General features: G+C 47.9%; 41 protein-coding genes, 1 tRNA gene and 4 pseudogenes. 32 read left to right on the forward strand and 14 right to left on the reverse strand.

What is annotated here, in order from left to right; genetic code table 11:
• Positions 1-284: 284 nt before the first annotated feature.
• From DW830_RS09275 to DW830_RS09305, 6 genes and pseudogenes are all read right to left on the reverse strand, one after another.
• Positions 285-845 carry an NADH peroxidase gene (locus tag DW830_RS09275; RefSeq protein WP_117661767.1) on the reverse strand — a complete coding sequence of 187 codons (561 nt, stop codon included), beginning with the start codon at positions 843-845 and terminating at the stop codon, positions 285-287.
• A gap of 83 nt (positions 846-928) precedes the next feature.
• The gene (locus tag DW830_RS09280) at positions 929-1,363 is read right to left on the reverse strand and encodes a Fur family transcriptional regulator (protein ID WP_119249679.1); all 435 of its coding nucleotides are present in this window, start codon (positions 1,361-1,363) and stop codon (positions 929-931) included.
• A 181-nt stretch (positions 1,364-1,544) separates the two neighbouring features.
• On the reverse strand, positions 1,545-5,450 hold the full coding sequence (locus DW830_RS09285) for a TIM-barrel domain-containing protein (protein WP_119249680.1): 3,906 nt from the start codon (positions 5,448-5,450) through the stop codon (positions 1,545-1,547).
• 316 nt (positions 5,451-5,766) lie between these two features.
• Positions 5,767-6,848, reverse strand: a pseudogene (locus DW830_RS09295) (phosphotransferase enzyme family protein).
• A gap of 309 nt (positions 6,849-7,157) precedes the next feature.
• Positions 7,158-7,757, reverse strand: coding sequence for a LolA-like putative outer membrane lipoprotein chaperone (locus DW830_RS09300; RefSeq protein WP_119249682.1), 600 nt, complete (start codon positions 7,755-7,757; stop codon positions 7,158-7,160).
• Positions 7,758-7,952: 195 nt separating this feature from the next.
• On the reverse strand, positions 7,953-10,583 hold the full coding sequence (locus DW830_RS09305; protein ID WP_119249683.1) for an FtsK/SpoIIIE family DNA translocase: 2,631 nt from the start codon (positions 10,581-10,583) through the stop codon (positions 7,953-7,955).
• A 114-nt stretch (positions 10,584-10,697) separates the two neighbouring features.
• Here DW830_RS09305 and DW830_RS09310 point away from each other — a divergent pair, with 114 nt between their 5' ends.
• The 11 genes from DW830_RS09310 to DW830_RS09360 all read left to right on the forward strand — a co-directional run bounded on the left by DW830_RS09310 (position 10,698) and on the right by DW830_RS09360 (position 25,441).
• On the forward strand, positions 10,698-11,309 hold the full coding sequence (locus tag DW830_RS09310; protein WP_119249684.1) for a 3'-5' exonuclease: 612 nt from the start codon (positions 10,698-10,700) through the stop codon (positions 11,307-11,309).
• A gap of 66 nt (positions 11,310-11,375) precedes the next feature.
• A complete protein-coding gene (locus DW830_RS09315) occupies positions 11,376-12,557 on the forward strand; it encodes a class I SAM-dependent rRNA methyltransferase (protein WP_117661762.1) in 1,182 nt (393 codons plus the stop codon).
• A 73-nt stretch (positions 12,558-12,630) separates the two neighbouring features.
• The gene (locus DW830_RS09320) at positions 12,631-13,548 is read left to right on the forward strand and encodes an ABC transporter substrate-binding protein (protein ID WP_119249685.1); all 918 of its coding nucleotides are present in this window, start codon (positions 12,631-12,633) and stop codon (positions 13,546-13,548) included.
• Between the two features lie 12 nt (positions 13,549-13,560).
• Positions 13,561-16,209 (forward strand): tetratricopeptide repeat protein, encoded by a 2,649-nt coding sequence (locus tag DW830_RS09325; RefSeq protein WP_119249686.1) that lies wholly within the window; start codon positions 13,561-13,563, stop codon positions 16,207-16,209.
• On the forward strand, positions 16,190-17,716 hold the full coding sequence (dnaB, locus tag DW830_RS09330) for a replicative DNA helicase (RefSeq protein ID WP_119249687.1): 1,527 nt from the start codon (positions 16,190-16,192) through the stop codon (positions 17,714-17,716). The genes DW830_RS09325 and dnaB overlap by 20 nt, the downstream gene beginning before the upstream one ends.
• Before the next feature lie 467 nt (positions 17,717-18,183).
• Positions 18,184-19,686 (forward strand): 2-isopropylmalate synthase, encoded by a 1,503-nt coding sequence (locus DW830_RS09335; protein WP_118312695.1) that lies wholly within the window; start codon positions 18,184-18,186, stop codon positions 19,684-19,686.
• Positions 19,687-19,722: 36 nt separating this feature from the next.
• A complete protein-coding gene (gene leuC / locus DW830_RS09340) occupies positions 19,723-21,117 on the forward strand; it encodes a 3-isopropylmalate dehydratase large subunit (RefSeq protein ID WP_119249688.1) in 1,395 nt (464 codons plus the stop codon).
• A 33-nt stretch (positions 21,118-21,150) separates the two neighbouring features.
• Complete coding sequence (leuD, locus tag DW830_RS09345; RefSeq protein WP_119249689.1) at positions 21,151-21,741, forward strand: 3-isopropylmalate dehydratase small subunit; 591 nt, start codon at positions 21,151-21,153, stop codon at positions 21,739-21,741.
• 10 nt (positions 21,742-21,751) lie between these two features.
• The gene (locus DW830_RS09350; RefSeq protein WP_119249690.1) at positions 21,752-23,350 is read left to right on the forward strand and encodes an alpha-isopropylmalate synthase regulatory domain-containing protein; all 1,599 of its coding nucleotides are present in this window, start codon (positions 21,752-21,754) and stop codon (positions 23,348-23,350) included.
• Between the two features lie 30 nt (positions 23,351-23,380).
• Entirely contained in the window at positions 23,381-24,442 is a 1,062-nt protein-coding gene (gene leuB, locus DW830_RS09355) for a 3-isopropylmalate dehydrogenase (RefSeq protein ID WP_089542501.1), read from the forward strand.
• Positions 24,443-24,769: 327 nt separating this feature from the next.
• Entirely contained in the window at positions 24,770-25,441 is a 672-nt protein-coding gene (locus tag DW830_RS09360) for a hypothetical protein (protein WP_199656098.1), read from the forward strand.
• On the opposite strand, the gene DW830_RS09365 is transcribed toward DW830_RS09360, so the two are convergent.
• The 5 genes from DW830_RS09365 to DW830_RS09390 form a co-directional block, all read right to left on the reverse strand.
• On the reverse strand, positions 25,414-26,706 hold the full coding sequence (locus DW830_RS09365) for a DegT/DnrJ/EryC1/StrS family aminotransferase (protein WP_119249692.1): 1,293 nt from the start codon (positions 26,704-26,706) through the stop codon (positions 25,414-25,416). The genes DW830_RS09360 and DW830_RS09365 overlap by 28 nt on opposite strands.
• Positions 26,707-26,718: 12 nt before the next feature.
• The gene (locus tag DW830_RS09370; protein ID WP_119249693.1) at positions 26,719-27,075 is read right to left on the reverse strand and encodes a WxcM-like domain-containing protein; all 357 of its coding nucleotides are present in this window, start codon (positions 27,073-27,075) and stop codon (positions 26,719-26,721) included.
• 429 nt (positions 27,076-27,504) lie between these two features.
• Positions 27,505-27,575: transfer RNA gene (locus DW830_RS09375), tRNA-Cys, on the reverse strand.
• Between the two features lie 349 nt (positions 27,576-27,924).
• Positions 27,925-28,146, reverse strand: coding sequence for a hypothetical protein (locus tag DW830_RS09385; protein WP_119249695.1), 222 nt, complete (start codon positions 28,144-28,146; stop codon positions 27,925-27,927).
• Between the two features lie 32 nt (positions 28,147-28,178).
• Positions 28,179-28,982, reverse strand: coding sequence for a hypothetical protein (locus DW830_RS09390; RefSeq protein ID WP_119249696.1), 804 nt, complete (start codon positions 28,980-28,982; stop codon positions 28,179-28,181).
• A gap of 159 nt (positions 28,983-29,141) precedes the next feature.
• Here DW830_RS09390 and DW830_RS09395 point away from each other — a divergent pair, with 159 nt between their 5' ends.
• The 8 genes and pseudogenes from DW830_RS09395 (at position 29,142) to DW830_RS09430 (ending at position 38,284) form a co-directional block, all read left to right on the forward strand.
• Positions 29,142-30,416: a replication-associated recombination protein A gene (locus DW830_RS09395; RefSeq protein WP_119249697.1), complete on the forward strand. Its 1,275-nt coding sequence runs from the start codon at positions 29,142-29,144 to the stop codon at positions 30,414-30,416.
• Between the two features lie 24 nt (positions 30,417-30,440).
• A complete protein-coding gene (locus DW830_RS09400; protein WP_118312473.1) occupies positions 30,441-31,091 on the forward strand; it encodes a trimeric intracellular cation channel family protein in 651 nt (216 codons plus the stop codon).
• A gap of 41 nt (positions 31,092-31,132) precedes the next feature.
• On the forward strand, positions 31,133-32,644 hold the full coding sequence (locus DW830_RS09405; protein WP_119249698.1) for a glycoside hydrolase family 10 protein: 1,512 nt from the start codon (positions 31,133-31,135) through the stop codon (positions 32,642-32,644).
• Between the two features lie 277 nt (positions 32,645-32,921).
• Positions 32,922-34,565 carry a Gfo/Idh/MocA family protein gene (locus DW830_RS09410; protein WP_119249699.1) on the forward strand — a complete coding sequence of 548 codons (1,644 nt, stop codon included), beginning with the start codon at positions 32,922-32,924 and terminating at the stop codon, positions 34,563-34,565.
• 185 nt (positions 34,566-34,750) lie between these two features.
• Positions 34,751-35,650: a M48 family metallopeptidase gene (locus tag DW830_RS09415; protein WP_119249700.1), complete on the forward strand. Its 900-nt coding sequence runs from the start codon at positions 34,751-34,753 to the stop codon at positions 35,648-35,650.
• A 32-nt stretch (positions 35,651-35,682) separates the two neighbouring features.
• A complete protein-coding gene (locus tag DW830_RS09420) occupies positions 35,683-36,135 on the forward strand; it encodes an NfeD family protein (RefSeq protein ID WP_119249701.1) in 453 nt (150 codons plus the stop codon).
• A 57-nt stretch (positions 36,136-36,192) separates the two neighbouring features.
• Positions 36,193-37,145, forward strand: a pseudogene (locus DW830_RS09425) (SPFH domain-containing protein).
• A gap of 26 nt (positions 37,146-37,171) precedes the next feature.
• Positions 37,172-38,284: a UDP-N-acetyl glucosamine 2-epimerase gene (locus tag DW830_RS09430; RefSeq protein WP_119249702.1), complete on the forward strand. Its 1,113-nt coding sequence runs from the start codon at positions 37,172-37,174 to the stop codon at positions 38,282-38,284.
• Between the two features lie 69 nt (positions 38,285-38,353).
• Here the strand turns inward: DW830_RS09430 and DW830_RS09435 are convergent, their stop codons facing one another.
• On the reverse strand, positions 38,354-39,217 hold the full coding sequence (locus tag DW830_RS09435; RefSeq protein ID WP_233544465.1) for a hypothetical protein: 864 nt from the start codon (positions 39,215-39,217) through the stop codon (positions 38,354-38,356).
• A gap of 191 nt (positions 39,218-39,408) precedes the next feature.
• Here DW830_RS09435 and DW830_RS09440 point away from each other — a divergent pair, with 191 nt between their 5' ends.
• The 4 genes from DW830_RS09440 (at position 39,409) to DW830_RS09455 (ending at position 43,773) form a co-directional block, all read left to right on the forward strand.
• Positions 39,409-40,176: a peptidylprolyl isomerase gene (locus DW830_RS09440; RefSeq protein WP_233544466.1), complete on the forward strand. Its 768-nt coding sequence runs from the start codon at positions 39,409-39,411 to the stop codon at positions 40,174-40,176.
• 55 nt (positions 40,177-40,231) lie between these two features.
• Positions 40,232-41,440 (forward strand): L-serine ammonia-lyase, encoded by a 1,209-nt coding sequence (locus tag DW830_RS09445; protein ID WP_119249703.1) that lies wholly within the window; start codon positions 40,232-40,234, stop codon positions 41,438-41,440.
• Positions 41,441-41,579: 139 nt separating this feature from the next.
• A complete protein-coding gene (locus DW830_RS09450) occupies positions 41,580-43,028 on the forward strand; it encodes an ABC transporter substrate-binding protein/permease (protein ID WP_233544467.1) in 1,449 nt (482 codons plus the stop codon).
• 4 nt (positions 43,029-43,032) lie between these two features.
• On the forward strand, positions 43,033-43,773 hold the full coding sequence (locus DW830_RS09455) for an amino acid ABC transporter ATP-binding protein (RefSeq protein ID WP_119249705.1): 741 nt from the start codon (positions 43,033-43,035) through the stop codon (positions 43,771-43,773).
• Positions 43,774-43,954: 181 nt separating this feature from the next.
• On the opposite strand, the pseudogene DW830_RS09460 reads toward DW830_RS09455, so the two are convergent.
• Positions 43,955-45,642, reverse strand: a pseudogene (locus tag DW830_RS09460) (SulP family inorganic anion transporter).
• A gap of 134 nt (positions 45,643-45,776) precedes the next feature.
• Entirely contained in the window at positions 45,777-46,319 is a 543-nt protein-coding gene (locus tag DW830_RS09465) for a hypothetical protein (RefSeq protein ID WP_089542521.1), read from the reverse strand.
• A gap of 646 nt (positions 46,320-46,965) precedes the next feature.
• Between DW830_RS09465 and DW830_RS09470 the strand changes: the two genes are divergently transcribed.
• The 9 genes and pseudogenes from DW830_RS09470 to DW830_RS09515 all read left to right on the forward strand — a co-directional run bounded on the left by DW830_RS09470 (position 46,966) and on the right by DW830_RS09515 (position 55,014).
• The gene (locus DW830_RS09470; RefSeq protein ID WP_119249706.1) at positions 46,966-48,963 is read left to right on the forward strand and encodes a hypothetical protein; all 1,998 of its coding nucleotides are present in this window, start codon (positions 46,966-46,968) and stop codon (positions 48,961-48,963) included.
• Between the two features lie 116 nt (positions 48,964-49,079).
• Positions 49,080-50,994: pseudogene (locus DW830_RS09475) on the forward strand (polysaccharide biosynthesis protein).
• Between the two features lie 117 nt (positions 50,995-51,111).
• Entirely contained in the window at positions 51,112-51,585 is a 474-nt protein-coding gene (locus tag DW830_RS09480) for a Panacea domain-containing protein (protein WP_119249707.1), read from the forward strand.
• Positions 51,582-52,418, forward strand: a complete 837-nt coding sequence (locus DW830_RS09485) for a hypothetical protein (protein WP_118312483.1) — start codon at positions 51,582-51,584, stop codon at positions 52,416-52,418. Before DW830_RS09480 ends, DW830_RS09485 begins: the two co-directional genes overlap by 4 nt.
• Before the next feature lie 390 nt (positions 52,419-52,808).
• Complete coding sequence (locus DW830_RS09490; protein WP_119249708.1) at positions 52,809-53,402, forward strand: Panacea domain-containing protein; 594 nt, start codon at positions 52,809-52,811, stop codon at positions 53,400-53,402.
• Positions 53,393-53,863 (forward strand): hypothetical protein, encoded by a 471-nt coding sequence (locus DW830_RS09495; RefSeq protein ID WP_119249709.1) that lies wholly within the window; start codon positions 53,393-53,395, stop codon positions 53,861-53,863. Before DW830_RS09490 ends, DW830_RS09495 begins: the two co-directional genes overlap by 10 nt.
• 153 nt (positions 53,864-54,016) lie before the next feature.
• Positions 54,017-54,256, forward strand: coding sequence for a hypothetical protein (locus DW830_RS09500; RefSeq protein ID WP_119249710.1), 240 nt, complete (start codon positions 54,017-54,019; stop codon positions 54,254-54,256).
• A gap of 288 nt (positions 54,257-54,544) precedes the next feature.
• Positions 54,545-54,697 carry an ABC transporter ATP-binding protein gene (locus tag DW830_RS09510; protein WP_089542799.1) on the forward strand — a complete coding sequence of 51 codons (153 nt, stop codon included), beginning with the start codon at positions 54,545-54,547 and terminating at the stop codon, positions 54,695-54,697.
• Between the two features lie 2 nt (positions 54,698-54,699).
• The gene (locus tag DW830_RS09515) at positions 54,700-55,014 is read left to right on the forward strand and encodes a hypothetical protein (protein ID WP_119249711.1); all 315 of its coding nucleotides are present in this window, start codon (positions 54,700-54,702) and stop codon (positions 55,012-55,014) included.
• Positions 55,015-55,239: the final 225 nt, after the last annotated feature.

A 55,239-nucleotide genomic window follows, 5' to 3' on the forward strand; every position in this document is an offset into this window, starting at 1 on the left:
ATATAAATATCTACTTACAATTTATAACCATAGAAAGGGTAAAATATCTACTTACAATTTATAACCATAGAAAGGGTAACTATCGCGAAAAAAACTGAATACTGAATACTGAACACCCTTTTAGGTTCCTCGCACCCTGGGTATCATGGCAGCATCAGGAAAAAGATAGTACTAGTACGCGTACATAGTACAATTTCTCCAGAAAACGAAGGAACCCGATTCTGAATCTCTATGATTCGGAACCGGGCTCCAGGACTTAGTATCGAAAAAAACTAAAAATAGTCTTACTTGAAGTATCTCTTGTAAAGACCTGCGAAACCTGCACAGTGGCGAGCCTCGTCCTTAGCCATCTCATGAACAGTATCGTGGATAGCATCAGAACCCTGCTCCTTGGCAAGCTTGGCAATGCGGAACTTGTCCTCGCAAGCACCCTTCTCTGCTGCGATGCGAGCCTCGAGATTGCTCTTGGTATCACCCAAAACCTCACCCAGCAACTCTGCAAAGCGAGATGCATGGTCAGCCTCCTCGAACGCATAGCGCTTGTAAGCCTCTGCAATCTCTGGATAACCCTCGCGGTCTGCCTGGCGAGCCATTGCAAGATACATACCTACCTCGCCACACTCACCTGCAAAGTGATCCTTCAAACCCTTGATGACCTCCTCATTGACGCTATCCTTATATGCCTGACCGAGAACGTGTACAGTAGCGAATGTCAAATCATCATCCACTGTATCTTCCATCTCCTTGAACTTGCTGGCTGGAGCCTTGCAAATAGGGCACTTCTCTGGTGCCTCTGTACCCTCGTAGATGTAACCACAAACGGTGCAAATAAATTTCTTCTTCATAATGTTAATGTTTTAAAATGTCCTTGTATTGTATTATCTTATTACTATTAATTCTCTTGTCTGACGAATCCTTCGGCTTCCCGTTAATTCGTCTTCTTCTCCATCTTCTTGGCGCAAGCTGAACAGATGCCCTTGTAGTAGAGCTGTTCCTCCTGCACGATGTTTCCATCTATCACCTTGGTCTCTGTTACCCTTGGTGCTTGCTCATCGAAGAGGTCGATGATCTTGCCGCAGTTCTTGCAGTAGAAGTGAACGTGTGGCTCGATGTTGCCATCATAGCAAACGCGATGTTCGTCGATAGTGATCATCTGGGCTGCATTTACCTCACTCAGCATGCGGAGCGTGTTATACACTGTGGTACGGCTTAGGGTCGGTACCTTGTCCTCCAAAGCTTTGTAAACATCTTCGATGTTCGGGTGGGTAGGGTGCTTGATCAGGTAGTCCAGGATTGCCAGTCTCTGTACTGATGGTCTGATGCCTTTCTCTACCAATCTGTTGTAAGCTTCTGTTTTTTTCATATTCCTATCTCTTGATTGATTTTTACGTTTGCAAAGGTAATGAATTTATTTCTATCTACCAAATAATTCTGTAAAATATCCAAAATAATAGGGATTATTTTTAGATAATTTACAGAATTAAATGTTTATTCACTAAAATCGACTCTTTTCCCAGTCTTTGCGCCCAGGATTTCATCTACGACTATTTTCCGGTCTTTACGCCCAGGAATTTATCTACCATCATCAGCTGTTTGAGCTGGAAGGCTGGCTTGCATGCCTTCTTTGCCTTGAGCTTGATGGTGAAGAGATCGCGGGTGCCCTCTACGGCTGGCTGCTCACCGATGTTGACGAAGGTAGGGTAGAGCACCTTGCTGCCATCTGAGTGCAGACGGTCCTTGGTGAGGTTCTCCATCTTGCCCATATCCTTCACATCCACTCCGATGAACTCGTATTCGGTGGCGCTGTATGGCAGGGCAAAGCTCAGGGCATTGAGCGATACGAGACCCTTGCCCTTTACGGTGAGGGTGATGGTTTCGCCTGCCTTGTACACCTTCTTGTCAGCTGCGAGACTGATGCTGCCCTCTACGGCCGGCACCTTCTTGCTGCTTACTCCGCTCTTGAGCTGGGTAGCCACCACGGAGATATCGTAGGCGTCGATGAGACCGTTGCCGTTGATATCGCCCTTGCTTACGTAGCCCTCGAAGTCCTTGTCGCCCCTGCGCAATCCGCAGTAGTTGAGGTAAGAGGTGAAGTCGTTTTCGTCGATGCGTCCGTCGTGGTTGATGTCGCCCGCCTTCTCCATCTTGCTGCCCGGAACCTTGAATACGTACATCTCGGCACCCGAACCCATTCCGCCTCGGGCTTCCTCTACGGTCATCCTGATGTACTGAGCCTCTGGGTTGCCCTGGAACAGGTATTCCTTCACGGCATTCTCGTTCTTCCAGTCGAAGCTTCCGGTCTCGGTCCAGTTGATGCCGTCGTTGCTGATGGCGAACTTACCCTTCTGGATCTGTCCGTTGGTCTCGCGTTCAGAAGCCGGGAGATAGTGAATCTTCTCGAGCTTGGCGATGCCGTTGAGGTTGAGGGTTACATCGAATGGCAGCACACCTTCCTTCTTGTAGTAGTCGGTATGCCAGAAGTTCTTCTCGTTGAAGTCGAACATCTTCGAAACCTCCAGACCTTCCCAGTCCTTCGTAGAGTTGGTGGCTGTGATGTTGCGGATGGCTTCATCGAGAGGGTCCTTGATGGTATGCGCCTGAACGGTGGTCCATTCAGAAACGCCGTCCTTGTTTACGGCTCTCACCTGCACCTCGTAATCGTTTTCCGGCTTCAGGTTCTCGATGGTGAACTCGTTGCTGCGGATGGTGGAATGAATCACGCCATCCACCTTTACCTCATAGTAGTCGGCGTTGGCCTGCTTGTTCCAGGTTGCCACCAGCTCGAATGCCTTGTTAGGGCTCTGGCTGTCCTTCATCGTTACCTGAGGAGCTGCGAGGGCACCGCTGGCGTGGAGCAGCACATCGGCATCATCCATCTGATAGCCGTCCATGCGAAGCTCTACGTCGTTGGCAGTGATGTCGGTCTTCGCCAGTCGCACATAAACCATCGGATTCTTGCGGATATCCATCTTCTCGAAGTCGCTGCCCGGTGTGGCGAAGCGGTTGAGCTGAGGAGCCTCGTCGAAGAACCATGCATTTCCGGTTTTGCGGAGTTCATCGAGCGAATTCACCTGGGTCAGCTTCACGCTCTTTCCGCCAATCTTCGCCGCTAGCTTCTTAGGCATCTGGCTCAGATTGATGCGCAGCTCGGTAGCCTGGTTCTTCTCCTGCCCCTGGAAGTGGCCCGTGGTCTTGTAGATATGTACGTTGAGACGGTCCTTCTGCAGGGAAGAGGTGATGCGGGTGGTGGCGTGTTCACCCAGGCGGTAAAGCTCGGTCTTGCCGTCATCATCATAGAGGGCGTAATGGGTTTCGCCGTATGGATAGAGTTCGAAGATGCGCTGGGTGTTGTCTATCTGCGATACGTTGTTGTTAGGATTTACCATCGGGATGATGGCGCCTCGCTTCACGAAGACAGGCAGTTTCCAGTAGGGAGCCTCAAACTCGTTGATGATTCTTCCACCTTTATATATATGTCCGCTGAAGTAATCCACCCATTCGCCCTGAGGCAGGTAGATGCCGTTGCGGATGTCGTTGCCCTCCTTATCCATCTTGGTTTCCTTGTAGATAGGAGCCACGAGGAAGGATGGACCGCACATAAACTGATACTGCGTTGCCTTGCCCAGGGTATAAGGGTTGGCATCGTCGAGGAACATCGCTCTTACCAGCGGCTTGCCGGTTACAGCCTCGTGGGCAGCTGTGTAGATGTATGGCATCAGCTCTGACTTGAGCTTCAGATACCAGCGGTTGACGGAAGTTACCGGTTCGCCCAGGATATGAGGATACTTGGCATTGCTGCCCCAGCCATCCATGTTCAGACCCATCGCGGTGAAGGCCTTCCATTCGAATTCTCGCATGTTGACGATCGGATTCTTTCCGCCGAAGATACCATCGTTGTCAGATGTGATGTTGGAGATACCCGAAAGTCCGGCACCGATGAAGGTAGGGATGTGGAAGCGGATGTACTCCCAGTCGCCACCGGTCTGGTCGCCCGACCAGACGGATGCATATCGCTGTGTACCAGCCCATCCATCGAGCGAGATGATGAACGGACGGGCGTTCTCGCCATAGTAAGGCATGATCTGAGCCGCGTCAGCCACACCGTTCAATCCGAAGGAATAGCCGTCGCCTACCCAGGCCACATCGGTCTTGAGCACTCTTACGCCAGCGGTTCCCACCTCCTTCACGATGTCGCGCTGCAGGAGCGCCTCGATGCTGTCTTTCGGATGCAGGTCTGACTGGGTCCAGAGTCCGATTTCCACACCGTGCTTGCGGGCGTAATCACCGAATTCCTTCAGGTTCTGGATGTTGCCGTCCAGGGTACTCTCCTGACCGTATCCGGCTCCGTATCCATCGTTTGGCAGGAACCATCCCAGCGGCATGTCGTGCTTCACATATCGGTCGATTGCCGCACGTGCTGAGAACTGGTAGTTGTTCTTCTCGCCATTCAGTGATTCCTTGATTCCGGTCTTGTCGCTGGCACTCTCCTTATACGTCTTTCCATCCTCGAACACCATGGTTCGGCCCTTGTTGTCTGATTCCTTCCAGTAGTCGCGGTTGTAGGCATTGAGATGGCCTTCGTAGAAGCCGAACTTAGGGAGGAGTACAGGGTTGCCGGTGAGCTGGTAATAGCCATCGAGCAGATCGGTAGGCTTCTTGCCCACCATGAAGAAAACGTCTAAGTTTCTGGATTCGTGAGAGAGTTCTACCTTTCCGTTTTGGGTAGAACCGAAGTCGTAGAGACCTGGCTTGAAGGTGTACCACATGAAGCCGTAGCCAGCGGTTGACCAATAGAATGGGGCAGGGGAAGCCACTCCGCCATCTACCCAGTTGTTGGTGTTGACGATTTCGATTTTCTCACCCTTGTGAGAGAATCTTCCGTTCTGTACGCCGCCACCGAAGAAATACTCATCCGGCTGTTCGCGCAGGCTGAGGGTTACCTTTTCGGGGGTAAACTGTGCCGGAGCGCTCTGCTCTGCCACGGTCTTTCCGTCTTCAAGGTTGATGATCTTGAAGAGCTGGGTAGCCTTGTCGAAGATGACCTGTGCCTTGGTGGTAGAAAGGATGATGGAGTTGTCGTTCTCCTCCACCTTCACCTGCTTATGGTTCAGGGCTGTGCGTGGATTATCCACCAGGATGCTCGCCTCAGGCTTTGCCTCGGGCGCTCTCATCACGCCATCGTTGTGATCTTCGAAGATCCGGAAAACACTTTCGCCATAGAAATCTACGGCGACACGTTGCTGGTTGGCGAAGACAATCTCCACCAGCGTAGGATTGATTCTGAGAATCTGGACATCTCCCGCCTTCACGGTCTGGGCTGCCTTCTGGGCATCGGGAGCGGAAGGAAGCAGGGGAGATGATGCTGTGTTGGTTGTGTTGGCAACCATAGGCAAGGTTACCGCCATTGCCATCAGGTTGCCAACAGATAATTTCTTATAAATATTACTCATTTTATTTATAGATTATTTTGAGAGTTTTTCGATAGTTACCGCCACACGCCCTGAAAGGGCAGAAGCTCCTAGCCCAGGGCATCGCCCTGGGTAATGATGATGCAAGTCTGCCGCCCTGTAAGGGCAAAAGCCTTCAAATACCAGGCAATATACAAAGCTTTTGCCCTTACAGGGCGCCTTGCTGATTGCTTGTATACCCAGGGCGATGCCCTGGGCTAGGAGCTTCTGCCCTTTCAGGGCGTCCTTGAACCACATTCGCTAGTTCTTCAGGGCGTGTGGAGCATACTTGCGAAACTTGAATCTCTAATTTCTATTCTTACAGTTTTTCGATGAACGCCTTCATCTCTGCCTCGTGTTCCTTCGCCTTCAGGAAGAGATGCCACTGGTTCTGGCTCTTACGAGGTTGTGCTCAGGATACTTGCACTTCCAGTAGTGGTCGCCGTTGAGGTAATCCCAGAGGAAGCGTACTGCCTGCATGTATGGGAAGAGCTCGGCTGCATGAGGAAGCAGGGAAATCTCCAATGGAGAAAGGAAGGCTGATGCAGACTCCACATAGCCGCGGGTGAACGATTCGAAGATGTCCATGCGGAAATCTATCTTCTCGAACTCAGGAGAATCCTCGGCGATGGTATTCGCTGCCGTGCGGAGGAAATCGCCGTAATCGCTCACGAAGAGTGATGGCATCACGGTATCGAGGTCGATGACGCACAATACGCGACCCTCTTCATCAAACATCATGTTGTTGACCTTGGTATCGCAGTGGCAGACATGCTTCTGCAGCTTGCCCTCGCGGAAGAGGCGCTGGCAGAGACACATCTCATCCATATAACTCTCGATTTCTGCGATGAAATCCTTTACGCCTTCTGCGCGTCCGGCACGGTCTTCCTTCACTGCCTGACGGAGCTGGTCACGGCGCAGTTCCATATTGTGGAAATCAGGGATGGTTTCGCCGAGGCGGTCGGTGATGTCGGTGAGCTGAGCCTCGAACTCTCCGAAGGTCTTTCCTGCGTAATAAGAACTTTCTGGGTTTACTGCCTCCTGGGTGATGGCACGAGGAATGAAGACGGAAATGCGCCAGTACTGCTGGTCTTCGTCTTTTACATAGGTCTTGCCGTTGCTCGCCTTGACGAAGGTGAGTACCTTGCGGTCGATGTCGTCAGCGCCCTGTTTTTCGAGCTGCTGGCGGATGTGTGTAGTTACTTCCTCGATGTTGTGCTGCAAGAGATCTACATCGGTGAAGATAGAGTCGTTGATGCGCTGGAGAACATAGTCTGGTGCATCATCTTCTACTGTTGTCACCTTGTAGGTGTCATTGATGAGTCCATTACCGAGAGGCTTTACCTCATTTACAGTTCCGGTGATATCGAACTGTGAGATGATAGGTTTGAGATCTTTCATTTTAGTTTGGTTTTAAATATATTTTTAAAGCTTTTGCCCTTACAGGGCGTAGTTTCTTATTGGATTTTTAACCCAGGGTGATACCCTGGGCTAGGAGCTTCTGCCCTTTCAGGGCGTATTGCTTGCAACATTCTCCCAGTGCTAGGAGTTTTCCCTTTTCAGGGCGTATTGCTTGCAACATTCTCCTTATGCTGGGAGCTTGTTAGTTGGCTCCTCACGCCCTGAAAGGGCAGAAGCTCCTAGCCCAGGGCAACGCCCTGGGTTGTTTGGATGCAAGCCTTTCGCCCTGTAAGGGCAAAAGCTTTGACATTATCTCAGGTCGATGACTTCTGCTCCTGGGAATTCCTTGCTGTTGAAGACGAAGGAATTGTTGGAAATACCCTTTGCCTTGAAACCGGAGATGTCGATGGTACTCCAGGTAGAACCCTGGCGCATCTTTACCTGCGATGGCACGTGGGTGTTCTTGTTGATGGTGATATACATCTCTGCCACGGTACGCTTCTGGTTGTTGGCAACGAGATGCACCTGATAGTTGCCGCCCACAGTCTTGAGGCTGCTCTTATATCCTGTCTTGTAGATGTGGATGAAGGTATAAGGATTCATCGACATCTGCTTGGCCTGGGTAGGGTTGCTCACGTTCACTTCGTTGGTCTTCTTCATATAGGTCCACTGAGTCTTGCCGTTATACCATACGATGGCTTCCGGTGTGCGCGCATTAAACTTGTTACCCTTGATGGTGATGGTACCGCTTGCCGAGCCGTACTTAGGGCTAGACAGTTTGAAGTTGGCGGTAGCGCCCTTCTTGTTGCCGATGACGGCAGCGGTCTTGTCGAGCACCTGCTGGGCGGTCTGCGCCATAGTGCCCAGGCTCATCATCGCTGCGAAAGCGATAGCTAAAATCTTTTTCATATCCTTACTGTTTATTGTATTATAACTAAACCTAAAAGCTTTTGCCCTTTCAGGGCGTATTGGTTCTTCGCTCATTAACCCAGGGTGTTGCCCTGGGCTAGGAGCTTTTGCCCTTTCAGGGCGTTTGGAGCGAATGTTGTCTTTTGCCCTTTATCTTTCCCTTCGGCCGGTGACGACCGTTGGTTCTGGGCTCTCTTATGAATTTCTCAATTGCATCAGCAATGTATTGAGCTGGTTCTCATCCTGCAGGAGTACCTCTCTTGGCTTACTGCCCTGAGCGGCTCCTACGATGCCTGCTGCCTCAAGCTGATCCATCAGTCTGCCGGCACGGTTGTAGCCGATGCTGAAACGGCGCTGAATCATACTGGTGCTGCCCTGCTGCGAGAGAACGATGGCATGGGCTGCCTCCTCGAAATATGGATCCAGGTTGCGGGTATCTACACTGCCGTTGCCTCCTACGCCGCCATCTTCGCTGGCTGGTTCAGGGAGTTCCATCGGTTCGATAGGACCAGGCTGATTGCAGATGTATTCGTTGATGCGCTCAATCTCTGGTGTATCTACGAAGGCGCACTGTACACGCACCGGTTCGTTGCCGTTGAGATAGAGCATATCACCACGACCGATGAGCTGGTTGGCTCCCGTTCTGTCGAGGATGGTCTTGGAGTCGATGGCTGAAGTTACCTTGAAGGCGATGCGGCCCGGGAAGTTCGCCTTGATGTTACCGGTGATGATGCTGGTGGTAGGACGCTGGGTAGCGATAATCATGTGGATGCCCACGGCACGTGCCAGCTGGGCGATGCGGGCGATAGGAAGCTCTACCTCCTTGCCGGCTGTCATGATCAAATCTCCAAACTCATCGATAATCACTACGATGTATGGCATAAATTCGTGACCATCAGTCAGTTTCAGTCTGTGGTTCACGTATTTCTGATTATACTCCTTGATGTTTCTGGCTCCCGCCTTCTTCAGCAGGTCGTAGCGGCTGTCCATCAGCACGCAGAGGCTGTTCAGCGTTCTCACCACCTTGGTTACATCGGTGATGATAGGCTCCTCCTCATCCGGAACGGCAGCCATAAACTTGTTGGTGATGCGTGAATATACGCTGAACTCCACCTTCTTAGGGTCGATGAGCACCAGCTTCAGCTCGTTAGGATGCTTCTTGTAGAGCAGGGAAGTGATGATGGCGTTCAGACCCACAGACTTACCCTGACCGGTGGCACCGGCAACGAGCAGGTGAGGAATCTTCGCCAGATCCACCATGAACACCTCGTTGGTGATGGTCTTACCCAGCGCGATAGGCAGTTCCATCTTGGTTTCCTGGAACTTCTTGGAGTTCAGGATGCTCTCCATGCTCACGATGTTTGCCTTGGCATTAGGCACCTCGATACCGATGGTTCCCTTGCCAGGGATAGGAGCGATGATACGGATACCCAGGGCAGCGAGGCTCAGGGCGATATCATCCTCCAGGTTCTTGATCTTGGAGATGCGCACACCCTCGGCAGGCTGAATCTCGTAGAGGGTGATGGTAGGACCCACGGTGGCACGGATGGTCTTGATCTGTACGCCGAAGTTGCCCAGCACCTCGATGATTCGGTTCTTGTTCGCCTTCTGCTCCTCTTCGTCGATAGACACCTCCTGGTCGTCGTATTTCTTCAGCAGGTTGAGGGTAGGGTACTTGTATCTAGTGAACGGCTCCTTCGGGTTGATAGGCGTATTGAGCACCTCGGCATTGCTTACGGTGTTGCTGGTAGCCTTCTCCTCTCCGGTAGCCACAGAGATATCCATTCCGATATGAGCCGAAGCGGCAGCGGCTGCAGCCATCTCCTGGCGCTCTCTTTCTGCGCGCTGTGCTCTGAGCTCACGCTGCTGCTGAATCAGACTCGGAGCAGCCACGTTCTTATCGGCATCAGCCTGCTGGTTGTCATCGACTGCGGCTGCATCGAGGTCGATTGGCGAGGCTGCCTTCTCATCCTCATCTTTCTGCTCCTCAGCCATCTGCTGCAGAGAACTTTCCTCGTTCTGGTCTGCCATCTGGTTTTGGGATGTCTCCCGAGTCTGTGAATTCTCGGAGTTCTCGTCCATCTCATCCTCCTCATCCTGCACCGTACCCTGGGCAGCATTCCGGTAAGCTTCATCGATGGCATCATCCTCCTCCTGCTTCTCCTTATGGTTGGTAATCTCGAATTTCACCTTATTAGATATATAGCCGATAGGGTTGAGTGCCTTTCTCACGATGGTGATGGTCTCGGTGGTGATATAGGTGAGGAATGCGATCGCCACGAAGAGAAGGATGGCGGTGAGTCCCGGAGGACCGATGACATTCTCCAAGGTCTGGACCACAAACATGCCGTGCTTTCCGCCCGGATTGAAGATGAGACTACCGAAGATAGGAGTGAGGAACTTGGCGAAGGTGACGGATGACCAGATCATCACCACCATCATGCAGAAGAACCACTTCCAGAGATTCACGCGATAGACATTCATCAGCTGGAAACCCACCATCACCACGAAGCAGGGAATCAGGAAGGCAGGGAAACCGAAGTTCACCGCCATCAGCCAATAGGAGAGGATGGCTCCCATGGATCCGCAGTAGTTCTGGAACTGCTGCTGGGTGTTGGTCCATTCTCCGGGCTGCATGTTCTCCAGCAAGCTCTGGTCGGCAGCGCCCGTACTGAGGAATGAAATCATCGCCAGTATCATGACGACAGCAACCACGAGCAAGGCGAGTCCGAGGAAGAAATCGGTAATCGTATTGTTGAAAATATATTGTAAACCAATGGCTTCGCTAAATGATTTAGTTTTGCCTGATGTTCTTTTCTTTGCCATTTTTCTATTTCTTTTTAATATTTAACTGCAAAATTAGCAAAAAAGATTGAGAAACGCTCCTTTTTTTCGGGATTTTTTGCTAATTTTGCAACTTGTAATGAATAAATAGCAGTAATGAAGATAATTTTCACTAGTTTCGAAAAGAAAACTATCAATAGCCTGCCTCGAATTCTCTTTCCTGGCAATATGATAGTGATAGATAAGGCTGAAGATACAGATGCCGCTGTAGAATATCTCCTGGGACAGGATATTCTGGGTGTGGATACGGAGACACGACCAAGTTTCTCCAAGGGTATGCACTTCCAGGTATCGCTGCTGCAGGTGAGTACCCGCGATACCTGCTATCTCTTCCGCCTGCATCTCACGGGTATGACACCAGCCATCATCCGATTCCTGGAGGATAAAAAGGTGCCAAAAGTGGGATTGTCTTGGCATGATGACCTCTTGCAGTTGCATCGCAGATGCGATTTCAAGCCGGGATATTTCATCGAGTTGCAGGATGTGGCTAAGAAATTCGGCATCAAGGATATGAGCTTGCAGAAAATCTACGCCAACCTCTTCCATCAGAAAATCAGCAAGGCACAGCGACTCAGCAACTGGGAATCCCAGGAGCTCAGAGAGGCTCAGTGCAGATATGCCGCCACGGACGCATGGTGCTGCATTCATATCTACGAGGAGTTCAACCGTCTCAGCAAGGCTGACGATTACGAGCTGGTAGAGTTCTAGGTTGATGTATTCGATTTTTCGTAAAAGAGAGAATTGATAGAACTTAAAAGATTATATAATATAATAATGTATAAGAACGTATATTTAAAGAAAGGAAAAGAAGAATCTCTCAAGAGATTCCATCCATGGATATTCTCCGGCGCTATCCAGCGCATGGACAATGATATAGAGGAAGGTGAAACCGTAAGGGTTTTCACTTCTGCTGGCGACTTCATCGCCATCGGTCACTATCAGATCGGTTCCATCGCCGTGAGAGTGCTCTCTTTCAGCGATGTGGATATCGACAACGAATTCTGGTGCGCCCGACTGGAGTCGGCTTACAGGATGCGTCTGGCGGTAGGTATCGCCGGAAATCCAGACAACAACACCTATCGACTGGTGCATGGCGAGGGAGATAACCTGCCGGGTCTCGTTATCGACTGCTATGGTCCTACTGCCGTGATGCAGGCTCACAGTGTGGGTATGCACGTATGCCGTATGGAGATTGCCAAGGCGCTGAAGCAGGTGATGGGCGACGAGCTGCAGAACATCTACTACAAGAGCGAGACCACCCTGCCATACAAGGCAGACCTGCGCCAGGAGAATGGCTTTATTTTGGGTGGCGATGCCGATGACGTGGCTGTGGAGAACGGATTGAAGTTCCATATCGACTGGCTGCGCGGTCAGAAGACCGGTTTCTTCGTAGATCAGCGTGAGAACCGCTCCCTGCTCGAGCATTACGCCAAGGGCAAGAGCGTGCTCAACATGTTCTGCTATACCGGCGGTTTCTCAGTCTATGCCATGCGCGGCAATGCCAAGGCGGTTCACTCCGTGGACAGCAGCGCCAAGGCGATCGAGCTGACCAATGAAAACATCGCTCTCAACTTCCCTGGCGACCCACGCCACGAGGCATTCTGCGAGGATGCCTTCAAGTATCTGGATGAGCACGACCAGCAGTATGATCTCATCATCCTCGACCCTCCTGCCTTTGCCAAGCACCGTGCAGCGCTGCGCAATGCGCTGAAGGGATATACCCGCCTGAATGTAAAGGGCTTGCAGAGAATCAAAAAGGGTGGAATCCTCTTCACTTTCAGCTGCTCTCAAGTGGTTACCAAGGATAATTTCCGCAACGCTGTGTTTACTGCAGCAGCCCAGGCAGGAAGAAAGGTTCGCATCCTGCACCAGTTGCATCAGCCAGCCGATCATCCTATCAACATCTATCATCCTGAAGGCGAATACCTGAAGGGACTCGTGCTTTATGTGGAGTAAGCTCTGACAGCGTAAAAAGAGTAAAATCTCTATGTCAGAGTATATACGATGAAGAATGTAGAGTAAAAATACAATGAAGAAATTTTCAATCATGATATGTCTGGTTTCAGCACTTCTGCTGGGAATGGCCAGTTGCGGCGATTCACAGCAGAAGCGACTGCGACTGAGCAAACAGGAGAAGGCCCGACTCGACAGCATCGACCGGGCTTCGCTCAAGGTGGGTGTGATGCCTACGCTCGATTGCCTTCCGGTTTATCTGGCTTACGAGGACAGCATCTTCCTGAAGCAGGGAGTAACGGTACATCTCTATCGCTACAATGCGCAGATGGACTGCGATACAGCCATCGCCCGAAAGAGGGTAGAGGGTACGGTGACCGACCTGGTGAGAGCTGCCCGCCTGCAGAAGCAGGGTACACAGCTCTTCTATCCTGTCTCTACCAATCTGTACTGGCAGCTTATCACCAACCGCAAGGCGCGTATCTCGGAGCTGAAGCAGCTGTCAGACAAGATGATAGCCATGACCCGTCATTCTGCCACCGATTATCTCTCAACGCTTGTCATCGACAGCGTGAAGACCAAGTATGATGTATATCGCGTGCAGATCAACGACCTGAACATCCGTCTGCGCATGCTCCTCAACAATGAGATGGATGCCGCCTGGATGCCGGAGCCATACGCCACACAGGCAAGAATGGCTAAGCATGTGGCACTGGCGGATAGTAGAGACAAGAACCTCCAGTTGGGAGTGATTGCTTTCCGCAGCAAACTGAAGGCGGAACCCCGAAGAAAAAAACAAATCGACAGATTCGTGAAAGCTTACGACATCGCTGTAGATAGCATCAATAAGAATGGCGTACACCACTATGCCGCTTTACTGACCAAGTATTATGGTATTGATGCCCAAACCGTTAGCAATCTGCCAAAATTAAAGTACAGTCACGCTATGGAGCCTCGCCAGCGAGATCTTAAGGTGGCAGATATTAACAATTAAACAACTACAATTATGTCAGAAGAAGTAAATTTGTCAGAAGAGTCTAATAACCCAGAAGAAGATGTTCTGGATCAGGATTTTTTGTTGGAGAAGGTAGATGAAATGCGTGATTTGATTCATCAGCAGCGTTTTAGCGAATGCAAGCCAATGCTCGTGGAGGTCTTTACCCCCTTTTCGAGCAATAAGCAGTATATTAACCGTCTGCTGCAGAGCTTGCTGACCTCCCTTTTCGCCAATATGAGTCTTTTCCAACGCAAGAAGATTCCTGATGGAGTGTTTGGCTTTCCCATACAGCATAACAAATCTTTTGAGGAACTTGATATCCCGGAAATGACCCCTGAGGCTAGAGCGAAGTACATCTCCAGCACTATTTCTGGGCTCGACCAGCTTCTGGTAGATGTCGAGATGGATATCCGTTCAGACCAGGGTGTTTTCAAGGATCTGAAAAAGCTGGGTGAGGAGATTGATATCAAAGAGGTGAAGTCAACCCTCGAGAAATTCGTTTCCCGAGAGGCGATGCTTTTCCTGAACCACGACCTCTCGAAAGAGGAGCAGGATCAGGCTTCAGCCCGTCTGTATCAGGAATGGGAAGAGTGTCGCGAAAAGATTTTCGGCAGATTTGTCTCTTCTGGATATTGGAACGATGAGGAACGTGCTGCTGTCAAAGACACCATCCTTTCGCCTACAGTTGATTCCTTGACCTCTCAGCTTCTGGTGAGTGCCATTACGCTCTCTGCCGCCACCGTTTTCGATATGGGTAAATTCACTTTGCTCTACGATATCTACCGTCAGACAGATGACGATGAGGTGAAGGTGCGTGCCCTCCTGGGATGGCTGCTGGTTTCTACGAATTGCGGCTGCTACGAACAGCATCCTGACTTCCGTAGCTTTGCAGAGCAGTTGACCGAGGATTGCAAGAATGATTCAGACTTGCTTGCCGAAATCATAAAAGCCCAGAAGATGCTTGCCGTGACTGTATTCAGCGAGCAGAAGTCTATCGACTATACCAATGATATCATGTCATCGCTGTCAAAACGTTTCCTCGGCGACCTGAAAAATAAGGTAGCTGATTTGCTGGACGCTGATGAAGATATGAGAAATCTCTTCGGAATCGATGAAGACGAGGAAACTTCGGAAGAGGAGAGTCCTATCCGTTCTGTCGATATCAATACCGACGAGGATGGGGTCGATAATCTCAACGTGGATGTGGATAGCCCGCTCTCTATGGATGAAATGATGGATAAGGGTATTGACATCCTCTTGCCGCAGTTTAAGATGTTACGAGACCAGACTGATTTCTTTACTCATCTGTACAATTGGTTCATGCCTTTCTATCTGAAGAATCCTCATGTAACCGAGGCTCTCGGATTCGTAGATGAGAAGAGAAAGTTCTGCAAGGCTTTCTGTTCTACTGCAAGATCTTGTCCTGCCGATGCCTATTCCCTGGCAAACCTGATCATCTCTCATCCTAATGAGATACCGGAGAATATTGTTGACTGTTACGATGACCCTGAGGATGATGGAGATGGCAGCGAGCCTGCAGATGAGGAAGAGATTGTTAATGAATTTTTTAAAGAGCCTGGAGAGCATCGTGCAAAGCGTATCCGTATCAACTACATCCGCAACCTCCTGCGCTTTTCCAAGTTTTATAAAGAGAAGGATGAACTCTTCACTATCCTCGACGAACTGGATGATGACAAACCAGCCTATGCCGTCTTGGCGGGTCCTCTTTTCCAGGATGAATTCTTCGATAAGTACCGCATGGCTATAGCCCGCTATTCCTTCCGCCGCGAGTTCCCAGACATGGTTGAAGTGATGCTGGAAGGTGTACCATGCGACACGCTGGAGATGCACTTCATGAAGGGATGGGTATGTATGCAGAAGGGAGACGATCATAGTCTCCGTATGGCTGTCGATCACTTCAAGAAGATGCTGAAGATAAAGCCTGACATGAAGCAGGTATATCTCCAGCTGGGCATCTGCTATCGTAATCTCATCCAGGTGGATGAGTATCTGGAGAATTTCGACAAGCTGATGGAGTTCAAGGATTCATTCTCAGAAGAGGAACTCTTCGAGTTGAAACTGGATAAACTGAAGTTCATCGTCATGAATAACAGATTTGAAGAGGCGATGCCGCTGGCTTACGAGCTGGATTATACCCATCCAGAGAATCAGATGGCGGGAGCCTTGCTCACACAGCTGCTTATCAAGATAGGTGGCGAACATGCGGAAGAGAACTTCCAGAAGGCTCATCAGCGCCTGGATGAATATTTCGCCGAGGTGAACGAGCTTTTCGGTAGTTTCGATAAGATGAAAAAATCAGGTAAGGATACGAAGAATATGATGATGCAGGCGATGGATCTCTTCTTCAAGATGATGAAGAATGATAAGCTTGCCGAAGCTTACAATAACTATTCGCAAGGTCTCCTGGCATTGATAGAACATCAGCCGAAAAAGGCTTTGGAACCTTTCTTCAGGGCTTATGCCTATTATGTAGAAAAGGATGAGAATGTATTCTTTGAAGCCCTAAAGGAAGACTATAAATGGTTGAAGAACTATGGATGTTCTTACACTGATTTGATGATTATCTATAATCAGGTAGTGGCTGAACACCAGCAAACGGAAGATGAATTAAAGAAGTATGCCGATAAATCAGAATAGAAATAACAATAACAAGACACAGATAGATACCAACTACGCCCACCTGCAACCGCAGGCGGTGGAGTTGGAGAAGGTGGTTCTGGGTGCATTGATGATTGATACCGATGCTTTTTCGGTGGTATCCGAGATGCTGAAACCCGAAACCTTTTATGATCCGAGACATCAGAAAATCTACGAGGCGATTCAGACTATGAATATGGAGGAGCGCCCCGTGGATATCATGACCGTTACGGATGAACTCACCAAGATGGGCGCCATCGAGAAGATTGGTGGAGCCGGTTACCTGATGGAGATTTCCTCGCAGGTGGCTTCGGCTGCCCACATCGAGTACCATGCCCGAATCCTGGCGCAGAAATATCTGCAGCGACAGCTCATCCATTATGCCGGCGACATCGAGACCCAGGCGTATGATGAGGGTGTGGATGTGGACGAACTCATGCAGCATGCCGAGGGTGAGCTTTTCCAGCTCTCTCAGGGTAATATGAAGCAGGATTACACCCAGATTGATCCGGTTATCAAGGAAGCCGTGGATATCCTGCAGCGTGCCGCCCAGAACAAGGGCGGACTCACGGGTATTCCTACAGGTTACCAGCAGATGGATGATATGACTTCCGGATGGCAGCCTTCCGATCTGGTGATCATCGCCGGACGTCCTGCCATGGGTAAGACTTCCTTCGCTCTGAGTATCGCCAAGAATGTTGCGGTAGATCACGGGGTGCCTATCGGATTCTTCTCGCTTGAAATGAACAACGTTCAGCTGGTCAACCGTCTTATCTCGAATGTCTGCGAGATTTCGGGTAAGAAGATCCTGAACGGTCAGTTGGATCCAAGCGAGTGGGAGCGACTGGACAAGAAGATCCGTTCTCTCACGGGTGCACCTATTTATATAGATGATACTCCGGGACTCTCCGTCTTCGAGTTGAGAACAAAGGCGCGACGACTGGTGAGAGAGAAGGGGGTAAAGCTGTTGATGATTGACTACCTCCAGCTGATGAATGCCAACGGAATGAAGTTCGGTAGCCGTCAGGAAGAGGTTTCCACCATCTCGCGTTCTCTCAAAGGTCTTGCCAAGGAGTTGAATATCCCGGTACTCGCCCTCTCTCAGCTCTCGCGTAACGTAGAAAACCGTGAGGGTCTCGAAGGAAAGCGACCACAGTTGAGTGACCTCCGTGAATCCGGAGCCATCGAGCAGGATGCCGATATGGTACTCTTCGTTCATCGTCCGGAATACTATCACATCTATCAGGATGAAAAGGGAAACGATCTTCATGGTATGGCGCAGATTATCATCGCCAAGCACCGTAAGGGTGCTACCGGAGATGTACTCCTGAACTTCCGTGGCGAGTTCACCCGCTTCCAGGATCCTACAGATTCCTACACTCCAGTACAGGAGGGTGGTGAAATCATGGGTTCCAAGATGAACAGTGGGGCTTCTGATGGAATGATTGCCAGCGGTGCCATTCCGCCTCCGCCTATGACAGGACCTGACGGTCCGTTACCTTTCTAGTTGAAAAGAGAATAATTTCGTACCAGAACGTTCTTTTTCTGAATAATCTGGCATAAAAACGGCTCGTTTCTCTAGATTTTGGGTAAAAAATAGATGAAAAATGGCAATTTGATAGATTTTCTATTAAAAAAGTTATAAATTGTTTGCGTATATCAGAGAAAATGATTACCTTTGCCAGCGATAAATATATAACGTATAAAAATAGAAAAATATGAGAGCATTAGCGTTGAATATTACAAGCATTATTATTATTCGACTTCGACTGCAGCATGTAGGCGGAAGTGATAAGGTGTGCGTATAGTTCAGCGGTTTGGATATATTGAGCCTTTCTACACTTCCGTATATGGGAGTGAGAAAGGCTTTTTTAATTCCCAGCTCTTTACGCCCTTGCCAAAAGTAAGGGCGCAATGTTGCCCCTAAAGGGCAAAAGCTTTAATTAATAAGAGAAATAAAAATATTTAAGAGATATGAGTGACAGATTATTTATTTTCGACACAACCCTTCGTGATGGCGAACAGGTTCCAGGATGCCAGTTGAATACCGTAGAGAAGATTCAGGTAGCTAAGGCGCTGGAGCAGTTGGGCGTTGATGTCATTGAGGCTGGATTCCCAATTTCAAGCCCGGGTGACTTCAATTCCGTAGTAGAGATTTCCAAGGCTGTAACATGGCCTACCATCTGTGCGCTGACCCGTGCGGTGGAAAAGGATATCGATTGTGCTGCCGAGGCGTTGCAGTATGCTAAGCATAAGAGAATTCATACGGGTATCGGTACCAGCGATAGCCATATCAAATATAAGTTCAATTCCAACCGCGAGGAGATCATCGAGCGTGCCGTGGCTGCTGTCAAGTATGCCAAGAAGTATGTAGAGGATGTGGAGTTCTACGCTGAGGATGCTGGTCGTACCGACAATGAGTATCTGGCTCGCGTGGTAGAGGCTGTCATCAAGGCAGGTGCTACCGTAGTTAACATTCCTGACACCACCGGCTATTGCTTGCCGGATGAGTATGGTGCCAAGATCAAGTATCTGATGGATCACGTTGACGGCATCGAGAATGCATGCATCTCTACCCACTGTCACAACGATCTCGGTATGGCTACTGCCAATACCCTGCAGGGTGTATTGAATGGTGCCCGCCAGGTGGAGGTGACCATGAATGGTATCGGCGAGCGTGCTGGTAATACTTCGCTCGAGGAAATCGCCATGATTCTGAAGTGCCACAAGAATATCAATATTGATACCAACATCAATACGACCAAGATTGTTCCGATGTCTCGCATGGTGAGCAGTCTGATGAATATGCCTGTTCAGCCTAATAAGGCGATTGTGGGCCGCAATGCCTTCGCTCATTCTTCTGGTATTCACCAGGATGGCGTCTTGAAGAATGTCCAGACTTACGAAATCATCGACCCTAAGGATGTGGGCTTGGATGATAACGCTATCGTATTGACAGCCCGCTCTGGTCGTGCAGCCTTGAAGTATCGCCTCCACGTAAATGGTGTGAACATCGAAGATGAGGAGAAGCTCGACAAGATCTACAAGAAGTTCCTCCAGTTGGCTGATAAGAAGAAGGAAGTTACCGACGAGGATGTACTGATGCTCGCTGGTGCTGATTCTGCCGATAAGCATGGTGTTCAGCTCGACTGGTTGCAGGTAACTACCGGTAAGGGCGTGAAGAGCGTGGCAAGCATCGGCTTGAACATCGCTGGTCAGAAGTTCGAGGCTGCTTCATCTGGCAATGGTCCTGTGGACGCTGCCATCCGTGCCCTCAAGAAGGTCATCACCAAGGAGATGAACCTCAAGGAGTTCACCATTCAGGCGATTGACAAGGGATCAGACGATGTGGGTAAGGTTCACATGCAGGTGGAATACGATGGTCATGTATATTATGGCTTCGGTGCTGATACCGATATCGTGACAGCTTCTGTTGAGGCTTACATCGACTGTATCAACAAGTTCAAGGTAAGATAAAATCAATTCAGATAAATATATAACAAACAGGATATTATGAATACATTATTCGACAAGATTTGGGACAAGCACGTTGTCCAGATTGTAGAAGATGGTCCTACACAGCTTTACATCGACCGTCTCTACTGTCACGAAGTAACATCACCTCAGGCATTCGCTGGTATGCGAGCACGCGGACTCAAGATGTTCCGTCCAGACCAGATTTTCTGTATGCCTGACCACAATACCCCAACACACGATCAGGATAAGCCAATCGAGGATCCTATCTCAAAGAAGCAGGTAGATACCTTGGCAAAGAATACCACTGATTTCGGCGTAACTCACTTTGCCATGAACACCAAGGACAATGGTATCATCCACGTGGTTGGTCCTGAGAAGGGTCTTTCTCTTCCTGGTATGACCATCGTTTGCGGCGACTCGCATACTTCTACCCATGGCGCTATGGGTGCCGTAGCCTTCGGTATCGGTACTTCTGAGGTTGAGATGGTGATGGCTTCACAGTGTATTCTCCAGAGCAAGCCAAAGTCTATGCGCATCAGCATCAACGGCAAGCTCAGCAAGGGTGTTACCGCCAAGGATGTAGCTCTTTATCTGATGAGCCAGCTCACTACGTCCGGTGCTACCGGTTACTTCGTTGAGTACAGTGGTGATGTAGTGAAGGATATGTCAATGGAAGGTCGTCTCACCCTCTGCAACCTCTCTATCGAGATGGGTGCCCGTGGTGGCTTCGTAGCTCCTGATGAGACCACATTCGAGTACATCAAGGGTCGTGAATATGCACCTAAGGGTGAAGAGTGGGACAAGGCTGTGGCTTACTGGAAGACCTTGAAGAGTGGCGATGACGCTGTCTTCGACAAGGAGTTGACTTTCGAGGCAAAGGATATCGAACCACGCATCACCTACGGTACCAACCCTGGTATGGGTATCGGCATTACCGAAAGCATCCCAACGCTCGATGAGATTCCAGAGGAAGAGCAGGCTGGTTTCAAGAAGAGTCTCAACTATATGGGCTTCCAGCCAGGCGAGAAACTGGAGGGTCATCCTATCGATTATGTATTCCTGGGAGCATGTACCAATGGTCGTATTGAAGACTTCCGTGCTTTCGCATCTCTCGTTAAAGGTAAGAAGAAGGCAGAGGGTGTAACTGCTTGGCTTGTACCAGGTTCTTGGTTGGTTGATAAACAAATACGTGAAGAGGGAATTGATAAGATTGTTGAGGCTGCCGGCTTCGAAATCCGTCAGCCTGGATGCTCTGCTTGTCTGGCAATGAACGATGATAAGATTCCTGCAGGCAAGTACTCAGTAAGTACATCCAACCGTAACTTCGAGGGTCGTCAGGGACCTGGTTCCCGCACCATCCTTGCCAGCCCATACGTAGCAGCAGCTGCCGCTATCACTGGTAAGATTACCGACCCAAGAGAGTTCATGTAATGTTAAGTGTTCAACGTAAAACGAAAAACTGAAATGAAACAGAAATTCAATGTAATTACATCAAGCTGCATTCCTCTTCCATTGGAGAATGTAGATACAGACCAGATCATCCCAGCCCGTTTCCTCAAGGCTATCGATAAAGAGGGTATGGGCGACAACCTCTTCCGCGACTGGCGCTACAATGCCGACGGAACTCCAAAGCCAGACTTCGTGATGAACGACCCTTCTTATAGTGGCGTCATCCTCGTAGCAGGCAAGAACTTCGGTTCAGGTTCTTCCCGTGAGCACGCAGCCTGGGCCATTGCAGGTGCAGGCTTCCGTGTAGTCATCAGCTCTTTCTTCGCTGATATCCACAAGAACAACGAGTTGAACAACCTCGTATTGCCTGTAGTAGTAAGCGAGGAATTCCTGAAGGAACTCTTCGAGAGCATCGACAAGAATCACAAGACAGAGGTGAAGGTAGATCTTCCTAACCAGACCGTGACCAATCTTGCTACCGGCAAGAGCGAGCACTTCGAAATCAATGGCTACAAGAAGCACTGTCTGGAGAATGGTTTGGACGATGTGGACTTCCTCGTTCAGAACCGTGACAAGGTAGAGGCTTGGGAAGCTAAAAACAAGTAATCGAGTAATTATGAACGTTAACGCAAAGAGAGATAATTCCCGCATCAAGGAGATTGAGATCATGGACTGCACGCTGCGCGACGGCGAGCAGACCAATGGTGTCAGTTTTCTCCCTCACGAGAAGTTGATGATAGCAAGAATGCTGTTGCACGACATCAATGTTGATCGCATTGAGGTGGCTTCAGCACGTGTTTCGGAAGGCGAAAAGGATGCTGTCGCTCGAATTTGCCGTTATGCCAAGACCATTGGTAAGCTGGATTCCGTAGAGGTATTGGGATTCGTGGATAACAACAAGAGTGTGGATTGGATTGCTGAATGCGGCGGTCATGTCATCAACCTCTTGGCGAAGGGTAGCTACAAGCACTGCACCCAGCAGCTCAAGATGTCGCCTGAGGAGCATCTCGCTCATATCAAGCAGACCATCGACTATGCTTTGAGCAAGGGATTCACCGTGAATCTCTACTTGGAGGACTGGTCGAGCGGTATGCGCGACAGCCGTGACTATCTCTTCATGATGATGGACGAGCTGGTGAAACTGCCTATCAAGCGCTTCCTGCTTCCTGATACTCTGGGTATCCTGAACCCATTGCAGTGTGTGGAGTATATGCGACAGATGGTTCGCCGTTATCCGAACTCTCACTTCGATTTCCATGCCCACAACGACTACGATTTGGCTGTGAGCAACTCGCTGGCTGCCGTATTGAGTGGCGCCAAGGGTCTCCATGTCACCGTGAATGGCTTGGGCGAGCGCTGCGGCAATGCGCCATTGGCGAGCGTACAGGTGATTCTGAAGGATATGTTTGGGGCAAAGACCAATATCAAGGAAGACCGTCTGAACGATATTTCCCGATTGGTTGAAGGATACAGCGGCATCGCCGTGGCTCCAAATACCCCTGTGGTGGGCGATAATGTCTTCACTCAGGTAGCTGGTGTGCATGCCGATGGCGACAACAAGGACAAGCTTTATTGCAACGACCTGGTGCCTGAGCGTTTCGGCAGACATCGTGAGTATGCTCTGGGCAAAAATTCCGGCAAGGCTAACATCATCCAGAACCTCAATGAACTGGGCTTGGAGTTGACGCCGGAGCAGACCAAGGCTGTGACCAAGCGAATCACCGAACTCGGCGACCGCAAGGAGCTGGTAACCCAGGACGACCTGCCATACATCGTGAGCGATGTACTGAAGCATGGTGCTCCGGAGGATAAGGTGAAACTGGTAAGTTACATGGTTTCAACCTCTTATGGTTTGAAGCCTATAGCAAGTGTTAAGGTGGAAATCGATGGCAAGGAGTATGAAGACCAGAGCTCAGGCGATGGTCAGTATGATGCTTTCGTAAAAGCCCTCCGCAACATCTATAAGGTGAAGCTCGGCAAGACCTTCCCTAAGCTCGACAACTATCAGGTAACCATCCCACCCGGTGGTCGTACCGATGCCCTCGTTCAGACCGTCATTACCTGGCGTGAAGGCGACCGCATCTGGCGCACCCGAGGCTTGGATGCCGACCAGACGGAGGCTGCTATCAAGGCAACACTCAAGATGCTCAATATGTATGAGGCAGATAAGAGTGACGAACAGCCGGCTTCGCCTCGGAATTTAGATATGGAATAAAGGAATAAAAACGTTTAAACTATAAATAAGATGAAATTAAACATTGCAGTTCTCGCCGGTGATGGTATCGGACCAGAGATTATGAAGCAGGGCGTAGCAGTAATGCAGGCCATTGCAGAGAAGTTCAACCACGAGTTTACTTACAACGAGGCAATCTGCGGTGCTCACGCTATCGACGAGGTAGGTGATCCGTTCCCAGAGGAGACCTTCAAGACTTGTATGGATGCCGACGCAGTGCTCTTCGCAGCCGTTGGTGACCCACGTTTCGACAACAACCCAACAGCCAAGGTTCGTCCTGAGCAGGGCTTGCTCGCTATGCGTAAGAAGTTGGGCCTCTTCGCCAATGTTCGCCCAGTAGCCACATTCGATTGCCTGCTCCATAAGTCACCATTGAAGGATGAGCTCCTGAAGGGAGCTGACTTCGTAGTCATCCGCGAGTTGACTGGTGGTATGTACTTCGGTGAGAAGTATCAGGATAACGACAAGGCTTATGATACAGATATCTATACCCGTCCTGAGATTGAGCGCATCTTGAAGGTAGCTTTCGAGTTTGCTATGAAGCGCAACAAGCACCTCACTGTGGTAGATAAGGCAAACGTATTGGCATCTTCTCGTCTCTGGCGTCAGATTGCCAAGGAGATGGAGCCACAGTATCCTGAGGTGAACACCGACTATATGTTCATCGACAATGCTTCTATGCGCGTGTTGACAGAGCCTACATTCTTCGATGTTATCGTTACAGAGAACACCTTCGGCGATATCCTTACCGATGAGACCTCTTGCATCACCGGCTCTATGGGCTTGCAGCCATCTAGCTCTTTGGGTGAGCACACCCCATTGTTTGAGCCTGTTCACGGTTCATGGCCACAGGCAGCTGGCAAGAACCTGGCTAACCCTGTAGCACAGATCCTTTCTGCAGCCATGTTGCTGGAGCACTTCGGTTTGAACGAGGAGGGCGCCTTGATTCGTAAGGCTGTAGATGCATCTCTCGATGCCAATGTCCGCACTCCTGAGATTCAGGTTGAGGGTGGTGCTCACTATGGCACAACAGAGGTTGGCGAGTGGATCGTTAACTGGATCAAGAATGCTTAATCTGGATTGATTTTTAGAAGTATTCTTACAAGATAGAATTTTGATTTGAATAGCCTTAAGGGAAAGATTATTTTTCCTTAAGGCTATATATATTTTCCCTTAAGGGAAATTATTTTTTCCTTAAGGATAAATTTCGTATCGCTAAAACCCAGAAAAACAAGGAGTTTTGCTTCTGTTTATTTTATTTTGAAAATTCTAAACATCTTTTATCTTTCCTTTTTTGGTTGATTGCATAACTATTTGTATTTTTGCAGCATGAAAAAGAAAAGTATCATATTATATATAGGTTGTTTGCTAGCTACACCTCTGTTTGCCCAGCAAAACAATTTGACGGCTGATTCTAAGGTTGATGATGTAGCGTTGCGCGATTCCAAGGCTCAGAACAAGGCGCTGCGCGATTCCCTGGCAGCAGCTACGAGTGTGCTTGCCTATCATCCTGACAGCATCGATCTGCGTCTGAAGAAGGCTGCGTGGAATATCCAGCTGGAACAGTGGAATTATGCCAAGGATGACCTGGACAAGGTGTTGTTCCTCAACAATACCAATATCGCAGGCCTCTTCTACCGTGCATTCGTTAACGAAAAGCTTCTGCGCTATAACTTTGCCCGTCTTGATTATCAGAACCTTCTGGTTCTGGTGCCTGGTAACTTTCAGGCTCAGCTCGGTCTGGCGTTGTTGAATGAGAAGGACAAGCACTATACCGAGGCGTATGATGGTATCAATAATCTGATTGAACAATACCCGGATAGTGCAACGGCTTATGCAGCACGTGGCGGTATGGAGAAGGAGCGTGGTCAGCTGGAACTTGCCGAGTATGATTACGCCAAGGCAATCTCCCTCGATGAGGATAATACCGATTACCGCATCAACCGCATCGATCTCCTCATCATGCTCAACAGAAAGTTGGATGCCTATCGCGAACTGGAAGCTTTGCAGAAGAAAGGCGTTGCGCCTGGTCGTCTGCAAGACTTCTACCGCAGATTGCGTCGCAAGAAATAATCATTGATAAGCTGTGCTACCCGGATGACCTCCTCGTCTCTCATCGTAGAGTTGCAGGGAAGGCTCAGCTCCTGGCAGGCGATATTCTGGGTAATCGGTAGTTGATAATGTCGAAGCTCAGGATATCCCAGTTGCTCATTGGGTGGAATAGGGTAGTGTATCGCAGTTTCTACAGATTCATCCATCAGAAACTCCCTCAGCCTCAACCTTTCTTCGGTCATGAAAGGGAAGATATGGAGTACATTGCTGAATGGATCTTCCAGTAATCTCTTCGGGATGCAGCGTTCCACGATGGCAGGATGCAGATAATCCATATAGAGCATCGCCTTCCTGCATCTGGCGATATGCTCATCGTGGGGATGTCTCAGCTTTACATTGAGTACTGCTGCCTGAATCTCATCCATTCTGGAATTGATACCCTGATATTCAAAATCAAATCTGCTGGTTCTTCCATAATCGTGGAGGGCTCGGATAGCCTCAGCCAGCTCTTCATCATCGGTTGTCACGGCTCCTGCGTCGCCCAATGCTCCCAGGTTCTTGCTTGGGTAGAAACTGTGGGCGCCGGCATCTCCGAGAGCACCCGTGTGGCAGATGCTTTTCTGGATGGCGTTATTGCTGATGATATCTATCTGGTCCTGATAGGTGATATTCTCGTCTATCTGATTTTGATAGGTGATATTCTCGTCTTCTTGATTCAGCTTTCTTCTGATAGCCTCTCGCGCAGAGCTGTTGACGTATCCGCATCCGAAAGCCTGTGCGTTGTCTTCGAATATCAGCAGATCGTTCTCCTTGCAGATCTCCTGGATTCTTTCCGTCCAGGATAACTTGCCGTAGAGATGTACCAGCATGATGCCCCTGGTTTTATAGGAGATGTTGCTCTCGATGAGGTTCTCGTCGATTTGCAGTGTCTCTGGGTTGGGTTCTACGAGGATAGGAACCAGCCCCACACTCGTGATGGAAAGAATGGTGGCAATATAGGTGTTGGCTGGCACCAGAATCTCATCACCCTGGTGGAGCTTGCCAATAGCCATTTCTCCCATCAGAATCAGTTTGAGAGCATCCAGTCCGTTACCGCATGAAATGCAGTACTCGGTGCCGATGAAAGTGGCATAATTCTTCTCAAACTGCTTCACGCATCTTCCCTGTAAGTACCATCCGCTACTTACTACCTGGTTGATTTCCTTCTTGATCTCTTCTTCGTATGGGGCATTGATAGCCTTCAGGTCAAGATACTTGATGGCTTTCTTTTCGTTTTCTGTTTCCATTTCCTTTATTTTTTAATGAATAGTAAGAAGCAGGGAATGCTTGGTGCTATCAATTATGCTGCTTTTACAAGCTTCCCGCAGAATCAGAGCCTGATTAGGACGGGTTAGCCTGAGGGTTCTTGCTGATGGCGGGGTAGGCTTAGAAGACAAGTCTTCTTCCATAATCTGTATGGTGATTTCACCTGCCAGTGCAATCAGCATCATAGAACAAGGTTCAAGTTCCATAGGGGCATCAGAATGAATGATGCCGATATGTTTCCATTCCACCTTATTTATTTTGAAGGGGATATGGCTGCTTTCCTCAGCGACGGTAAGACAGCCGCGAGGATCATATATCTTGGGAAGTTCTATGATTTCTATTTTCTTCATATATATTAGAACGCAGGATAGCGGGCGATATTGTATAGAGGGAAGGAAAAAGTAAGTTATTGGAAAAATTGGGCAATATTAAAAAGTAAAGAGCAGCTATCTTCTCAGACAACTGCTCTACATTCAATAGGTATTAGTTTTCTTTAAGGTAAAAAGATTGTATTCAGGATAACGACTGCAAAGGTAGCAAAAATATTTGGTTTAAAAAAATAAAATCTAAACTATTTTTGAAAAAAAATGCTTTTTTCTGCTTTTTGCTCTTTTTTTCTTTTGTTTTTCCCCAGTAATACTACATTTGTTCAAATCTACCCTCCATCTCGTGTTTCTGTCCAATCTAAAAAAAACGATGAATGTGCAGTGAATAGAATTCGGTAGGGAAGGTATGGAAAACAAAAAAGGAAACCCTTTTTAAAGGATTTCCTTTTTGCGAGGTGTCTAGCGGAGTCGAACCGCTCTACACGGTTTTGCAGACCGTTACCTAACCGCTCGGTTAAGACACCTTGTAGAGTCTCTGTTACCATTTCTGATAAGCGAGTGCAAAGGTACTACTTTTTTTTGAATCCACCAAATCTTTCCGCATCTTTTTTCGAAAAATATTCGATTTTTTTCAAAAATATTCATTTTCAGAGTCCATTTCTAATTATTATCTGTAGAATCCAACTTTCCCTTCTTCTTGCACTGTTCATAAAAAGCGCAACCACTGCATCGGTAGTTGCCGTTCTTGCATTTGTTTGCCTGTTGCAACGATTTATAAATACGAAAGGCGACATACAGAATGCATGCCGCCAATATCGTTGCAATGATGGTGTATTGTATCATCATTTTCTTTTAGAGTTTAAAAATCCCTCTTTAACCTACGGCATTGTAGCCATTGGTAGAGTTCTTACGCATAATGTCGCGGATGTTCATCTCCTTGAAACCCTCGGCACGCTTCTGTTCCTCCAACTCTTCCTCTTCCTCGATATCCTTCTCAGAACGGGTAAAGGTGAAGGTCTTGTACTTAAATTCTGCGATAGCCCAACCTACGAGTGCTACCACGATTAATGCGATTAATCCTACTAATGCGTTCATTTCTTTCTCCTTATTATATAATAATGTATATTTTAATAATCGTCATCAGCTACGTCTTCTGCGTCATCGAGTCCCAGGTTCTCTGGATCCTCAAAGGTAGTACGGTAGCTTTCCTCGGTGAGCTTGTCGTCATCGAATGCATCATCGTCCTCATCTGGATCATTGTAGTGATCCTCAATCTCTGGTGCATCCTCATCTTCGTCATGGTCCAGCAGGTCTTCGTCGCGGTCCATGTCGTCATCCATAAACTTCATGCGAATCTTCTCCTGCTTTGGCTTCTCCTTGGCAAAGATAGCCTCTACCCAGGTGCCCTTTGGCACTATGAGTACTTCGTAGTCGTCAGCGAGCTTCTTCTCGTAGAGACCACCTGGTTTCTTTAGACGATCCTTTGGGAGGGTAGTAGTACTGATGTCGAAACCGCTCTCGATGATATCCTTGATGCTCTGAGACAGACTATCCCAGCCACCGCCAAAGTTACGCTCCAGCACTTCGATAAGCTTGGTAGCAGTTACATGACCGATATTCTCATAGGTGAGGTCAGTCACACGCATGATAGGACGCTTCTTGATGGCATACTTTTCGTTCTTGTCGTCGATACGGAAGGTACCGATCTTGAAGCCACGGTCAACCAACTTGTCGAGCACTTCAGTACGGTCAATCTTGACTGGCTCAATCTCGAAAGCACTACGAATGATGTCGAGGTATCTACGCTGATTGTCCTTCAGGTCGTTGTCTTTCTCGGCAGCTTCCCAAAGACGGAAAACATCATTCTCCTGGAGATCCCAGACACTGCTCTTGGTCAATGTCTTGAGGGTGATATTTTTTTCATTTCTCATTGTTGTACGTATTTTGATTGCAAAATTAAGTACTTCTTTTTATATATCCAAATTTTCTAGCTTATTTTTTTGCTTTTATGCATTTTTTTTTCTTTTATCCTAAAAACTTATGCGTGTTTCGTTTTTTTTCATTACCTTTGTGGCGAAAAAATAATTGATATGAGTGAACCATTAGCTGAAAGAATGAGACCTCGCTCGCTCGCCGATTATGTCGGACAGAAGCATCTGGTAGGCGAGGGTGCCGTGCTGCGCAAGATGATAGACGCAGGGCGCATATCCTCTTTTATCCTTTGGGGACCTCCGGGAGTGGGCAAGACTACTTTGGCTCAAATCGTAGCCCAGACCCTGAAGGTTCCTTTCTACACCCTTTCTGCCGTTACCAGTGGCGTAAAGGATGTGCGCGAGGTGATAGAGAGAGCGAAGAGTGGCAGATTCTTCAATTCTGCTTCTCCTATCTTATTTATTGATGAGATTCATCGCTTCTCCAAGAGTCAGCAAGACTCTCTGTTGGGGGCGGTGGAGAAGGGTATTGTCACCCTGATTGGTGCTACAACGGAAAATCCCTCTTTCGAGGTAATCCGCCCGCTCCTTTCCCGTTGCCAGCTCTATGTGCTCAAATCGTTGGAAAAGGAAGACCTGGAGGGACTCCTGCAGCGAGCCATCACCGAGGATGTGGAACTCAAGCAGAAGAAGATTGAGTTGAAGGAAACCGCAGCTATGCTCCGCTTCAGTGGCGGTGATGCCCGGAAACTGCTCAATATCCTGGAACTGGTGGTGGAATCAGCAGGCAGCGATGAAGTGGTTATCACCGATAAGATGGTAGAGGAACAGTTGCAGCAGAATCCGCTGGCTTATGATAAGCAGGGCGAGATGCATTATGACATCATCTCTGCCTTCATCAAGAGTATTCGAGGCAGTGACCCAGATGCGGCGCTCTATTGGATGGCGCGTATGATAGAGGGCGGCGAAGATCCGCAGTTTATCGCCCGAAGAGTGGTGATCAGTGCAAGCGAGGATGTGGGACTGGCGAATCCGAATGCGCTCCTGCTGGCGAATGCAGCCTTCGATACGGTGATGAAGATAGGCTGGCCTGAGGCAAGGATTGCACTTGCCGAAGCCGTGGTGTATCTGGCTACCAGTCCGAAGAGCAACAGTGCATATCTGGGTATCAATGATGCCATTGCCACGGTGAAGCAGACCGGTAATCTGCCTGTGCCGCTGCATATCCGCAATGCGCCTACCAAATTGATGAAAGACCTGGACTATCATGATGGCTATAAATATCCTCACGATTATCCGGGACATTTCACAGAGCAGCAATATCTACCTGATGAACTGAAAGACGCCAGATTCTGGCATCCGCAGCATTCTCCTTCAGAAGAACGACTCTATAACTGGATGGTTACCTGCTGGGGAGAAAGATTCAAAAACTAAAAAAATAATTTATTACGAGAAACAATGACTATTCATCAAGACCCGGAACTTGTGATGACACTCCAGAGCGTCATCGAGTTCATTGGAACCTTTGCATTTGCCCTTTCGGGCATCAGACTTGCCGCCAGCAAGCATTATGATTGGCTGGGCGGATTTGTGTGTGGTGTGGCTGTAGCTATCGGAGGCGGAACCATCCGCGACGTGATGCTGGGCTTGAATCCTTTCTGGATGTCGAGTCCTATCTATCTCCTGTTTACGTTCTTGGCACAATTGGTGGTGATTGTGTGCCATCATTATCTGAAGCGTCTAGACAATACCTGGTTTCTTTTCGATACCCTCGGTTTGGCGCTTTTCAATATCGCCGGAATCCAGAAGACCCTCGATTGTGGTTTCCCATTCTGGGTAGCTATCATCATGGGATGTATCACGGGCTCCTTTGGAGGAGTTATCCGCGATGTGCTTCTCAACGAGGAACCGGTTATCTTCCGCAAGGAAATCTATGCGATGGCTTGTGTGTTGGGCGGTCTGGTTTACTGGGCATTCAGCTATCTGGGCTTGAGTCTCTATATTACAGTGGTTGCCTCCTTCCTCACGGTCTGCATCATTCGTCTGCTCGCCGTGAAATACCACATCTCGCTGCCTACATTGCGTGATGAGGAAGAAAAGAAAGAATAATTTAGAATTAAACTATAACATTAAACGATAAACGCTAATTAATGAGAAGAGAGAAAATCTTAGGGATGCTGATGTTGGCGATGATGCTGATGTTTCAGACTTCATCCCTGATGGCACAGAACAAACGTGAATTCCGTGGCGCCTGGATCCAGTGTGTCAACGGACAGTATTTGGGTAAATCAACCCAGCAGATCCAGTCGATGCTCACCAAGCAACTTGATGAATTGCAGAAGGATGGCGTGAATGCCATCATCTTCCAGGTGCGTGCCGAATGTGATGCCCTTTATCAGAGTGATCTTGAACCTTGGAGCAAGTTCCTCACCGGTGTGCAGGGCAAGGCTCCATCGCCTTATTGGGATCCGCTGGAGTGGATGGTTGAGCAGTGTCATCAGCGTGGAATGGAGATTCATGCCTGGATCAATCCTTACCGTGCCAAGCATGGTTCTACCTCGTTCTCCCAGGTGTCATCCCAGAGCGTGGTGAAGAAGCATCCGAACCTCTGTTTCAACTATGATAATCTCGTGCTTCTCAATCCGGCACTTCAGGAGGCTGCTGATTATACCTGTCAGGTGGCTGCTGATATCGTGAGCCGTTATGATATCGACGGTTTTCATATCGACGACTACTTCTATCCTTATCCGGTAGCTGGCAAGCAGATTCCTGATCAGCAGATGTACGCTGCCAATCCTCGCGGATTCCGTAATATCGGCGACTGGAGAAGAGATAATGTGAGCCGGTTTGTCAAGCAGTTGGGGGAAACCATCCATCGTGTCAAGCCTTGGGTGAAGTTCGGCGTTTCTCCTTTCGGTATCTATCGCAACAGGAAAAACTCTCCGATTGGCTCACAGACTTTCGGTCTTCAGAACTACGATGATCTCTATGCAGATGTCCTCCTCTGGGTAAACAATGGCTTCATCGATTACTGTGTGCCTCAGATCTATTGGGAGATAGGTAACAAGGCGGCAGATTACAAGACCCTCATCCAGTGGTGGAACAAGTATGCCGGCAACCGTCCTCTTTATATAGGTGAGGATATCGAGCGTACGGCTAAGTTTGCTGATCCTGCGAATCCGAAGAGCCATCAGCTGCCTGCCAAGCATCGCCTTCACCAGCAGATGAATAATGTACAGGGCACCGTGCTCTGGTATGCCAAGACTGCCGCAGATAATGTGGGCAACATCGGACATACGCTGCGCGATTATTACTGGAAATATCCTGCGCTTCCTCCATTGATGCCGTTTCTCGACGATAAGGCACCAAAGGGTGTGAAGAGTCTGAAGATGGAGTGGACGGAGAAGGGACCACTTCTTACCTGGAAGGCTCCAAAGGCAAAGAAGAAGAAATGGGGCGATGTGGCCAACCGCTTTGCCATCTACCGTTTTGAAAAGGGAGTGCCTGTGAATCTCAATGATGTCACCGCTCTCCAGGCTGTTGTTTACGATACCACCTATCCGATACCATACGTAAAGGATCAGAAATATACCTATGTCGTTACAGCGCTCGATCGCGTTGGTAATGAGAGTAAGGGTAAAAAGAAAACCGTTTCGCTTTAAGCGAAGCGGTTTTTTCTTGTTTCTGTCATTCTGATTCAGAGCGTTTTTTCTTGTTAAAAGCCTCGAATTGCGTCTTTATCCATAAAAAAACACTAAAAAGATTCAGTATCTCAAATTTTATTTGTACTTTTGCAGAGTCATTTCAGCGTTCCATTTATTTTCTAATGCAACACTAAGATGAATGGAGTGCTGATTTGAGAGAATTGCTGAGAAACCTAGATGTTGATCAGAACCTATTAATTAATATTACTAACTTTAAGTGTTGCTAACTTTAGGGATGAAAATTAAGAGTTTTTTGATGGCAGCTTTGGCGGCTTTTTCTTTGTCCGCTAGCGCTCAGTCTTTGTCTCCAGGCACCAAGTGGCATTGGGACAAGGGTACAATCGTTGTGGAGACACCAGAACGTCCTGCAGGACAGCAGAATGTTTTGGGATTGACGGCTCCTAAGTTGAAGACAGTACGTGTGGGCTTTGTAGGTCTAGGTATGCGTGGTCCTTGGGCAGTAATGCGTTTCTGCCACATTCCAGGTGTAGAGATCGTTGCCTTGTGCGATTACGAGGAGGCTCGTGCAGAGAAATCACAGGAGTACTTGCGCAAGCAGGGCTTGAAGCCTGCTGATATCTATAGCGGTGAGAAGGGTTATGAGGCTTTGTGCAAGCGTTCTGACATCGACCTGGTTTATATCGCAGCCGACTGGAATCACCATTTCCCAGTAGCCAAGTTTGCGATGGAGAATGGTAAGCATACAGCCATCGAGGTTCCTAGTGCCATGAATCTGGATCAGTGCTGGAGCCTGATTAACTTGAGCGAGAAGACTCGCAAGCATTGCTTCATCTTGGAGAACTGCTGCTACGACTACTATGAGATGAATGCGCTGGCTATGGCTCAGGATGGCGTTTTCGGTGACATCATCCGTGCTGAGGGTGCTTATATCCACTGTCTTGAGGACTTCTGGGATGCTTACTGGAAGGATCCAGCTGACAATGACAAGGACAACCTCCACTGGCGTATGAAGTATAACATGGAGAACCGTGGTGATGTTTATCCTACTCACGGCTTGGGCCCTGTTGCTCAGTGCCTGAATATTCACCGTGGCGACCGCTTCACAACGCTCGTTGCTATGGATACAGAGTCTTTCGTGGGTAAGGACTGGGTGAAGAACAAGAGCGGCAAGGAGTGCAAGGAGTTCCGCAATGGTGACCATACTACTACCTTGATGCGTACTGCTAAGGGTAAGGTGGTGGAGATTCAGCACAACGTGATGACTCCTCAGCCATACAACCGTCTGTTCAAGCTCACAGGTACCAAGGGTTACGCTACCAAGTATCCTACAGAGGAGTTTGCACTCTCTGGCGAGGCACTCAAGGGTACAGGTGCTCCTCAGATGGATAACCTCAATGCTCATGGTTTCATGAACAAGGAGCAGAAGGAAGCTTTGACCAAGAAGTATTATCACCCAATCTTGAAGAAGTATGGTGAGCTGGGCCGTCAGATGGGTCACGGTGGTATGGATTTCATCATGGACTCTCGTCTGGTTTACTGCTTGCAGAATGGTTTGCCATTGGATATGGACGTTTATGATTTGGCTGAGTGGTGTTCTTTGGCTGAGTTGGGTGCTCTTTCTATGGACAACAACTGCGCTGCCGTTACCTTCCCAGACTTCACCCGTGGTTTCTGGAACAAGCAGGATGGTTACAAGCATCAGTATGCTGCACCAGAGGCTGAGGCTGCTACAGAGGCTGCCGCTGCTGCTTATACCAAGTCACAGAAGGAGGCTACTGCTAAGTACAAGTTGTGGAACCTTTATGATGCTGTAGCTGCTGCCAAGAAGGCTAACAATGCCAAGGCTTTGAAGTCGGCTACTGCTAAGTACAACAAGGCTGTAGCTGCTGCCAAGAAGGCAATGAATGCTAGAAAATAATATCAGGAATTTAAGGAAGTTAAAATCCCGGCTCTGAGATTCTTGCTTGGAATCTCGGAGCCGGGATTAATTTTTTGTTAAATTCTCGGAAAAACTTGGTTGTTTCGTGTATTTGATGTATATTTGCAAATCATAAGATAACTATTTCGTGCAAATAGAATACATAACTTAAGAGAAGATAGAAAATGAAACGGATTAAGGTTTTAGTTTTTAGCATGTTGGCCGCCATGATGCTTGCATCTTGCGGTACAACGCAGAAGGTGCCTCTTACGGGTCGCACCCATCGCATCTCTGTTTCAGATGCACAGGTGTTGAGTTTGTCTAATCAGGAATATACCAAGTACATGGCTTCGGCAAAGAAATCTACCAATGCAGTGAAGACTGCGCAGGTGGTAAGAGTCGGAAAGCGACTGGCTGCTGCCGTGGAAACTTATCTCAAGGAGAACGGATACGCCAATGATCTGCAGAACTATTCCTGGGAATTCAACCTCGTTCAGGACAACAGTGTGAATGCCTTCTGCATGCCTGGCGGAAAGATTGTGGTATATGAAGGCTTGCTCCCGGTGGCTTCCAGCGATAATTCGCTCGCCATCGTACTGGGTCATGAGATAGCACACGCCGTGGCTAAGCATAGTGCCGAACAGCTTTCCAAGGCTCAGAACCAGCAGGTAGGTACCAGCATTCTGAGCGGTGTGCTGAATCAGGCAGTAGGTAATGGAGTGGGAGATCTGGCTGGTGCCGTAGCTGGACAGTACTTCTCCTTCCGTAATCTGAAGTATTCGCGTGAAAACGAAACAGAAGCCGACTATATGGGCTTGATCTTTGCTGCGATGGCAGGCTACGATCCTCAGCAGGCGATACCTTTCTGGGAACGTATGGCTGAGGCTTCTGGCAATCAGGGCAAGAGTGACATTTTCAGCGATCACCCTTCCGATGCCAAGCGTATTGCTGCCTTGAAGGCGGCGATGCCTACTGCGCTGAAGTATTACAAGCCTCAGGGACAGACTTCCGTTACTACCACAACTAAAACGGGTGTCAAGACCATCAAGGCTAGCTCGCTGATGAAGAAATCAACTAAAAAATAACGAGACGAAGAAATCAACTAAAATATAACGATATGATGGAATATATCTCTCAAAACCTCTGGCTATTTTGGACTGTCATCATGTTCATCTGCCTCATCCTGGAGTTGTCTTCCGGCGACTTCTACGTGACTTGTTTTGCCATCGGTGCGCTCATCAGCATACCTGTGGCTGTGATGGATGCTCCGTTCTGGTTGCAGGTAGTGGTCTGGGCGGTATGTTCCGTACTCAGTATCCTGTTGATCCGTCCGCATCTGGTAAAGGTTATCCGTAAGGGAGCCGATCATCGGAAGAGTAATTCCGATGCCCTTGACGGACAAATAGGCGAGGTGAGTGAAACCATCGTTGCCGGTGGGTATGGAAGAGTGAAGCTCGATGGTGATGACTGGAAGGCAGAAGCTCCGGGCGCTGCTGGTGATATCGCCAAGGGCACCCGTGTAAGAGTGATGGGGCACCAGTCTATCATTCTCCAGGTAGAGAAGTGCTAGCTTCTTATTTCAGAAAAAGTGTCAGATCATTAGTATTCACTTAATATAGTAAACATCATGGAAATAGGACTTTATGTATTGATTGCTCTTGTGCTGCTTGCACTGGTAGTGGTAAAGAAAACCATCGTGATCATTCCTCAGAGTGAGACCAGAATCATCGAGCGATTGGGTCGCTATTATGCTACCATGAAGCCAGGTATCAACATTATCATTCCTTTCATCGACCAGGCGAAGACCATCGTGGCGATGCGTAGGGGAAGCTATACTTATACCAGCAGCATCGACCTTCGTGAGCAGGTTTATGATTTCGACCGCCAGAATGTGATTACCAAGGATAATATCCAGATGCAGATCAATGCACTGCTTTATTTCCAGATTGTAGATCCTTTCAAGAGTGTTTATGAAATCAACAACCTGCCTAATGCGATAGAGAAGTTGACTCAGACTACCCTGCGTAACATCATCGGTGAGATGGAGCTCGACCAGACGCTTACCTCCCGTGACACCATCAACACCAAGCTTCGTGCGGTGCTCGATGATGCCACCAACAAGTGGGGAATCAAGGTAAACCGAGTTGAGTTGCAGGATATCACTCCTCCTGAGAGTGTGCTCCAGGCGATGGAGAAGCAGATGCAGGCAGAGCGTAACAAGCGAGCTACCATCTTACTTCAGAAGGTGAGAAGGAGAAACAGCGTCTGCTCTCCGAAGGTGAAAAGGCGGCGATTGTCAACAAGGCAGAGGCTGCCAAGCAGCAGGCCATCCTGAGAGCTGAAGGTGAGGCTACCGCCCGCATCCGCAAGGCTGAGGCTGAGGCCATCGCCATCAAGAAGATTACCGAAGCCGTAGGACAGAGTACCAATCCTGCCAACTATCTGCTGGCGCAGAAATACATTACCATGATGCAGGAAGTAGCTCAGGGTAAGGATAATAAGGTGGTTTATCTGCCATACGAGGCTACCAACCTACTGGGATCAATTGGCGGAATCAAGGATTTGTTTAACAGTAAGTAAACTTGAAAATAGGTAAACTTAAAAATATGAGTAAGAAAATTTGTATTGTTGCCGGAGCGAGACCTAATTTCATTAAGGTGGCTCCGGTGATTAGAGCGATAGAGAACGCCCGGAAGCAGGGCGAAGGGATGGAGTATGAACTGGTGTTCACGGGTCGTGAGAACGATGAGACGCTGGAGGACTCCCTGTTCTCTGATTTGGGCATCAAGAAGCCAGATGTTTATCTGGGTGTGGAATGTGAGAATATGAATGAGCTGACCGGTATGGTGATGGCTCAGTTTGAGCGCTATCTCCAGCAGAATCCTACGGATGTGGTGATTGTGGTGGATGATCTGGCTTCAACGATGGCTGTGGCTATCGTCACCAAGAAGCAGGGCGTTCAGTTGGCTCACATCGCAGCAGGTACCCGTAGTTTCGACATCACTATGCCGAAGGAAATCAACCGTCTGGTCATCGACGGACTCTCTGATATTCTCTTCACCGCAGGTATCTCCAACAACAGTATTGCCAACAAGGAGGGTGCCGAACTCTCTAAGGTCTATATGGTGGGTAATGTACTCATTGATAACATCCGATTCCTGCAGCAGCGTATGAAGCGTCCTCAGGTGATGGATGAACAGCATCTGGAGGATGGCAAGTATATGGTACTTACCTTGAACCGCAAGGTCATCGTCAACAATATCGCAGAGATGAAGACCTTGATCTCAACGATCGACTGTGTGGCTCGACAGGCAGGCATCAAGGTTCTGGCTCCTTTGCGTGGCAAGGCATTGGGATTCGTGCTTGCCTTCAAGGCTTACCAGGATGTGGCTGACCATCAGGCAGGTATCATGGTTGTGCATCCTCAGGGTTATCTTGATTTCTCTTATCTCTCAGCCCACGCCATGGGCGTAATCACCGATTCGGGTAATGTGGCAGAAGAGGCTACCTTCAATGGAGTGCCATGTATCACCCTGAACAGTTATACCGAGCATCAGGAAACCGTAACCGTAGGAACCAACGAGCTCGTTGCTGAAGACCCGGAGAAGCTTCAGCAGGCTATGGAGAAGATTGTGAAGGGTGAATGGAAGAAGGGTGGTATTCCTGATAGATGGGATGGACGATCTGCAGAACGCATCGTTCAGATTATCAATGGATAATCTGTCATCACTACTCAATAATCAAAATAATAAAGCCAGCGATTTTTCGGTCGCTGGCTTTATTGTTTATCACTTAAGCGGTTCTGATACCGGATAATCATACTGTTTGTAATAGGAAGGAGTCTTTGGGTTATTATACCAGTTTCCTTCTACGCTTACTCCGATGGAGAAGTTCTTGTTGGTGTATCTGACTCCGGCACCTAATACATTGGCACCGGCAGCTCCCATACCATATCCTCCAGGCATCACGCCCATTCCCCAGGCACCGGGATACATACCATATCTGCCATAACCGTAAGGACCATATCCGGCATAACGGTTGTAGATGGAATTGTAGTTGTTGGCAACACTTACCTGTCCATATACGTATGCCTCCCAGTGCTCATTAAACTGAAAGCCCAGAATGCCATACACACCACCATCCCGGAAATTATCGCCTCCGTAATTGATGTTGTTCAGATAGGTACCCAGAGCCATCCACAGCTTATTGTCCTTGGTGAGCGCCGTGAGATACGTAGCATTGATGGTCTGGGTAAAACCGCCCCAGTGTGGCGCATGCTTGCCGAAAGTGGCGAAGACGGAAAGATCTACCGAGAGGTTCAGTCCCTTATGAAGTCCCCAGCCATATCGGTTCCAGCCATATTTGCCCCAGTCTTTTCCCCAATAGTCATAACTGTTTCCCAATTCTCCCGTATTGGTCAGATTCGAGATAGGATTGTTGTAATAATCACTATCCTGCGTATTCTTCACCGGTTTGCCACCATATACCACGGTCTTTCCGTCCTGATATACCGTATCGCCAGGCAACAACCAGTCTTCCCTCGGATTGTCCTGACTGTGCAGAGGTCCGAAGCTCACGTGCTGTGCCTGGGCTTTCATTCCTATCAGAGCGAAGCCCAGGAGAAGAAGATATAATCTTTTTGTTGTCATCATATCAAATCGTTTATGTAGCCTCTTTTTCGAAGCTTTTTATGTTATTCACCAATTTTTGAGCATCATTTTGCCCGTTTCTGTCATTTTGCACGCAAAGATATAAAGAAAGTTTGAGAAAAGCATAACTTTTTAGAATAAAATCATTATCTTTGCAATCAATAACATAAAAAACAGATTTAAGTATTAAGAAAATGAAAAAGATAATAACGATATCTGCCCTCTTGCTGGCTGCTTTTGCTCCTCAGGCAATGGCGCAGGAACAGACTCAGCCAACTCTGCAGACAGCCCGTCCGGCATACGATAACGAGTTGCTCCCTTGGGAGGCACCTCGTGATACCACCTGCCACGAGGTACTGCTGGAAACCACGATGGGCAATATACGTGTGGCTCTTTATAACGATACTCCGCATCATCGCGACAACTTCCTCAAGCTTGTGAACAGCGGATATTACAACGGCTGTATCTTTCAGCGTGTCATCAAGAACTTCATGATTCAGGGCGGTGATTATTCTTGTCGCAAGGTTACTCCCGGAAAGGTGGAGAAGTTTGATGTCAACTATACGGTACCAGCCGAAATCATCTATCCTAAATATTACCACAAGCGCGGTCAGCTCTGTGCAGCCCGTGAGGGGGATGATGAGAATCCAACCAAGGCATCAGCCTCTACCGATTTCTATATCACCTGGGGCAGAAACTTCTCACCCCGACAGATGGAATACTATGTAGAGAAGGAGAAGAGAGAGGGTGCGAAATCCTACGCATTGCCATCCGAGCAGTTGCAGCAGGGTTACATCAAGCATGGTGGAGTGCCTCATCTGGACAATGGATATACCGTGTTCGGCGAGGTGCTGGAAGGTATGGATGTGGTAGATAAGATCCAGAATGTGGCTACCAACAAGGACAACAATGACCGCCCGCTGGAAGACATCGTCATCACCAGAGCCACCCAGGTGAAATAGACTAGCAAGGGGAAAATACCTGAAATGAAAACAATAACATTATAATACGGGAAAAATGAAATCTTTAAAGGAGTTATACCGAATTGGCAAGGGACCATCGAGCAGTCATACGATGGGACCTCAGCGTGCAGCTAAGCTCTTCCTGGAGCGTTGTGCTAACGCTTCGTCCTACGAAGTTACATTGTATGGTGCCCTGGCTGCTACCGGCAAGGGTCACATGACCGATGTGGCTATCGAGGAAGTGCTCAAGAAGCATATTGTGCATATCATTTGGAAGCCTCAGGTCTTCCTGCCTTTCCATCCTAACGGAATGAAGTTTGTGGGCAAGGACCTGAATGGCGACGTGATTGATGAGTGGACTGTATATAGCATCGGTGGCGGTGCCATCTCGGATGGTTCTGAAGGACAGTCGGAGTTGGGCGCTGAAGATGTCTATGACCTGAAGACGATGGCGGAAATCCAGAAATGGTGCTACGACAACGGCCGCTCTTTCTGGGAATACGTGGAGAAATGCGAGGATCCGGATATCTGGGATTATCTCCGCAAGATCTGGGAAACCATGAAGCAGTCTGTCCGCAATGGTCTCAGTCATGAGGGTGTCTTGCCTGGACCGCTGAAACTCCAGCGCAAGGCAGCAGTCTATCATATCAAGGCAAAGGGCTATCGTGCTTCCTTGCAGAGCCGCGGACTGGTTTATTCCTATGCACTGGCGGTGAGTGAGGAGAATGCATCGGGCGGTACCATCGTTACGGCTCCTACCTGTGGTGCCTGTGGTGTGCTTCCTGCCGTACTCTATCACATGCATACCGCCCATGAAATGAGCGAGGACCGCATCCTCCGCGCTTTGGCTACTGCCGGATTGGTGGGTAACATCGTCAAGCACAATGCTTCTATCAGTGGTGCTGATGTGGGTTGCCAGGGTGAGGTAGGTGTAGCCTGTGCGATGGCTTCAGCTGCAGCATGCCAGCTCTTTGGTGGTAGTCCTGCTCAGGTAGAGTATGCTGCCGAAATGGGATTGGAGCATCACCTGGGTATGACCTGCGACCCGGTTTGCGGATTGGTACAGATTCCTTGTATCGAGCGCAATGCCTTTGCGGCTGCCCGTGCCCTGGATGCTGATCTCTACGCTTCCTTCTCGGATGGTCATCACAGCGTATCGTTCGATAGAGTAGTAGAGGTAATGCGACAGACCGGTCACGATCTCCCTTCGCTCTATAAGGAAACCAGCGAGGGCGGTTTGGCTAAAGGCTTTAAAGGAGAATAATCGCCCTGTAAGGGCAGAAGCTTTTTATTAATTAGATGATTTATAATAGATAAAACAATTTAGTTTAAGTACTTTAGTAATAGCAGCCTGTCTTCTTCTGGCTTCCTGCGGCTCGGATTCTTCCGATGCGAAGAAGCAGTTGAAGACGAAGGCTGATTTGCAGGGCGCCGTTATCGGCGTACAGTTAGGTACCACCAGCGACGGCCTTGCCACTGAGTTGGAAAAGAAAGGAGATGGCACCAAGGTAGAACGATACAACAAGGGAGCCGATGCCATTCAGGCACTCCTTCAGGGTAAGATCGACTGTATGGTGACCGATGAGGCACCAGCCAAGGCATTCCAGCGGGTGAATCCTTCTCTCCGCATTCTGCCGGAAACCTTCGATGCCTCCTCTTTCGCCATCTGTGTGGCAAAGGATCATGCCGAGTTGCAGCAGTCCATCAATCATGCCATCCGTATCCTGAAGGCGAATGGTGTCATCGATTCCATCGTCAACCGCCATCTGGAAAGGGGCATTGCCGTGGCTTATACGCCTAAGACTTCGGATGTGAAGAAGGTTGGACCGGAAGCGCTGCAGAAGCTCGGACTGAAGAAGAGTCTCCGCTTTGCCACCAATGCCACCTTCGAACCATTCGAGTACTACCAGGATGGTAAGATTGTGGGTATCGATGTAGATGTGGCGAATGCCATCGGCGATGTGATGGGCGTTGATGTCGAGATTCTTGATATGGAGTTTGATGCCATCATCACTTCCGTACAGGCTGGTAAGGCTGATGCCGGTATCGCCGGTATTACCGTCACCCCGGAGCGTGAGAAGAACATCGGATTCACCGATTCCTACGCCGATGTGCGACAGGTTATCATGGTAAATTCAGAAAATGCAGAAGTGGCTGATTCACAGCATGGATTTCTGGACAAGTTCAAGTCTTGCTTCATTGATGACAACCGCTATCTGTATCTCTTGCTGGGATTGGGCAATACGCTCATCATCACCTTCTTCGCCATCATCCTCTCCGTGATTCTCGGTACGCTGATAGCCATTGTCCGTGCCCGTCACGAACGTCGGGGTGGTTGGCGCATTCCGAATATGCTCTGCCAGTTGTATCTCACCATCATGCGTGGTACACCTACCATGGTGCAGTTGCTCATCATCTATTATGTGGTCTTCGCCTCTGCCGATGTCAACAAGATCCTGGTGGCTGTCATAGCTTTCGGTTTGAACTCTGCGGCATATATTGCCGAGGTCATCCGTTCGGGTATCATGTCGGTAGATGAGGGACAGATGGAAGCGGGTAGAAGTCTCGGTCTTTCTTATGGCAAGACCATGCGACTCATCATCCTGCCACAAGCCTTCAAGAATGTGCTGCCGGCGATGGGTAATGAGCTTATCACCCTGCTTAAGGAGACTTCCATCAGCGGTTACATCGGTCTCGTGGATCTTACCAAGGGTTCCGATATCATCCGCAGCATCACCTACGAGGCAATGATGCCATTGGGTGTGGTTGCCTGCCTGTATCTCATCATCGTCCTCGGACTGAATGCCGGAGTGAGAAAGTTGGAAAAGCGTTTGAGAAAGAGCGAAAGATAATAGAATGGATAAAATGAACGAGATAATCAAGATAGAAGGACTTCGCAAGCGCTTCGGCGACAACGAAGTCCTGAAAGGCATTACCACTTCCATCAAACAGGGCGAAGTGGTTGCCATTATTGGCCCGTCGGGCTGTGGCAAGAGTACCTTCCTGCGTTCCATCAATCTCTTGGAGGAACCTACGGAGGGAAAGATTCTGATCGATGGCATAGACCTTACCTCCTGGGATGTAGATATCAATAAGATGCGTCAGCGGGTGGGTATGGTGTTCCAGCAGTTTAATCTTTTCCCGAACATGACTATCCGCCGCAATATCATGCTGGCACCGGTAGAGTTGGGGAAGATGACCCGTGAAGAGGCGGATGAGAAGGCGACAGAGCTTCTCTCCCGCATCGGATTGCTGGACAAGGCAGACAGTTATCCGGATAGCCTTTCGGGCGGACAGAAGCAGCGTGTAGCCATCGTCCGTGCCCTGGCAATGAATCCGGAGGTTCTTCTTTTCGATGAACCAACTTCTGCGCTCGACCCGGAGATGGTAGGAGAAGTATTGCAGTTGATGAAGGATGTGGCTGCCGAAGGTATGACGATGGTGGTTGTAACCCACGAAATGGGCTTTGCCCGTGAAGTTGCCAATCGTGTGCTCTTCTTCAGTGACGGATATATTACGGAGGATGGTACCCCTGAAGAAGTCTTCAATCATCCGAAGTCTCCAAGACTCCAGGAGTTCCTGGGAAAAGTCCTGTAGGAATTATCCTCCTAGACCGCACAGGTCAAATCTGTGAAAATCCGTGAAATCTGTGGGACTATAATTAACAGGAATGCCTCCGTTTCTTCTGTGTATTCCGATGAATAAAAAATAAAGAATAAAAAAAGATGCATTGCCGAACAATCCGCAATGCATCTTTTTTGTATGATGTCTATAATCATTATTTATTAGCCTCAATGATCTCTTCAGCACGCTTCAGCGCCTTGCTGATATGATCAGTGATGTTCTCCTTGCCGAGCATATTGTAGAAGCCCGCCTTCTCCAACTGGGCGTTTACCTTTTCGCAGACACCGGAGAGAACAACCTGGATATCCTCCTTCTGACTCATCTCGCAGAGGTTGGTGAGGTTGTGGATACCGGTAGAATCCACGAATGGAACCTTACGCATACGGATGACGCGAACCAAAGGACGGTCGCCGAAGGCAGCCATCACTTCCTCAAACTTATTACCTGCTCCGAAGAAGAAAGGACCGTTGATTTCATATACCTCTACACCCTTAGGAATCGTATAGTGCTCCAGGTTGGTAGAAAGGAAGTCATACTCCTTGTTCAGGTCAATCTCGTCCTCTGTGATAGCAGTTACATCGGTAGTCTCGCTCATTCGTTTCATGAAGAGCAGGCAGGCGATGATCAGCCCCACCTCGATGGCAATGGTCAGGTCGAAGATGATGGTCAGGAAGAAGGTAATCAGGAGCACGGTAACGTCGCTCTTAGGATTCTTCATCAGACCCAGGAAGCTTCTCCAGCCACTCATACCATAGGAAACCACAACCAGTACACCAGCCAGACAAGCCATAGGAATATACTTGGCGAGCGGCATCAGGAAGAGGAAGATGAGCAGCAGTACCACTGCGTGGATGATACCAGCGATAGGAGTCTTGCCGCCGTTGTTGATATTGGTCATCGTGCGGGCGATGGCGCCGGTAGCAGGAATACCGCCGAAGAGTGGGGAAGCGATGTTCGCCAGACCCTGGGCGATCAACTCAGTATTAGAGTCGTGGTGGTCGCTGATTACACCGTCGGCAACGGTAGCAGAGAGCAGACTCTCGATGGCACCGAGGATGGCGATGGTGATGGCAGGAGATACCAGACTCTTGATGGTCTCCCAGTTCATCTCAGGAACCTGGGCAGCAGGCAACTCGTTGCTGATAGAGAAACGGTCGCCGATGGTCTCGATGCTCTCTACGCCGGCAAACTGCTTGAGCAGCAGCGCCACAACGGTCATCAGGATGATGGCGATGAGCGATCCCGGAATCTTCTTGCTGAACTTAGGAGTGATGGCGATGACCACCACGCTCACCACACCGATGAGGGCACACCAAGGTCGATGGTGTCGAAACTCTGGAAATAAACACCCCATTTCTCCAGGAAGTCAGAAGGATTAGAAGCCAATGTCAAACCGAAGAGATCCTTGATCTGTGTGGTGAAGATGGTTACGGCGATACCGCTGGTGAAACCTACCACGATAGGATAAGGGATGTACTTGATGATGGTACCGAGTCGGAGCAGTCCGAAGAGCACCAGGAAGAGACCTGCCATCAGCGTTGCGATGGTCAATCCCTCGAATCCATACTTCTGGATGATGCCGTAGATGATGACGATGAATGCTCCTGTAGGTCCACCGATCTGCACCTTGCTTCCGCCGAAGATGGAGATGATGAGACCCGCTACGATGGCTGTAATGATACCCTTTTCGGGTGTCACGCCAGAAGCGATACCGAATGCGATGGCCAGAGGCAGGGCTACGATACCAACGATGATACCTGCCATGAGGTCAGACATGAATGTTTTCTTGTTATAACTCTTCAAACAAGAAAACAAACTCGACTTAATTGCTATTGCCTTCATTTAAAAAGTTTTGTTATATGAATTAATGTATTTTTTGCTTCGTTATCCGAAAAACGACTGCAAAGGTACAACTATTATTTCATATAACAAAATCTTTTTTAAACTTTCTTAATGTTTTTGAACCGCAAAGGGCTTTACTGCAGCTGTGTCATGTGATAACCCAGTCTTTTCAGCTCCATGGCAGCGCCCATCAGATACATTTGATGTAAAGCTGCAATGAAACCACGGAAAGCTGCCTCAGTACCAGGCTCATATCCCTGATGAATGAGCAGGGTATAGGTGCGTGCGGCACACTCTGCTACGATGGTAGAAGTAGCCTTGTGCTCGTTCTCGTCGAGCAGCAGAACCTGGTCGAGAATATAGTCGTCCATGTGGTCGAAATCAATGCGGTCTCTGAGGTATTCATAAAGATTATCTACCTTGCCATACAGTTCCCAGTCCTCGTCCCAGTATTTGGCGATGGCCATGCCCACGAACATAATCCATCCCAGAGCCACGGTAGGGTATTTGCTGAACTCGCGCATGGCATCAGGCAGATAGCTTTCGCCAATCTTCGCCCACTGCTCCTCGATGTCTGGAGCATCCGGAAGCTGCTCGTCAACACGCTGTCTGCCAGTAAGGTACATACTCAGATCCTGCTTGAAGATCTCTTCTATTCTTTTGCTTTTATTTTCCATATTATTTAATGTTTATTTTGTCTCTAACTGTCATTGAAGGTACAAAGGTAAAACAAAAAACTCAGATAATGCCCGATTTTTACAAGTTTTAATGCTTTCCCCTTCCGAGAGATAACTCAGCGTAATCTGATGGATAGTTTTCTTTATTTTTCAAAGAATCATTCCGGAATATGCTTAATTCTTTAGTAGATAGTAAGTTGTAATACTCCGTTAGATGATGTTCCTTGAATAAAATGCAAAAACTCTGAAATATTCGCTAAAATTTTAACACATTATATTTGGTCAGATACATTATTTTTTGTACTTTTGCATCAGATTCTGCATCTCTTAGTAAGAGGTCAACAGAAATCTCGAATTAAGAAATAGATAAAATGGCTTTCTAAGGCGCAATCAATATGAATAATATGTTGCAGTACCCTAGCTACGCTGTATCAGTGATGCAGCCAGCAGAAAGACATAAAAGTGTTGACGATTAGTGGAAGTTAGTCTATTGGTTTTCAATGCTGTGATACATGTCACAACCCCTTATAGTCTGGGAAGAGTCATCTTTTCAGGGGAAGCAGAGCTATATACTTTCCACAATATCGATTAATGAATTTTAGCATTTTACCTATGCCAGTATTAACAGTCAATCATTTCATCAGATATGTGGTTTATAGTACAGACCGATGTGTCCGGAGAGAATAAATCCATTGAATTCTTAAAGGAACATTACCCGGAAGTCATCTCCGACTATTACTTTCCTTTGGGTAGGAAGACCATTCCTGCCGAAGATGGTAGCGAGAAGGTGCGTTTCGTACCCATCCTTTCAGGTCTCTTCTTTATCCGGATAGAAAATAAGAAAGCACTGGAGCGCATCCTTTCCCATAACGGCTATTTCCAGTATCAGGGCTATGACTTTGATATCAAAACCAGGGAAACGGTAGAGCGTACCTTCTTTGCCAAGGCTCGACTGCTCTGCGCAGATAGAGAGAATTACTCCCTGGACGAGATTATCGACCTCGCCCGCATCCCGAATGCGGATATGGAGCGCTTCATCTATTATAATGAGCAGATAGCTGAAAATATCCAGGGATTGAGCATCGTAGATAAGCGGTATGATGATCTCATCCTCGAGAATGATACCATCCGCATCCTCAACGGACCGTTGAAGGGTTGGGTAGGCGTGGTGAAGCAGATCAAGAAGAATGGCAAGAAAGACCGCCACCTTCTGGTACGTTTCGGAAACAACCGCTGCCTCAACATCTCCAATATCCGCCAGTATGATATCCGGGTAGAACACGAGGCAACCCGGGGAGCCAAGTCGGAAGCGGTAGGCGTATGGCGTGCCATCGACCAGCTCATCGGTTATCTCCAGTTCCGGTATCCGGCAGAAAATGCTGCAGCCACCCTGCGTCGTCTCTTTGAGGATTACCAGAAGAAACTGACCTGCCATCGTGGCTGCCATCAGACAGACAAGGCATATAGCATTAAGAAATCAACATTAGAAGCAGCCCAGAAGAAGGAAGTGCTCGATCATATCGACGAGGCGATGCATCCCAACTTCCGCATCCTCGCCGGTTATTTCAAGACCGATAATGCTACTATCCGTGAAGGATTGAAGGAACTCATCCCCGATGTCCTGCTCCGTCCTTTTCTTACGCCAAGTACCGACATTCCGATTCCGCAGGATCAGGAATATACCGTGTTTCAGCATAATGGTATCGTTGAGCTGGTTATCCGCTGCCATCTGCAGGAATACTTCAGGGGTGAGAATTATGAGGCAGATAAATACAATCCCGTCTTCGATGAGGATTATGAGTATGATGCCCATATCGCCCTGTTGCCGACAGATGAGGGTAAGGTGAAGGCAATCACCTCATGGGGTGCTTTCTACGACCGGTATGCCATGCTCGATGAGGAAGATCACCGGAAGTTCCTCCTCGATCTGGAAACCAAGAAGTATCCTCGTCTCCTGCGTCTGCTTACTCAGGGCAGATACAGATTTGAGAAAGTCCATCAGATAGGAGGTTTCTCTCTCGATATGGATATTCCTTATACGGAGGATATCCAGGAGATGGCACGGCAGGCAGTTGGTCAGCTTCAGGCATCCGGTGAAGAACCGGGCTTCTTGTCCCAGACCACGGCAGCTGCCGTAGAGATGTGGCAAGGCGCCCGACTCCTGATGTGGCGTCAGTTGCTTCAGCGTTATGTCCTCCTCCATAAGGTACCGGTAGCAGATCTTCCAAGTGTCATTGTCTCCGACACAGGGTTGGAGGAGAAGTTCAAGCTTCAGGAGGGTAAGCTCCAGATAGGAGAGGTTGCCCAGGCTCTTCTGGAACGCCAGCAGCAGATTACTGCCTATCTGGAAAAAGGACAGTTGCAGCAGGCAGCCATCCGCTTCCTGGCAATGACGAAGGTCATCTCCGTCCATTTTGCCAAGGATGAGCTTTACAACTATATCACAGACGACTTCAATCCCAATGACACCTGTACATCGCTTTTTGACACGATAGTTCAGAAAACAGGAAAACACAGGAATGTAGTCAACTATCTGTATAAGGGAATGGTAGAGCTGCAGCAGGAAGATGCATGGACGTATTTCAAATACCCATCCTTCCTCAAGAAAGCAAAAGATGTGTATAATAAGATAAGAACTCACTAGATAATAGTGATCTTTATAATAACAAGAAAAAATATAAGTTTATGAGTCAGCAGAATAATCAGCAGAATAATCAGAACGAACCAAACAAGACACTTTCAAATGGGATGCTGCACAAGATGAAAGTATCCCTCTTTGTCAACCGATTGACAAACTGGTATTTCTCTAAGAACGCCCTCCCATATTGGTGTATCCTGGCATTGGATAGCCTTGCAATCCTCTTTGCAGGAATTGTCGCTACTTATATAGCAGAAGGTGGGGATGCTCTGGCAGATCATTTCTGGGGTTATTTCTTCACATTCGTGTGCACCCTTCCTCTCTTCATGGTAGGAATGCGAATATTCCATACCTATTCGGGCATCATGCGCTATTCTTCGTTTGTCGATCTGATGCGTATCTCCGCTGCCCTGATCTTGGGATATGCCTTCAATAGTCTCCTTCTTCTGGTATTGCCGGATGATTACATCTATAAGATTTCGTTAGAGGGTATCATCGTGATGCTCTTCATCTCGATGTGTGAGATGTGGACGATGCGTATCCTCGTTAAATATATGTATGATTCCACCTTTGCCGTAGATATCCGTACTCCTGTATTTATCCTGGGGGTTCGCCAGGGTGGTATTGCTCTGGCTAAGTCTATGCGCAATGACCACCCATCCCAGTATGTCGTCAAGGGCTTTACTACCATCGAGGAAGATGTGGTAGGTAGATATCTGTTGGGTTGCGAGGTGTATCCATACGATGAGAAGCTCATCTCAGTTATGCATAATATGAATGTCAAGACCCTCTTTGTCAGCCCGCTGGTCACAGATCAGTTCCTGGAGATGCAGGATATGATAGACAAGCTTACCGCTGCCGGCATCAAGATTATGATGATGCCAAAGGCACAGTGGTGGGGCGGCAAGTCAAACATCCGTCACCAGATGATGCGTGAGGTGGATATCGAAGATCTCCTGCCACGAGATAAGATTGAGGTAGATATGGATGCTATCGGCAAGCTCCTCAGCGGCCGCACCATTCTCATTACAGGTGCAGCCGGAAGTATCGGTTCCGAGATGGTGAAGCAGATTGCCGTTTACCATCCAGCCCGTCTGGTTCTGGTTGATGCGGCAGAGACTCCTATGCACGATGTCCGTCTCTTCATGAGCAAGAACTATGCGGATATCCCATGCCAGACCATTGTTACCAGCATCACCAATGCTACCCGTATGGAGCATATCTTCTCAGCCTATCATCCAGACTATGTATTCCATGCAGCAGCCTATAAGCACGTGCCGATGATGGAGGACAATCCTTCAGAAGCCGTACAGAATAATATATATGGTACGCGCGTGATAGCCGATATGGCAGTGAAGTATGGTACCAAGAAGTTTGTGATGATTTCTACCGACAAGGCTGTAAACCCTACCAATGTGATGGGATGCAGCAAGCGAATCTGCGAGATCTACTGCCAGTCGTTGAACAAGGCGATAGTAGATGGCAAGGTCAAGGGAGTCACCCAGTTTGTCACCACCCGTTTTGGTAATGTCTTGGGCAGCAACGGTTCAGTTATTCCGATCTTCAAGAAGCAGATAGCGATGGGTGGTCCTATCACCGTCACCCATCCAGACATCATCCGTTTCTTCATGCTCATTCCTGAGGCATGTAAGTTGGTATTGGAGGCAGGCACCATGGGTAAGGGAGGCGAGATCTCGTCTTCGATATGGGCAAGCCGGTCCGCATCGCCGATTTGGCAAAGCGTATGATAGCCTCTCGGGTGTAGATGGCATCGACATCAAATACGTAGGATTGCGAGATGGCGAGAAGCTCTACGAGGAAGTCCTGAACGACAAGGAGGCAACCGTACCAACCCATCATCCAAAGATCATGGTAGCCAAGGTTCGTGAGTATCCATACGAGTTGGCGCGCCAGAACGAGCAGGAACTCTACGACCTCTCCTTCACCTACGATGATATGGCAGTAGTGAAGAAGATGAAGCAGATTGTTCCAGAGTACAAGAGCCAGCACTCGAAGTACGCCCAGCTTGATGCATAGCGGTTCCGAGCACCGGAGGGCGGTTACATTCCGAGAACAATATTAAGGTGTAATGGTTATGGCAATAGCTTCATTTTCTTAGAAAAAATCTATTGTCTTTAAAAGAAAGGAATTATTATGGTTGATGCAATTAAGATAGCATCTTATATCAGTCAGCGTTACGAGTATCAGTATGGTGCTCGTATTGACGAGATGAAGTTGCAAATTCTTCTTTATTTTATGCAGCGTGAGAGTATAGTTCGGACAGAGAGTCCTCTGTTTGAATCAATATTTTATGCTCATTCATTTGGACCATATCTTCCCGAAGTTCATGCCGCTTACGTTTCTGATTCGTTGCATGATATTCTGCCGTCAAGCTTTCTTGAAGAATATAGGCCCGTTTTCGATAGTGTTTTCGAGCTGCTATCAACAAAGAAAACAAGAAGTTTATGCAATCTTGTCCATGGCGAAGATTCTTGGAAGCACGCCATGATGAAAGGTGAGGGTACTCCAATGGATATCCAAGACATCAAAAAAGATGCCACCCGTTTCCGGATAAGACGTTTCTTGTTAAGCAACTTGGAGCAATTCCATAAACCGATTTACGTATGAAGATAACTGAATCACAATTGGATTTGCTAAGGAGTTTAAAGTGTGAGCGGCTCTCGTCAAATCCTGCAAATTTCTCTTTGATAGATGATTTCTACAATTCTCGTAACAATAGTCTTGTAGATACCTTGCAAGGAGATGCCTATGATGATGATGAGAATAATCGTATTGCTTATTATATAGTGAAAAGTGATAAGGATGAAATCCTTTTCTTCTTTTCACTAAAATGTGGTTTGCTTTATGATGAATTCATTGAAGGTGATCGCTTGAAAGAGATACAATCCTTTTATGACACGATACTCCGTTTAAGTTTGGATGAGACCCAATCTGCAGAAAACAAGAAGGCTATAGCCTCTATTCTAGAAAGTGTTCGTTCAAAGAAGGGTATTAAGAAGGAGGATGTGGCAAGAGTTTTACATTTATCGGTTGATTCCGAAGAATTCACTAAAATATTCGGCAAGAATCTAAAGAATGTAGGCAAGACATTTCCTGGTGTTGAGTTGGTTCATTTTTGTGCGAATGATGCTCATCGTGATGTTTGGGATGGATATGATTTCCCTCAGAATATGGGAACCACTATATTTTGGTATTTCATAGTACCTAAGATAAAGGAACTATTGAAAATTGTAGGTTGTGAATATGTTTTCTTATTTGCAGCCGACTTGACACCTTATGAAGAATTAGTTCGCTATTATTCTGATCAGTTGAAGTTTGAGAAGGCAGATGAGCATTGTGTCGCCATTCCGATGTATGATTTCACCTGTCAATTTATGAGTCAGAAGACTTCTGAATTAGATGAGAAAAGGAAACAATTCTTTGAAGATTTTAATGAGTAGTTATCCCATCCTCGGAGGTATAATCATATAGCAAGTCATCCCTCTGCGGTCCCATCCCGCAAAACTTGGCGCAGACCTCTGATGGTCCGCCAACCCAAGAGCGTAGCGGTTCCGAGCACCGAGTAGGGCGGTTTTCCTCTTCTTCCCTGAGGGGAGAAGACCGAGATGAGAGGTGGAGCCTTCCTTAACGGTAAGGAAGGACGGGTAGGTTTTCGAACAAATAGCACCGAGTAGGGCGGTTACATCCCTTGCCCCTGAGGGGCGAGGGCTTGGGAGTGAGGTGGAGCTCTCCTTGCAGGAGAGACGGAGAGGTAGAAAATCCATCTTCTTTAACGGTAAAGAAGGCGGGATGATTTCCAACAATATTGTAATAATATATAAGGAGAAGTGATGAAGACAATAGATCAGATATTAAAGATAAAGGCAGTAGTGCTTTATATACTGAAAGCATTTCCAGAAGGCGTAGATTATATTCACCTCTTCAAGGTAATGTATTTTGCCCAGCAAAATCAGTTGAAAGAGTATGGCCTGCCCATTATTTATGATACGTTTGTAGCGAGAAAGCATGGACCAGTACCAGCTTTAACCTACAAGGTATTGCGAGGAATAGAAGGGAAAGCAGACCTTTCTTCACCAGAGTTGAAAGATTTTGCAGATTCTTTGAATATAGCTATCTCACAAGATGGTCATCAACTCATTTTTGCAGCGAATACTGCTGAATGCGATATGGATGAGTTATCCAGAGCCGATGTGAAGATGCTTGATAAATGGATAGAAAGATGTAAGAATATCAATTCCTTTGATTTGTCCGACAGGTCCCACGAGGACAAAGCATGGAAAAGGGCAAAACGCCTGTCAGACAAAACTGGCGAGGACACCAAAATTACCATGTACGATATGGCAGAAGCTGCTGGAGCCACCAAAGCTATGCTATGTGTGATTCGTGATCGTCAATCTGTTCAAAAAGCATTGGCATGGACTTAAGGGAATTACAGAAATCCTATCTTGATAATCTTCGTAAGGTTACTGAGGAGAAACTAGAAATCGGATCATTGATCCGAACAGTTATTTCTATAGACGAGGGCCTAGTCTTTAAGGATGGAAGAAAACAGAAACCAAAGAAGTTGGTAATTATCGGAGTAGATAAAGTGGAAAAAATCTGTTATGGTTCTGTTTTGGTTAATACCAAAATGAGTCCAAAGGCAGCTTATTCCGCTTCTTTCCTTTCTGCTCAATATCTTCTTCATCAAACAGATTATCCTGAGTTCCTGAAGTATGATAGTTTCGTAGATTGCGGTATGCTCTTTTCTATTCCTGTAAAGAAGTTGATGGAAGGAGAGTATTTTGGGTGTTTATCAACAGAAGATCTCTCTGGAATCTTTGAGGTTCTTAGGTCGACCGAGACTCTTACTAATAAAGTAAAAAAGAGATTTGGCATCCTTTGAAGAATTTCAAAGCAAAAACCTTAAAAAAAGTTGTAAGGGGGGCGTAAAGACCATTGAAGGTATGTTTTCGAGAACAATATTAAGGTGTAATGGTTATGGCAATAGCTTCATTTTCTTAGAAAAAATCTATTGTCTTTTAAAAGAAATAAGAATATGGCACAGTTAACATTACAAATAGATAGTCCATCTTTATTGGAGCAATTAAAGAGCGTTCTTTCCTTGATGAAAGGGGTCAAAATCATAGCAGACAATCCATTATCTAAAAGTATAGCTCTGGAGGAAATTCCAAATGCTGAAACTTTGGCAGCAATGAAAGAGGCTGAGAGCGGACACGATGCTGGTGTCGTTCGAGTAGATAGCCTAGAGAGTTTCATGGCATCTTTGGAAGAATAGAAGTTATGAAAGAAATTCGAAAGACTTAGATATGGTATGGCTTACGCAAGCTCAGATGGTGGAACTCTTTGGTTCTATTAAAGCTAATATTAGTGGCCACATTACCAATATTTATCAGAAAGGAGAATTGGTGCAGTCTGCAACTGTTCGGAAATTCCGAACAGTTAGAAAGAGGCAATCCTTCACCCTGCAAACGATACACAATAACTTTTTTCAAAAAACATTTGGTGGTATCATTGAAAAAGTATATCTTTGCACACAAAGTATAATTAATAAGGAGATTACGTTATGAACATAGAAGAAAAAAAAGCAGATTTTATGCGTCGCTTCAAGGCTTCTAGGGAGCGAAAGGCTGAATACATAGCACAAATGGAAAAGCGTATGCGTGATGACTATCGCCGCAGAACCGGTAAGGAAGCAGAATCATTTTGTGTGTTGTAAGAATGAAAAAATTAGATTTAGTCAAGATTAATAGTTGTGCACCATATGCAGTGAAAGAAGATACGCAAGAAGGTGCATATACCTTTATCGCAGATTCAGGAGCTGAGTTTTCAATCGGCTTTATGCCTGATGATTTGATTCAATCCGATAAGTATCGTAATCGATACACAAAGGTGACATCTACTTTGTTAGATGAATATGGAATAGACAATGTGGCTTCTGTAATTATCAGAAACGACAATCCTAATCTTGGTAAAGTATTGGCAGAATTTGGAGAAACGATAGAAATGTTTAGCCATAAGCCAAGTATAGGTTAATTAATGCATTTTTCCTCATTCGAGTGGCGACAAGTACAGAGCGATACTGCAATGAGGACCTATTCTGGCGGTCTTAATCTGCAAGCCGTCCCCCAGCGGTCCCAGCCCGCAAAATCTGGCGCAGACCTCTGATGGTCCGCCAACCCAAGAGCGTAGCGGTTCCGAGCACCGAGTAGGGCGGTTTTCCTCTTCTTCCCTGAGGGGAGAAGACCGAGATGAGAGGTG

The sequence above is a fragment of the Prevotella sp. AM34-19LB genome, from assembly GCF_003468525.1.
Lineage (GTDB): Bacteria > Bacteroidota > Bacteroidia > Bacteroidales > Bacteroidaceae > Prevotella.

Coding starts and splice junctions, on each gene's coding strand:
- DW830_RS09395 (WP_119249697.1), top strand. CDS start 29,142: ATGAGTGAACCATTAGCTGAAAGAATGAGACCTCGCTCGCTCGCCGAT.
- DW830_RS09465 (WP_089542521.1), bottom strand. CDS start 46,319: ATGGAAAATAAAAGCAAAAGAATAGAAGAGATCTTCAAGCAGGATCTG.
- DW830_RS09490 (WP_119249708.1), top strand. CDS start 52,809: ATGAAGACAATAGATCAGATATTAAAGATAAAGGCAGTAGTGCTTTAT.
- DW830_RS09280 (WP_119249679.1), bottom strand. CDS start 1,363: ATGAAAAAAACAGAAGCTTACAACAGATTGGTAGAGAAAGGCATCAGA.
- DW830_RS09430 (WP_119249702.1), top strand. CDS start 37,172: ATGAGTAAGAAAATTTGTATTGTTGCCGGAGCGAGACCTAATTTCATT.
- DW830_RS09285 (WP_119249680.1), bottom strand. CDS start 5,450: ATGAGTAATATTTATAAGAAATTATCTGTTGGCAACCTGATGGCAATG.
- DW830_RS09310 (WP_119249684.1), top strand. CDS start 10,698: ATGAAGATAATTTTCACTAGTTTCGAAAAGAAAACTATCAATAGCCTG.
- DW830_RS09400 (WP_118312473.1), top strand. CDS start 30,441: ATGACTATTCATCAAGACCCGGAACTTGTGATGACACTCCAGAGCGTC.
- leuD (WP_119249689.1), top strand. CDS start 21,151: ATGAAACAGAAATTCAATGTAATTACATCAAGCTGCATTCCTCTTCCA.
- DW830_RS09455 (WP_119249705.1), top strand. CDS start 43,033: ATGGATAAAATGAACGAGATAATCAAGATAGAAGGACTTCGCAAGCGC.
- DW830_RS09320 (WP_119249685.1), top strand. CDS start 12,631: ATGAAGAAATTTTCAATCATGATATGTCTGGTTTCAGCACTTCTGCTG.
- DW830_RS09480 (WP_119249707.1), top strand. CDS start 51,112: ATGGTTGATGCAATTAAGATAGCATCTTATATCAGTCAGCGTTACGAG.
- DW830_RS09485 (WP_118312483.1), top strand. CDS start 51,582: ATGAAGATAACTGAATCACAATTGGATTTGCTAAGGAGTTTAAAGTGT.
- DW830_RS09315 (WP_117661762.1), top strand. CDS start 11,376: ATGTATAAGAACGTATATTTAAAGAAAGGAAAAGAAGAATCTCTCAAG.
- DW830_RS09515 (WP_119249711.1), top strand. CDS start 54,700: ATGAAAAAATTAGATTTAGTCAAGATTAATAGTTGTGCACCATATGCA.
- DW830_RS09510 (WP_089542799.1), top strand. CDS start 54,545: ATGAACATAGAAGAAAAAAAAGCAGATTTTATGCGTCGCTTCAAGGCT.
- DW830_RS09335 (WP_118312695.1), top strand. CDS start 18,184: ATGAGTGACAGATTATTTATTTTCGACACAACCCTTCGTGATGGCGAA.
- DW830_RS09350 (WP_119249690.1), top strand. CDS start 21,752: ATGAACGTTAACGCAAAGAGAGATAATTCCCGCATCAAGGAGATTGAG.
- DW830_RS09500 (WP_119249710.1), top strand. CDS start 54,017: ATGGCACAGTTAACATTACAAATAGATAGTCCATCTTTATTGGAGCAA.
- DW830_RS09415 (WP_119249700.1), top strand. CDS start 34,751: ATGAAACGGATTAAGGTTTTAGTTTTTAGCATGTTGGCCGCCATGATG.
- DW830_RS09385 (WP_119249695.1), bottom strand. CDS start 28,146: ATGAACGCATTAGTAGGATTAATCGCATTAATCGTGGTAGCACTCGTA.
- DW830_RS09445 (WP_119249703.1), top strand. CDS start 40,232: ATGAAATCTTTAAAGGAGTTATACCGAATTGGCAAGGGACCATCGAGC.
- leuC (WP_119249688.1), top strand. CDS start 19,723: ATGAATACATTATTCGACAAGATTTGGGACAAGCACGTTGTCCAGATT.
- leuB (WP_089542501.1), top strand. CDS start 23,381: ATGAAATTAAACATTGCAGTTCTCGCCGGTGATGGTATCGGACCAGAG.
- DW830_RS09390 (WP_119249696.1), bottom strand. CDS start 28,982: ATGAGAAATGAAAAAAATATCACCCTCAAGACATTGACCAAGAGCAGT.
- DW830_RS09495 (WP_119249709.1), top strand. CDS start 53,393: ATGGACTTAAGGGAATTACAGAAATCCTATCTTGATAATCTTCGTAAG.
- DW830_RS09275 (WP_117661767.1), bottom strand. CDS start 845: ATGAAGAAGAAATTTATTTGCACCGTTTGTGGTTACATCTACGAGGGT.
- DW830_RS09420 (WP_119249701.1), top strand. CDS start 35,683: ATGATGGAATATATCTCTCAAAACCTCTGGCTATTTTGGACTGTCATC.
- DW830_RS09405 (WP_119249698.1), top strand. CDS start 31,133: ATGAGAAGAGAGAAAATCTTAGGGATGCTGATGTTGGCGATGATGCTG.
- DW830_RS09435 (WP_233544465.1), bottom strand. CDS start 39,217: ATGATGACAACAAAAAGATTATATCTTCTTCTCCTGGGCTTCGCTCTG.
- DW830_RS09365 (WP_119249692.1), bottom strand. CDS start 26,706: ATGGAAACAGAAAACGAAAAGAAAGCCATCAAGTATCTTGACCTGAAG.
- DW830_RS09410 (WP_119249699.1), top strand. CDS start 32,922: ATGAAAATTAAGAGTTTTTTGATGGCAGCTTTGGCGGCTTTTTCTTTG.
- DW830_RS09325 (WP_119249686.1), top strand. CDS start 13,561: ATGTCAGAAGAAGTAAATTTGTCAGAAGAGTCTAATAACCCAGAAGAA.
- DW830_RS09440 (WP_233544466.1), top strand. CDS start 39,409: ATGAAAAAGATAATAACGATATCTGCCCTCTTGCTGGCTGCTTTTGCT.
- DW830_RS09370 (WP_119249693.1), bottom strand. CDS start 27,075: ATGAAGAAAATAGAAATCATAGAACTTCCCAAGATATATGATCCTCGC.
- DW830_RS09305 (WP_119249683.1), bottom strand. CDS start 10,583: ATGGCAAAGAAAAGAACATCAGGCAAAACTAAATCATTTAGCGAAGCC.
- DW830_RS09300 (WP_119249682.1), bottom strand. CDS start 7,757: ATGAAAAAGATTTTAGCTATCGCTTTCGCAGCGATGATGAGCCTGGGC.
- dnaB (WP_119249687.1), top strand. CDS start 16,190: ATGCCGATAAATCAGAATAGAAATAACAATAACAAGACACAGATAGAT.
- DW830_RS09470 (WP_119249706.1), top strand. CDS start 46,966: ATGTGGTTTATAGTACAGACCGATGTGTCCGGAGAGAATAAATCCATT.